Below are 57,671 nucleotides of genomic sequence, written 5' to 3' on the forward strand. Positions count from 1 at the left end.
TCCCTTGCCCATCAGATGAGCGAGAGCCCTGATCCCAGAGAATATGACGCATTGATTTCTACCGGCGAACAAGTCTCTATGACTTTAATGGCCATGGCTTTAATTAACCGAGGCATTGATGCCCGGTCTTTTACTGGCGCGCAGGCGCGAATTCAAACCTGTGGTCAGTTTAAAAAAGCCCGTATTCAGGCAATAGATATCCATCCCATTCAGGAAGAATTAAAACATGGGCGCGTTGTCGTCGTTGCAGGGTTTCAGGGGGTAGATCAACATGGCAATATCACGACTCTTGGCCGTGGCGGTTCGGATACGACAGCAGTTGCCATTGCGGCTGCCTTAAAAGCAGATGAGTGTCAAATTTATACTGATGTTGACGGTGTTTATACGACTGACCCGCGTGTGGTGCCCGACGCCAGGCGCCTTGATCAGGTAACGTTTGAAGAAATGCTTGAACTTTCAAGTTTGGGCGCCAAGGTATTGCAGATTCGTTCTGTGGAATTTGCGGGGAAATATAATATACCGCTGCGAGTGCTTTCTTCATCTCAGGAAGGCCCAGGGACGTTGATTACTTATCAGCAAAAGCGGCATATGGAATCTTTTTCTGTGACGGGTATTGCCTTTAGCCGAAATGAAGCAAAAATTTCCCTCACTGGGGTTCCGGACGGTCCAGGCGTTGCTTCCGTTATCCTATCCGAGCTAAGTACCATAGGCGTCAATGTAGATATGATTTTACAGCATATCTCCAGAGACAAAAAAGCAGATTTCAGCTTTACTGTACATCGAGATGAATATCAGCCTGCTTTGCAACTATTGCAAAAAATAGCAAAAAAAATGGGGGCTGAGGAAGTTTCGGGTATAGATAAACTGGCTAAACTATCCCTCGTTGGCGCTGGTTTGAAAAGCCATCCTGAAGTAGCGGCTGATATGTTTAGTGTTCTTGGAAAGTTAGGCATTAATATTCAGTTAATTGCTACCTCTGAAATCAAAATTTCAGTGATTATTGACGAGGCCATGCTGGAACAAGGTGTGCGTGCCTTGCATGACGCTTTTCGTCTGAATGAAAATGTGCTGGATGAGTCAAGAAGTGCAATTAAAAAAGTCATGATTCAATAACCATAAGGATAGACATGAACGCATTATTAAATCTGCTGTTGGTCATTATTGTCGCAGGTGTTCTATTATGGCTTGTGAATGTTTTAATACCTATGGCGCCGGTAGTTAAGAGATTATTGAATGTGCTGGTGTTAATCATTTTAATTTTATACATACTCCAGTTTTTTGGATTAATTTCACCCATTGTTCCCATGTTTCAACTGCTGGGTCCTGGGGTTAATGTCCCTTAGCCAAAAGCAAAAAATGGCACAGAATCTGTGCCATTTTTTATTTCAAATTTTATTTCAAAGAATCCTCTTCAATAAAAAAATCTTTCCTGAAAGCAGCTATAATTAAAATAATATGCGAAGGCAAAAGGATTGATTATGAGAATGATACCTCTCATTGCGGCTTCATTATTATGTTTCCCGATGATAAACCATGCGGCAGAGATTCCAACCGTGGAAGAGGGCGCTGAAGTTTATGATGAAAAGATGTGTGTAGACCGCTATGCTAATGAATGTATTAATACTGTATGCCTGACTTCCGAAGCAAGAGACTGCCAGGACAAGTGCTATCAAGAGGCTAAAGACAAATGCCTTGAACAGATGGGCACTTATTAATGCCTTAAGTTTTACCAATCTATTTTAAAAGTGCGCTTTAGGTCTTTTATTCATTAATATTATTGACTCCTGCCATTTGGCATGAATTTTGCTTGATAATTAAAAACAAGAAGCCATGCGAAATGGGAGGGATTATGTCAAAATCTGATGAGCCAGTAAAAAAAACGAAAGCAATTCAAAATCTTTTACAAAAAAAACCAATTAAAGTTATCGCAATTACTTCTGGTAAAGGCGGAGTTGGGAAAAGCGCCGTTTCAATCAATCTCGCATATGAACTCGCAAAAAGAAAGAAAAGCGTTTTATTGCTCGATGCAGATTTGGAATTGCCGGGACTTGATATCATGCTCGGCGTCTATAGTAAGTATAATTTGCAACATTTAATCAAAGGTGAATGTGATATCAATGAGATGTTGATTAAGGCACCAGGCGGTTTTCACCTGATTGCCGGCTCTCCTGATGTTGAATATATGTCAAGTCTTAATTCATTCGCTTATACCGGTATTATTAATGCTTTTAATGAATTAAATGGGGAATGGGATTATTTAATCATCGACACAGCACCAGGCGTCTCGGAAAATGTATTGAGTTTTATTCGTTCGGTACAGGAAATTATTTTAGTTGTCTCTGATGAACCAACATCATTAACTTCAACCTACGCATTGATAAAAATCATGAAAAACCGCCATCACTGGATGAAATTCCATGTGCTTGTCAACATGGCGCGCGGCATTCAAGAAGGCCAGAATGTATTTAATAAGCTATATTATATTACAGAGCAATTTTTGGAAGTGCACCTGGATTATGTGGGTATGATTCCTTTTGAGGAAGAATTTCATCGAGCCATAAAAAAGCAAAAGACCTTAATCCAGGCATTTCCAGAATCGGAAGCGGCTATTGCCATTCGGCAGTTGGCAACCACAGTTGAAGAATGGCCGGTGGAGCTTTCGACAAGCGGAAATATCTGTTTCTTTGCGGAGCGTTATATTACGGGTTAATGCGATTGACGGGTTTGTGTCATGGCATTATAACATGAGTCAATAATAATAAAAAAAGGAGATTGTCGTGGATGACGCTTTGGCTTCAGAGGGCAAAGTTAATCAACAAACGCAGGAAGCCTTGATCAAAACGCATGCGCAATTGGTGAAACGAATAGCATATCATTTATTAGGCCGATTGCCTTCATCAATTCAGTTTGATGATTTAATACAGGCTGGCATGATAGGACTGCTGGAAGCGGCTCGACACTATGATGAAAGCAAGGGTGCTGCTTTTGAAACCTATGCAGGCATCCGCATCCGCGGTCATATGCTGGATGAGGTTCGCCGTAATGATTGGGTACCGCGCTCGGTTTATCGCAATGCGCGCATGATTGCTGCCGCAGTTCGTGAGGTCGAAAACCGGCTTGGCCGCGATGCGAAAGATCACGAGGTGGCCGAAGAATTGGGCATTAGTCTTGAAGAATATCACGAGATGCTCAATGATTCTGCAGGCGGGCATCTTTATGCATTTGAGGATCTAGGGGTAACAGAAGACGTCATAAAAGATGAAAAAATTTCTGATTCAACTGAACCTTATGCCAGCGCCTTGCATGCTGATATTATCGCCCATTTATCTCAGGTAATTGATACCTTGCCTAAAAATGAGCGCTTGGTGCTGTCTTTATATTATGAACAGGATTTAAACCTTAAGGAAATAGGAGAGGTGCTCGGGGTAAGTGAATCTCGTGTATCGCAGATTCATTCGCAGGCCACACACCGTTTGAAATCCAGGCTGCCCGAGCTTTAGCTATACTATTGTTTAAGTGCTTCCGTCCAGTTCCCCTTGGCGGGGTTTGGGATACAGTGGCTTAATCCCGGATTTTTCATACCTTGAGTTTGTGAATTAGGCTGCAAGTATGGTCAGTATTTGGCTTTCTGTGTAGAATAACGCAACAATTTTTATAGCAAAAGGATCACTGATGCTGGAAGTGAATCAAATTAGTCTTACGCTTGCGGATCTGGACAATCGTGTCCAGGGTCTTCGGAGGTATCTTTGACTTCGAAAAAAAGCTTGAGCGTTTGGAAGAAGTCAGCCGCGAATTGGAAGCACCGGATGTTTGGAATAATCCGGATAAAGCCCAGGCCCTGGGTCGTGAACGGGCACAGCTTGAGGCTGTGGTTCACAAGTTGCAGGCATTGTCTCAGGGTATTCATGATTTAGCCGAGCTTTTTGAAATCGCGCGGACAGAAGAGGATGAAAGCGCCATTTCCGATGTGGCCGATGAGTTGGCAGTTATTGAAAAGCAGGTTGAGAACATGGAGTTTCAGCGCATGTTTTCTGGGAAAATGGATTCGGCAAATGCCTTTCTGGATATCCAGGCAGGATCGGGCGGCACTGAAGCGCAGGATTGGGCTGAAATGCTGTTGCGCATGTATTTGCGCTGGGGGGAACAGCATGGGTTTGCCACTGAACTCATTGAATGTTCAGCCGGGGAAGTAGCGGGCATTAAAAGCGCAACCATTCATTTTACCGGCGAATATGCCTACGGCTGGTTAAAAACCGAAACTGGAGTGCATCGTTTGGTGCGTAAATCTCCTTTTGATTCCGGAAATCGCCGCCATACTTCCTTTGCCGCAGTATTCGTCTCTCCTGAAGTGGATGATGATATTGATATTGCCATTAATCCAGCCGATCTCCGCATTGATACCTATCGGGCATCAGGAGCAGGCGGACAGCACGTCAACCGTACGGATTCCGCGGTGCGCATTACCCATGAACCAAGCGGTATCGTTGTGCAATGTCAAACAGACAGAAGCCAACACAAAAATAAAGAGCACGCCATGAAACAATTGCGCGCCAAGCTGTATGAAATGGAAGTGCAAAAAAAGAATGCCGAACAGCAGGCATTAGAAGCCAGTAAATCAGATATAGGTTGGGGATCGCAGATTCGATCTTATGTATTGGATCAATCCCGTATTAAGGATTTACGAACAGGCGTTGAAACCAGTAATACACAAGCGGTTCTGGATGGTGATTTAGACCAGTTTATCGAGGCCAGCTTGAAAGCAGGAGTAGGGGCAGTATGACCGAAGAATATTTAGATGAAAGTGAAGTTTATCAAATCCGCAAACAAAAGTTAGCAGAACTCCGTGAGCAGGGCTTTAATTATCCAAATCGCTTTGAACGCCAGCATTTAGCCCATGAATTAATTAAGCAATATGCAAAGGAAAGCAAAGAAGAATTAGCCGCAAAACGCATTAAAGTGAAGGTTGCGGGACGTATTGTTTTGCGTAGAATCATGGGTAAGGCAAGTTTTTTCCATATCCAGGATATGACTGGCCGTATCCAGATTTATGTGCGGCAAAATGATCTCCCTGAGCTCTATGAGCAATTTAAACACTGGGATCTTGGCGATATTGTAGGGATTTCCGGGGAATTATTTAAAACCAACACCGGTGAGCTTACTGTTAACGCTGAACATCTTGAGCTTTTAACCAAATCATTACGCCCCTTGCCTGATAAATTTCATGGCTTGACTGATCAGGAAATGCGTTACCGCAAGCGTTATGTGGATTTGGTCGCCAATGAAGACAGCAGAAGAACGTTTTTGATTCGTTCCCACCTTATTACTGCCTGCCGCCAGTTTATGAATGAGCACCAATTTCTTGAGGTGGAAACGCCGATGATGCATCCTATTCCTGGCGGCGCCCTTGCCCGCCCTTTTGTCACGCATCACCATACATTGGATATGCAGATGTTTTTACGCATAGCCCCAGAGCTTTATTTAAAACGGCTGATTGTAGGCGGGTTTGAAAAAGTTTATGAAATAAACCGTAATTTCCGTAATGAAGGTATTTCTACCCGGCATAATCCTGAATTTACCATGATGGAATTTTATCAGGCCTATGCAACTTATCAGGATTTAATGGATTTTACTGAAGAACTGCTCCGTTTTCTGTGTGACAGCGTAGTAAAAAAACGCCAGATTGAGTATCAGGGTGAGACGATTGATTTTTCAAAACCTTTTGCCCGCTTAACCATTAAAGAGGCACTCAAGCAATATCATCCTCATTTAGCAGATCAAATTGAATCTATTGATGGTTGCCGTGCTGTGTTGGATGAAAAAGGCTTTGACTATAAGCAGTCGGATGGACTGGGTAAGCTTCAGATGATTTTATTTGAAGAAACCATTGAGCACCAGCTCATCCAACCGACCTTTGTTACTGAATATCCAACAGAAGTATCGCCGCTTGCCCGACGCAATGAATTAAATCCCGAAGTCACGGATCGTTTTGAACTATTCATCGCCGGCCGTGAGATTGCCAACGGGTTTTCTGAATTAAATGATCCGGAAGATCAGGCGGCCCGCTTTCAAAAACAAGTGGAAGAAAAAAATGCAGGCGATCTGGAAGCCATGCATTTTGACAGCGATTATATCGAAGCGCTTGAATATGGCATGCCGCCAACAGCTGGGGAAGGCATAGGCATTGACCGTCTGGTCATGTTGTTTACTGACTCACAATCAATAAGGGATGTGATTTTGTTTCCGCATTTGCGGCAGAATCTATAATTATCAGGCTCCGGATTACGCTTTGCTAATTCGGGGCATTTTGCGTTTTATGGCTTTATGCCTGCCATGCTGGAGGCTGGTGTTGGCTTTGCAAAAGAACCTGCTGCAAAAAAGCCAAGACCACCAGCCAGAACAGCAGCGCCAATCCCTACTGTAATCAATGCAGCGGTACCGCAAGAGGCAATCAAAAGAACAACCCCTGCAGCAACTGCTGCAGCTCCTAAAACCGCGCTAAATCCCCCAAGGATCTGCAAGCTGACGCCAATTATATGAGATATAGAATTTTTCTTGAGCTGAGCATTGACCTCATTCAGCTTTTCATTTAGCTTCTCTTCCAAGTCTGCCAGGTGGGATTTTGTATCAATATCAAAATTTTGATTATATTTTTTGAGTTCCCGAAGCAGCAGCAAATACCGAGGTCCGCGCTGAATGGGGGAAATAAGGCAGTCTTCCAGGCTCTTTTGGCGGTTTGTTCTTTTCTTAATAATGTCGTTGATCGCTTTAAACTGGGTTGAATTTTTTTGCTTGCACTCCAGGTATTCAGAGTAAAGCTTTGAATAGTTGCCATATAGTTCATAGAATTGATTAATGATGGCTATTCGCTCTTTTCTTAGTTGAGTCAAGAAAAGAGCATTATTTTCTTGGTGCGCATTTATTGTGTGCTGCAAATTGTTGGTTAGCCTAGCGGAGACTTCTGAAAATCCCACTGAAAATTTTTTTATGTTATTGAGAATATCAGGAACGCTTTCCGGCGCCTTTATTTCCCGAAGTGCGGTGACAAATATCTGTAAACTTTCTTGGTAAGCATTTTCAGTTTCAATAACCTCTCGAAATGGAGGTAAACTGCCAATATTGTTTTTACCGATCATTTTAAATACCCTGTAATGGTTTTTATGAAATAAAAAAATATAAAAAATGTATAATAATTTAACATTAAATATATATACCAAGCAACCTATAAATTTAATTCAGAGATATTTGTCTGAGATATTTGTCAAAAAAAATCATTAATGATATATATCCAGCTTCATATCTCGAAGCAGCGTAAACTTTCAATTAAAATTTGTGGTTATTTTATATAGGAAAATAAATGAAACAAAAAAATACATTTTGTTGGATTGATATTCCAGTAATTGATCTGGATAGAGCCATTGGGTTTTATTCCGAGTTATTGGGGGAACCGGTACAGAAGTTCACTGAACATGGTTGCGTATTCGGGCTTTTACCCCATACAGAAGAGAATGTATCCGGTTGTTTATGTGTTATGGATCGCAAGCCTTCGCAAAATGGCCCGTTGGTTTATCTCAATGTGGAAGGTAAATTGGATGAAGCCATTGAAGTGGCAAAGCAACGAAGCCAAGTGATTAGTCCAAAAGAACAAATTGGCCCTTATGGGCATCGAGCTATTATTCTGGATACAGAAGGCAATTCGATTGCTTTATATTCCAAAGAAGCTTAAAGGCATGATGCTCATTTGAAGTCCGGCGCGATAAAAATTACAGTATTCATCACGCCGGAAGCTTCTTAAGCCTTATGATTTGTCATCAATCACTCATCATCCCAGCTTAGGGTACCGCCTGCCTGGTATTCAATGACTCGGGTTTCAAAGAAATTCTTTTCTTTTTTCAAATCCATCATTTCACTCATCCAGGGGAATGGGTTTTCTGCCCCCGGATACTGCTCAGGAAGGCCAATCTGATTTAAGCGACGGTTGGCGATAAAGTGCAGATATTCTTCAAACATGCCGGCATTCATGCCTAAAATACCATGGGGCATTGTGTCTTTAGCGTATTGATATTCCAGCTCAACTCCTTCTTTAATGAGCTTAATCATTTCTTCCTTAAATTCAGGTGTCCATAAATGCGGGTTTTCAATTTTAATCTGATTGATAACGTCGATGCCAAAATTCATATGCATGGACTCATCACGCAGGATGTACTGGAACTGTTCTGAAGTGCCGACCATTTTATTGCGGCGTCCCATGGAAAGAATTTGGGTAAAGCCTACATAAAAGAAAATGCCTTCAAAAACCACATAAAAAGCAATCAGATCGCGTAACAGACGCTGATCATGTTCAGGCGTTCCAGTACGGAAAGCCGGATCTCCAAGACTTTGTGTGAAAGGCAAAGCCCAGGCGGCCTTGGTGGCAACAGAAGGGATTTCCCGATACATATTAAATACTTCTGCTTCATCAAGGCCCAAGCTTTCAATGATGTATTGATAAGCATGGGTGTGCAGCGCTTCCTCAAAAGCCTGGCGCAAAAGATATTGCCGGCATTCAGGATTGGTGATATGGCGGTATACGGCCAATACCAGATTGTTGGCAACCAGTGAATCCGCAGTGGAGAAAAAGCCAAGATTGCGCTTCACGATCAAGCGCTCATCTTCTGTTAATCCCTGCGGATCATTCCATAAGGCAAGATCAGCGCTCATGCTGATTTCATTCGGCATCCAATGGTTTGCACAGGCAGTCAGATATTTCTGCCAGGCCCAAGTATATTTAAAAGGAACCAATTGATTGAGGTCAGCACGGCAATTGATTATTTTTTTATCGTCCACGTGAATGCGTCCGGCTCCCATTTCCAGGGATTCAAGGCCGGTGGCCCCTGTAGAAGACGTTGGCTGCTGCTCTTGTACTAATATTGTAGGCATATTATTTTCTCCTTATTGGCATGCTTCACAATCAGGATCCAGAATGGAGCATGCTTTGGGCTCTTCAAGTTTTACGGCATTCAGCGCTCCGTCAGTTACCGTTGATTTTTCAGCATTGCTGGCACCTACGCTGCGCAGGTAATAAGTCGTTTTTAAACCGCGCACCCAGGCTTGGCGATAGAGCTCGTCAAGCTTTTTGCCCGAAGGTTTTGCCATGTAAATATTTAAAGATTGCGCCTGATCCAGCCATTTTTGCCGCCTGGAAGCTGCTTCAATCAGCCAGATTGGTTCAATTTCAAAAGAGGTCGCATAGCGTTTTTTCAATTCAGACGGAATACGGCTGATGGGCTGTACACTACCATTGAAGTATTTTAAGTCATTGACCATAACCTCATCCCACAAATTGAGCGCCTTTAAATCTGCAACCAAATAGGGATTAACCACGGTAAATTCGCCAGAGAGGTTCGATTTCACGTACAGGTTTTGATAGGTAGGCTCAATCGACTGCGATACGCCGCAAATGTTGGAAATGGTGGCAGTTGGTGCGATGGCCATGACATTTGAGTTGCGCATCCCCTGGGTTCGCACTTTCACGCGCAAGGATTCCCAATCCAGCGTTTGAGAGCGGTCCTGCTCCAGATATTGGCCGCGGGCCTGCTGCAAAAGATTAATCGAGTCAATGGGCAGGATACCTTTGCTCCAGAGCGAACCCTCATAGCTTGGATAGCGCCCGCGCTCCTTGGCAAGTTCAGAAGAAGACTCAATCGCATAATAACTGATTAATTCCATTGAGCTATCAGCAAATGCCACGGCTTCTTTGGAAGCATAATCCAGATTGAGTTTGTACAATGCATCCTGGAAGCCCATCAGGCCAAGGCCGATTGGGCGGTGTTTCAAGTTTGAGTTTCGCGCCTGGGGCACGGAATAATAGTTAATATCGATCACATTATCCAGCATGCGAATGGCAGTGCGAATGGTCTTTTGCAATTTGTCCTTGTCCAGTTTGCCATTGATAATATGCGCAGGTAAATTGACGCTGCCCAGGTTACATACGGCGATTTCATCCTGAGAAGTGTTTAGCGTAATTTCAGTGCACAGATTTGAGCTGTGAATAACGCCTGCATGCTGCTGCGGTGAACGCAAGTTGCACGCATCTTTAAAAGTCAGCCACGGATGCCCCGTTTCAAACAGCATGGAAAGCATTTTTCGCCATAGCTTAATTGCGGAGACTGTTTTTGTATTTTTCAATTTGCCCTGGCGTGCTTTTTCTTCATAGTCAAGGTATAAGGCTTCAAAGGATTTGCCATACTCATCATGCAGATCAGGTACTTCATCGGGGGAGAATAATGTCCACTCGCCTTGTTCATGAACCCGCTTCATAAATAAGTCGGGTATCCAAAGGGCCGTGTTCATGTCATGCGTTCTGCGGCGATCGTCTCCTGTGTTCTTGCGTAATTCGAGGAATTCCTCTACATCGCGATGCCAGCATTCAAGATAGGCGCAAACAGCACCTTTGCGCTTACCGCCCTGGTTGACTGCAATTGCTGTGGCATCCGCTACATTCATAAAGGGCACAACCCCCTGTGATTTGCCATTGGTGCCTTTGATATGGGCGCCCATGGCTCGTACAGGTGTCCAGTCATTGCCGAGGCCTCCAGCAAATTTAGACAGCAGGGCATTATCTTTGATCGCGCTGTAAATGCCGTCTAAATCATCCGGAATGGTAGTCAGGTAGCAGCTCGACAATTGCGGGCGAACCGTTCCCGAATTAAATAACGTTGGAGTAGAGGCCATATAATCAAATGAAGAAAGCAATTGATAAAATTCAATGGCTTTGTTTTCTTTGTCATGTTCCCTTATGGCAAGCCCCATGGCTACCCGCATGAAAAAAGCCTGCGGCAACTCATAGCGTTTGCCGTGCTCATGAATAAAATAGCGGTCGTACAAGGTCTGAAGGCTCAGATAAGTAAACTGCATGTCGCGCTCTGGCAATAATGCTTTGGCCAGTTTATCCAAATTAAATTCACCCAGTTTGGGATCCAGAATGCCCTGCTCAATTCCTGAAGCAACATAGGCCTTGAAATATTCGGGATAAAGTTTGGCCATTTCATCGAAAGTCGCCTCAGTCTGCAGCCCAAGCTTAATCAAGGCTTCAGAGCGCAAGCTGTCCAGCAGTAAACGGGCGCTGACATAGGTATAATTCGGCTCTGTTTCAACCAAGGCGCGGGCAGACATAATCAAAGCTTTATGAACATCTTGCAAGCTTGCGCGGTTATAAAGATTACGCAAGGCATCCTTAATCACAGGCTCGGCCTTAACATTCGCCAGATCCCGACAGGCTTCAAGAACGATGGTTTTTAAGCGCTCGAGATCCAGCGGCACCAGCTCACCGTCCGGCATGGCAATAAGCGGCGTTTTGCTGTCGGCAGCCTGTTTTTGTAACTGCGCCTCACGCGCTTTACGGTGTTCTTCCCGGTACAGCACATAGGCGCGCGCAACCTTATATAAACTGTTGCGCATTAGAGCCAGTTCAACCTGATCCTGAATATCCTCAATATGGATGGTGCCGCCGCTTGGCAACCTTCTTTTAAAAGTTTGGGTAATTTGCTGAGTTAACTCGTCAATTTGCTGATAGATGCGATTCGACGCAGCAGCAGCCCTGCCTTCAACTGCGATAAATGCTTTGGTAATGGCAACTTTGATTTTACTTTCGTCATAATGAACAACCTTACCGTTGCGTTTGATGGTTTTTAATAAGCCTGGTGTGTTAGCAGTCAATTCCAGTTGATTTTGCTGAGGTAAATCATTTACGGGCTCAAGGATCTCGGACATGTTTTCCTCCAAAGAAGGTGAGTATTGTCAACAAAAATCCGGACAATAGTTCACTAAATTAATTATAGCAAAACACAAGATATAGTTATTTATATTGCTGAAATAACAAGATAGTGTGTTTTTAGATTTTTTTCAAGTGATAAGTCTGTATAAATGCTGTGGATAAAATGTGTATATATGAAAGTCGGATAAAACCCGCTGCGACATCAGACAAGCTGTGCAGGGCGTATGCTGGTGAAAGAGCCCTAAGATGAGCCTGTCAGGGACTGGAATTTAACCCGCGAATGACAATTGCATCGCTGATGTGGGAAAAGTTATGTACGTTCACCTGGAAAGAATCAATATCCGCAGTTAATTGGCTGGAACTTCCGCCGTCGAGATTCAAGGCATCCCTGCATTCCAACGGAGGAGATTGCATTAATTCAGCTAAATTCGTAGTGGACATGGGTGAATTTTCAGTGACAAGCACAATCACACGATTATCTTTGGTAATCCCAAGCGCTGAGCGTTCGGCGATTCCGGCCTTTAAAGAGGGAATTCTACCATTGATGATTAGACGCGGCCCGCTTTGCAGGGCAAAATCTATTTTTTTATCATGCTTATATTGCCTAAGGCTAGTTAAATAAGGTTTCTGATTTTTTATATAAAAAATTCCCCACCAGCTGATGCGCTTTAGCGGATTTTCCAGATGCTGGTTAGAGATTCGTAAACCGAGGGGCCTGAATTTTTTATCAAAAAAACCGCCATTCAGGGCAATTAAGGCTTTGCTGTGCTGGGCGAATTCATGAATGGACGCATGCGGCCTGGATAAATCATCAGCAAATATTAAATCAAACTGGTTGTTTTTTAAATCTATGCGAAACACATGTATATGAGACCATGGATTGAAGATATTTGCTCCAATATCTTGATATTCAATGCCCGAAGCAATATTTCGCCAAGCACCGGCATAGGACGGAACGGTTTTGATTAACAGGATGAATAACAAAAAAATCCAAAGTAAAGAAACAAAAGAGGGACATGGGAAAGATTGCAGAAAAATTCTGGCTGGTTTTATTCTATCACTCGCCATGAAGACCCCATTTCATACCTTCGTTACCAGAAACTGGCGATGCATTGTGTAAAATATCATGGATAATTTGTTGCTTTCCCACTTTTATCTTGTATCCTTTTTAACAAATCTTTGATTAATGGAACTTACATGCAGATATCCACGCAAAATAGCAATATAGTAGCAATTAAGTCAACCGATGAATTAATGTCCTTGATGAAAGCTGTTTTAAAAAAAACAGTCGATTTTGGCGCAAGTGACGCGGCTGTTAACGTCAACTATGACAGCGGCTTTGCTGTGGATGTGCGAATGGGCAAGGTCGAAACGGTTACTTTCAGCGAGGATAAGGGAGTAAACGTAACAGTATATTTTGGGCAGAAAAAAGGCAGTGCCAGCACTACTGACACCTCGGATGCGGCAATAGAATCCATGGTTAAGGCAGCTTGTGAAATTGCCCAATGCAGCGCGGAAGATCCTTGTTTCGGGCTTGCGGATCCCAAGCTGATTAACAATCAATATCCTGACCTCGATTTACTCCATCCCTGGCCTATTACCCCCCAACAGGCCATAGAGTTGGCAATTGACTGTGAACAGCAGGCAATATCATTTGATAAAAGAATCAGTAATTCTGATGGCGTGAGCATATCAACTTATATTTTTTCCCATGGATATGCCAATACTTACGGTTGTGAAGGGGTAGTGAGTGGCAGCAGACATGGCGTAAGCTGTTCTTTGGTCGCAAAAGAGGGTGAAATCATGCAACGTGATTATGATTACACCACAGCAAGAAGCGCAAATGATTTGCTGCCGCTTGATGTTCTGGCCAGAAGGGCGGCTGAACGCGCCGTAAGCCGTTTGGGAGCCAAAAAAATCAAAACGCAAAAAGTGCCGGTCGTATTCTCATCTCGGGTATCAGCAGGGCTATTCGCGAGTTTTGTAAGCGCAATCAGCGGCAGTAATTTATATCGAAAAAATTCATTTTTGGTGGATGCCATTGGAAAGCGGATTTTTCCCCAGATAATTCAGGTTTATGAGCAACCCCATTTGTCACGGGGATTAGGAAGCGCCCCTTTTGATGGGGAAGGTGTGCCAACACGCAATAATATCTTTATTAAGGACGGCATACTGACTCAATATGTTTTAAACAGCTATTCAGCAAGAAAGCTTGGATTAAAAACCACGGCTAATTGCGGCGGGGTATTCAATCTAACCATTGATCCAACCGCCGGAGACTTGGAAGATATTTTGCAAAAAATGGGTCGCGGACTATTAGTGACTGAGCTGATGGGCCAAGGCGTTAATATACTCACAGGCGATTATTCCCGGGGCGCCAGCGGTTTTTGGGTAGAAGACGGACAAATTCAACATCCGGTTGAGGAAATTACTATCGCCAGCAATTTACAAGAAATGTTTAACTCCATACAAGCTGTCGGCAAGGATATTAATCCTAACGTGACGACGCGCTGCGGTTCGGTGTTGATTGCAGAAATGATGGTTGGCGGGAACTAGCTGGAAAGTGCGGGTTGGGCTTTTTGCTTGACCCAACTCACTTATCGCGGCATACATGACTAACTGCCAGGCAAAATCAAATAGCGCCAGGCAGGAATGTTCACAAAAAAATCAACCTTTATCTCGAAAGATAATGCGGCCTTTGGTTAAGTCATACGGCGTTAATTCTACCTTAACCTTATCGCCGGTTAGAATTCGAATGTAATTTTTACGCATGCGTCCTGAAATATGCGCAGTAATAATGTGACCGTTTTCCAATTCCACACGAAACATGGTATTCGGAAGGGTGTCTATCACAGTTCCTTGCATTTCAATATGATCTTCTTTTGCCATAAGTCTCTCAAATACTTTAAAAATAAAAATGGTTACATTGAACAGCTGTCAAATGCGACTGCTTGTCGCCTTTTGCCCCTCAATTCTGTCTCATAGCCGGTTTAGACGAAGTCGCAATCGGGGGAATTCTATGGCTGCACTATGCTTTGCTTGCCCGGGCTTTTGATTCATTCAAGTTAAAAATGCCCCTTCATCAGATGAAGGAAGAAACGCCCTTGAAATATTAGCGTAAATAGTGCCTTAAAATAAGAAAAATGGCAATCATATTGCGCATATCACTTCATAAGATAGCTCCAGGAACCTTGGAGTGTTGGGTATTGCAATGCATCTTTTAATAGTTGCAGAAATTTTTTTCTCGGCATGGTTTCAGCACCAAGGCTAATTAGATGAGCTGTAGGTAACTGGCAATCTATGAACTCGAATTGCAAGCTTATGCAGGTCTGACAGAGCATATAAAGGGCCAGTTTCGATGCGTCGCGCACCTCATGAAACATGGATTCGCCGAAAAAAGCACGCCCAAGGCTCAAGCCATATAGTCCACCGACCAGCTTATCTTTTTGCCAGACTTCGAAGGAATGGGCATAACCTTGTTCATGCAAGGTGATGTAAGCTTGAATCATTTCATCCGTTATCCAGGTTTTATGAAGGCGGCCGCCGCTTGTAGCGCATGCCTGAATGACTGAGGAAAATGCGGCATCGATGCTGTAATGAAAGGTTTTTTTTAAAGCCTGTCTTAAACTTCGTGAAAGCCTGAAGGAGAGCGGCTTCAAAATGAGACGGGGATCGGGCGACCACCAGAGAATAGGGTACCCCGGTTCATACCACGGAAAGATACCCTGGCGATATGCTTCTAAAAGCCTGGCCGGTAATAAATCACCGCCAATAGCAAGCAATCCCGCAGCATCAGCTGAATCCGGGGAAGGAAAGGTCAGGTCATCTTTTGCAAGCAATACCGGTTTAATGATTAACTTCCCATTCTATCCGACATCTGCATCTTCATCTTTTTTGTTAAAAATTGAGAAAAATTTGAATTGTACGCCTTCACCAGCTTGTAAACCGCGCATTCTGCCCATGTTTTCCTAATTTTTATCTAGACAGCGCTGTGGTATGGAATGCCGGCTGTATCCAAATATTTTTCGGCATCAAGTGCCGCCATGCAACCAAAGCCTGCCGATGTGATGGCTTGACGGTAGACATGATCGGCAACATCACCGCAGGCAAATACGCCCGGTATGTTTGTTGCTGTTGCCATGCCCTCCAAACCGGAGCGGATAATAATGTAGCCGTCCTTCATGTCAAGCTGTCCCTTGAACAAATCGGTGTTTGGCGTATGGCCGATAGCAATAAAAATACCATCGACCTTGATATCCTCGCATTGCCTGGTCTCTACATGGCGGACACGAGCGCCGGTCACCTTCATGCCGTCGCCCAGCACTTCTTCCAGGGTGTGATTCCACATCAGTTTGATATTGCCGTATTTGGCTTTTTCAAAAAGCTTGTCCTGCAGCATTTTCTCGGCACGAAGACTGTCCCGACGGTGGATTAAAGTCACAGAAGAGGCAAGATTGGACAGATAAAGCGCTTCCTCCACGGCCGTATTGCCGCCGCCGATCACACATACATCCTTATTTCGATAAAAGAACCCATCACAGGTAGCGCAGGCTGACACGCCTCGCCCCTGATAAGCTTTTTCTGATTCAAGGCCAAGATAGCGGGCTGATGCACCGGTGGCAATAATCAGCGCATCGCAGGTATAGGTTTCATTATCTCCCTTTAAAACAAACGGACGGGTTTGCAGATCAGCGCTGACAATATGGTCAAAAATAATTTTGGTATCAAACCGCTCGGCGTGCTGTTGCATCCGCTCCATCAGCGCAGGACCCTGCAATCCCTCCACATCTCCCGGCCAGTTATCAACATCTGTCGTCGTCGTTAATTGGCCGCCTGGCTGCATGCCTGTAATGAGAACGGGTTTTAGGTTTGCACGGGCTGCATAAACGGCTGCGGTATAGCCCGCAGGCCCAGAACCAAGAATAAGCAGTCGATGATGATTAGTATTACCCATGAATATGCCTTTTATTGTATGCTAAGATGACGATAGTATGATAAAACCCATAGTATTAAAATACCCATGACAAAACAACGTAAGAGAGATGCGGGTCATCCAGGTAACGCCTTGCCGCAATTTATGTTAAAGCGTGTCAGCGAGGGCGGTTTTATTTTAGTGCTTACTGCCGCATTATTTATTTTGCTGTCGCTTGTGACTTATCGAACTAATGATCCAGGATGGCTGCATGCTGCCGCCCGCCATCACGTAGTCGCAAACGCTGGAGGAACCGTGGGCGCCTATATAGCCGACGCGCTTTATTTCGTTTTCGGTTATATGGCCTATCTGCTGCCGTTATGCTTTGCTTTTATATCCTGGATAATTTTAAAGGATCATAGAGCCTTACGTTCGGTGAATAAAGCGGCATTACTTTTGCGAAGCGCGGGGCTTATGCTTCTTTTGATTGGAGGGTGCGGCTTGTTGGCTTTAGAAGCGAGTGCGCTGTACGCTCCATTTGCCTTTAGGCCTGGGGGAATCATTGGCCAATTTGTATCTTCTCCTTTAAACCAGGCTTTGAACCTTGAAGGCGCAACATTATTATTATTTGCACTCCTGCTGGTTGGCTTGACCTGGTTAACCGGGTTTTCCTGGATACGCGCGCTTGAGTTCGTTGGTTGCTATACGCTTATTCTCTGCCGCATACTGTATAAGGGCATCTTTTATTCTGCATTGTTTTTTAAAAATAGATTGAAAAATCTGTATGCAAGAGAGAGAGTAACTGATAAGCCCGGCCAGGAAAGAAAAATCCAGCCAATTGCGGTTAGTAAAAAAATAACTCCAGAGGAAATCAAACCGGCTCCAGCAGCTGCGGCTAAAGAACCCGCAAGGAAAAAAACTCGGGATAGCTCGCTCTGCAATACGGTGGTCAGCGGTACTTTGCCATCATTAAGCCTGCTCAATAAAGGTCAACCCGGCAAGCCATTCGGCGGTTATTCACCTCAGGAGCTGGAAAATCTTTCCAGGGAGGTTGAGCAGCATCTTCTCGATTTTGGTATTCAGGCCGACGTAGTTTCCGTGCATCCAGGCCCTGTTATTACCCGCTTTGAATTGCAGCTGGCGGCTGGGGTCAAGGCGAGTAAACTGACGGCTTTATCCAAAGACCTGGCTCGTTCTTTATCTGTCACAAGCGTGCGGGTTGTAGAAATTATTCCCGGGAAGACCGTGGTTGGAATTGAACTGCCCAATCAAAACCGCGCAACCGTCAATTTATCTGAAGTGTTGACTGCTGAGGTGTATCAGCAGGCCCATTCGCCTTTGACCCTTGCTCTTGGCGTGGATATTGCGGGTCATCCTATGGTGGTTGATTTAGCGAAAATGCCGCATTTGCTGGTTGCAGGCACAACAGGTTCCGGGAAATCTGTCGGTATTAATGCCATGATTTTAAGCTTATTGTTTAAGGCGACGCCTCAAAAAGTACGCTTGATCATGGTTGATCCCAAAATGCTTGAATTGTCGGTATATGATGGCATTCCACACTTGTTAACCCCAGTGGTTACTGATATGAAAGAAGCTGCCAGCGCGCTCAGGTGGTGTGTTGGAGAAATGGAGAGACGGTATCGGCTGATGGCATCTTTTGGCGTTCGTAATCTGGCTGGATTCAATGCCAAACTCATTGAAGCTCGCGAACGCAATGAACCGCTGACGGATCCATTCTGGAAACCCGAAGGCTCCACGGGCGAGGAGGCGCCTATTCTTGAGCCGCTGCCGTATATAGTGGTGGTTATTGATGAATTGGCAGATATGATGATGGTGGTGGGTAAGAAAGTGGAGCAATTGATTGCCCGCATTGCCCAAAAAGCAAGAGCTGCCGGTATTCATTTAATACTTGCTACCCAAAGACCTTCAGTAGATGTGTTGACAGGGCTCATTAAATCCAATATTCCCACCCGCATATCATTTCAAGTCTCTTCCAAAATTGACTCTCGTACGATACTTGACCAACAGGGAGCAGAACAGTTGCTTGGTTATGGTGATATGCTGTTTTTAGCGCCAGGTAGCGGCGCGCCTTTGCGTGTGCATGGCGCGTTTGTGGACGATAAGGAAGTACATCGGATAGCTGATGACTGGCGCGCCCGGGGAACTCCAGACTATATTGAAGAAATTACTCAAACCATGGGCGACGGCTTTGATAATCCCTTCGGTGATGAAAACCAGGAAACAGAAGATGCGGATCCCTTATATGATCAGGCCGTAGAATTTGTGATCGAAACCCGTAAGGCCAGTATCTCAGCTGTCCAAAGACGGTTTAAAATTGGCTATAATCGTGCTGCGCGCCTTGTTGAGGAAATGGAGCGTACAGGGATTGTCGGGCCTCTAGAGGGTGGTTTTCGAGATGTTTTGGTTTCTGCGGTTAATGAAGATGCATAGGATTAAATTATGAAAAAAATGGTTATATTGGCTTTGTTCATTTGGGGGGGGAGCGCATTTTGCGCTTCAGCTTCAGAAATTTTACAGGATAAATTAAACGCCATACAAACAATGAGCGCAACGTTCAAACAAGTTATTAAGGCAAAGAAAAAAGAAATATCCCGTTCTTCAGGAAGCATGGCTTTATCCCGCCCAGGCCGCTTTCGCTGGCATACCACGTCTCCCATGCCGCAACTTGTCATCGCTGACGGCAAGCGAATGTGGGTTTATGATGTTGATTTGGAACAAGTCACAGTCAAAAAACAGGAAAAAGGAATAGGGGGTACTGCGGCACTTTTTTTAAGCGGGTATGATAATACGGTGGCTCGCGATTTTGATGTAACCCAAGAAGTCAAGGGCAAAAAAGAGATTTATGATCTGCGGTCTAAATCTCCTAAAGCTAATTTTCAGCGGGTGAAACTTGTGTTTGAAGGGAAGATGTTAAAAGGCTTGGAATTATTTGATCAACTTGGACAGCATACCGATGTTATATTGTCTAATATTAAACTTAATCCCCAGTTGCCGGCCAAATTGTTTAAGTTTTCCACACCAAAAGGTGTGGACGTGGTGGAGCAATGACTAAACTTTCTGCAGAAATTCTACCGCCGCTTGCTGAAGCGTTAAGGCCAACAGCAATTGACGAGGTGATTGGACAAACTCATTTGCTGGGGCCCAATAAGCCTTTGCGGCTTGCATTTGAATCAGGGAAACCTCATTCTATGATTTTGTGGGGCCCTCCCGGAGTTGGCAAGACGACGCTTGCGAGATTAACCGCCCATGCTTTTGACTGTGAGTGGATTGCGTTATCGGCTGTTTTTTCCGGGGTTAAAGATATTCGTGCCGCAATTGAAACAGCAAAAGCATATCGGCAGAAAAATCGACATACCATTTTATTCATCGATGAAATACACAGGTTCAATAAGGCCCAGCAGGATGCGTTGTTGCCTTACACTGAGTCAGGACTAGTCACATTCATTGGTGCGACTACTGAAAATCCTTCTTTTGAAGTTAATGCTTCTCTTTTATCCCGCGCACAAGTATATGTATTACACGCCTTGTCAGACGAAGAACTGCAGATATTGTTAACAAGAGCGCAAGAGCGGGTTTTACGGCATTTGCAGTTTAAGGAGTCAGCTCAACAAACGTTAATTGCCTATGCTGATGGAGATGCAAGACGCCTTCTTAATCTTTTGGATCAGATTGATACAGCAGCCCAGGCCCTTGGTGTCAAAGAAATTGATACAGAATTTGTGCGTGACGTATTGCATCTGGGAGCGAGACGTTTCGACAAGCAGGGCGATCATTTTTACGATCAAATTTCCGCCTTGCATAAATCTGTGCGTGGGTCTAATCCTGATGCAGCGCTTTATTGGCTATGCCGCATGCTTGATGGCGGTGTTGATCCATTATATCTTGCCAGGCGAATTATCCGCATGGCTTGGGAGGATATTGGCCTTGCTGATCCTCGAGCCATGCAGCTGGTTAATGATGCAGCCAGTACATATGAACGCCTGGGATCTCCAGAAGGCGAGCTGGCCCTGGCGAGCGCGGTCATTTATCTCTCGGTCACAGCTAAAAGCAACGCTGCATATAAAGCCTATCAACAGGCCATGGCTTTTGTAAAAAAAGACAAATCGCGCGAAGTTCCCTTGCATTTACGAAATGCTCCTACAAAGTTAATGAAAAAAATGGGATATGGCAAAACATATCGTTATGCTCATGATGAACCGCATGGTTATGCGGCTGGTGAAAATTATTTCCCGGAAGGCATGAACAATCCTGGGTGGTACCAGCCGGTAAATCGGGGCATGGAACAAAAAATAGGTGAAAAAATGGATTTTTTACGGAAGCTTGATGAGCAATCAAAAGAGCCAGATTAGTCAATCTGATCATGAAGCAATTTTATCAACAGATAATACTTCTTCCAAACAAGAAAAGAAGCAGGTCTCTTTTGTCCGCCGATGGCTAAAAAAAACCGGACTTTTTCTGGCCGTTGCCTTCATTTTTGCAGCGATCGTTTTTAGTCTATTTCGTGCGCTCACACCCTTGGCTGCGCAATATAAAAGCGAAATTGAAGAACATCTTTCCAACTTAATTGGTCAGCCGGTTAGAATTAACCGTATTGAAACGAGCTGGTACTGGTTTGAGCCTGTGTTGAAACTGGAACAAGTCCAGGTATTGGATGCGCGAAATCATGCTATACAGTTGAGTACCTTACTGATTGGTATAAACCTCCTGAGTTCGATCTGGCATTGGCATATTCAGCCAGGCGTGCTTTATATTGACGATTTGCATTTGATTCTTCATCAAAAAAAAGATTCCTGGCAAATAGAGGGATTAGACCAAAACCGTGAGATGCGGTTTGCGGAAGCAGAGTATCGAGCTCTTCTTGGTTGGCTTATGTTGCAACATAAAATAATTGCCAAAAATATATCTGCAACAGTGTATTTGGAAGACGGGTCTTTATTACCCGTGAAGGATATACGCTTGTCTGTCTTGAATCGTTCGGGTCATTATCATGTCAAAGCAAGGGCAAATCTGTCACAAACTCCTGAAACTGACCTGACTTTTTTGGCCGATTTAAATAGTCATGATTTGAATCAAACCAATGGTCAAGCCTATCTTGCCTTAAAGGATATTAATCCTCAGCAATGGCAGGCACTTCTTCCCTATAAAAAGTACCTTTTTCAGGGAGGGAGGGGCAATATTTCTCTTTGGTTTGATTTTGTTGATTCAAGCCTGAAAAATTGCCAGGCAATACTGGATTTTAGGAATCTCTCATTAAAAAAACAAGATGGAAACCGAACTCATTTTGCCCAAATGCTTAAGGCTAACCTGGCCTTAACTCCCACGCTTGAAGGGTGGGAATTAGCCGGTGATCATATTGAGCTTGGCCTTGAAGGAAAAAAATGGCCGCAAAACCAGATATGGGTAGAATATCAAAGGGCAGCAGAAGCCTATCGAATTTATGTGAAATCGTTGTATCTGGAACCGCTTCTTTTTGCAAACATTGACTGGCCAGAAAAGATTAAACCGGTCATTGCTGCAAAACCCGAAGGCGTGCTCAATAACCTGCAGTTGCTTATCAAGCAGGGGGAGCTTCATTACTTCCTGAGCCAATTCAAGAATATCAGCTGGATGGCGACCAGGGATGTTCCTGGCATGAGTAATCTTTCGGGTGTACTGCATTGGCAGCCCAAGGAAGGACATCTTGAATTGGATTCGAGAAATGCCACACTGACGCCAAAGTCCTTGCCTCCCATAAAGTTCAAGAACATTCAAGGGGTTCTTGACTGGAAAGCCCTGAGTCATGGCATGCGCATAAGCCTTGATCATGTATTGCTGGTTAATCCTGACTTGACTATAAGCGCCCGGGGTGTTTGGGATAAAGCTTTTACTGACGATGGGGGTAATATCAGATTGGTTGCCAAGTATTCTGCAGACAATGCTGCCAAATGGTTGGCGTACCTTCCCAGAGATTACCTCAAGCCAAAACTTTATACCTGGTTGAAAAACAATATTCATCGAATTGAAAAAGCCAGCGGGCAATTGAAGGTGGATGGGCCTATTGCTGATTTTCCCTTTGATAAACAACCAGGAGAGTTTCATTTCAGTAATTATCTAAGCGGGCTTGACTTGACCTTTAAGGAAAAATGGCCATTGACTCAAAATGTCAATGTCAATCTATATTTCAATAAACGCAATTTGGAAGCCGATGTTCACTATGCTGAATTGGATGACATGATCGTAAAGCAAGTGAATTTACGTATTGATGATCTTGGTTTGGATCATGAAACCCTGCTGTTGCACGGAAAAACCAAAACCCAAGCAGACAAATTGTTGAGATATGTCAAGCACTCTCCGCTGAATGACCGACTGGCAAAATTGAATATGCTGAAAATGGACGGCGATGTCGATTTGGAATTGCGCCTTGAGATACCCCTCTATCCAGAAAATGATGCAATATTCGCAAGCGGGCGTGTCGATTTTAATGAGAACAAAGTGGTTGCTGATTATGCCATGCAGCAATTAGAACTGAATCAACTCAAGGGAAGTTTGTTATTCGACGAGCAAGGCATTACTCATAGCGATCTTGGCGCAAGCCTTCTTGGGGATCCCGTTGTCATGTCAATACATTCTGTGCGCAGCAATAAACCATATACGGAAGTGAATATTTCAGGGCACACGGCCACTGAATTATTACAGAAAAAATTTGATCTCCCCATGCTTTCTTTTATGCAGGGGAGCATTCAATTTATTGCTAGAATGACCCTGACGGATGATCCTCATGATCTGGATCATATACATATAAGCACACCGTTGACAGGTGTCGCGATTGATTTGCCTTCACCTTTCGGGAAAACATCCCAACAAATTTCGCCGTTAGATATTGAAATCGATTTTAATCCGCAAACTGCCGTGAGGCTATATGTTAATTTTGATGATACCATCAGCGCAAAGCTCTGGTTTAAAAGACAAGGCCAACAGTTTCTGTTGCATAAAGGTATGGTCAGAATTGGGAGCGGCTATGTTTCAGAGCCGAGACAAAGAGGAATAAGTTTAGTTGGAACTCTCCCTTCCCTAAACTGGCAAAATTGGCAGAGCGTTTTAGCAAAATTTCCAGATGGTTCATCTTCCTCCGGCTTGTTTGAAAAAATAAGGTATATTGATATAAAACTGGCTCAATTCATTTTTGGCAAACTTGTATACCAGAATTTCATTTTTAAAGCGAGAAAGCAAACAAAGGATCAATGGTCTTTGGATTTGGTTCATCGCGATATCTTGGCAAAATTACAATACAATCCGGTAAATAATCATTTAAGCGGCGAGGTAAGTCATTTATCTATCCCTAAAAAAGATTGGGGGGAGGAGTACGCTGCATCTTCTGCCTCTAATTACTTACCGGGGCAGATTCCAAATCTTGATATCAATATTAAGGAGCTCAAACTTGGCGATATTGATTTGGGGCGATTGAGCCTACAGGGCAAAAATAAAAAAACTATTTGGCAATTGACCAGGTTCCTCCTGGAGTCGCCTTTTTATCAGTTGAATCTGGAAGGAGAGTGGCGGCGAAATGACAAGGAAAACCGCACTGATATTCAGGGTCGGCTTTATATGAATGACTTGGCGCAAAGCCTGTCGCGCTGGCACGTATCGCCTGTAGTTGAAGCGCATTACGGCCAGGTCTTTATCCATAGCAGCTGGCCTGGGGCATTTTCTGATTTTTCGCTGGCGAAAATTAAAGGGCATATTACAATGACCTTTAAAGAAGGAAGAATCAGCAATCTAAGCCCTGAGACAGAAGAAAAACTGGGGTTAGGCAAATTGCTTAGTATTCTAAGCTTACAGACTATTCCCAGGCGGCTCAAATTGGATTTCAGCGACTTGGCTAATGATGGATACAGTTTTGATGTGTTCAAAGGGGGATTTATCCTGAAAGATGGGGTTATGAGCACCACAGATACATACATAGACGGGCCGGTTGCCTATGCTGGCATTAAGGGAGATTTGGATTTGGCAAGAAAGTTATATGATCTGGAGCTTAGGGTTTCTCCTCACATCACGGCCAGCCTGCCGGTAGTTGCAACTATTGCAGGAGGGCCGGTTGCCGGAATCGCAACCTGGATTGCCAGTAAATTGATTAGTCACAGTATGCAGAAAATCAGTGGTTATACTTATAAAATTACAGGTCCCTGGCTAAAGCCGGTTGTGCAGCAAGTCAGTATTATCAAATCATAGATAACTGCACAGAAAGGCGTTAAACGGGTGCGGTGCGACCAGTACTGTTTCTATTTAACGGTACTTATGAATGGGAAAGGGATAAGAACTGCATGTGGTGGGCGTTGATACAACAATATTGGCAGATATGTATATTTAAGCGATCTCCTGCGGATACGCCACATTCTCATTTTTTATTAATCGTCGTGCTTTGTTTATTTCTATTTATATTGGTGATGCAATGGGAAATGGTTGATTTTGAACAGCAATTTTCATTACTATCCACATTCGCCGCGGCGATTTCGCTTGTGATTTCATATGGCTTATATACTTTTATTTTGTTGTATTCTTTAAATTTGTCTAATCGATTCATCCAGACAGTAACGTGTTTGTATGCCAGTCATTTAATTGTGCATATATTGGCTTTTCCCTTGATTGTTGCGACCCCGTATTTAGGCTCGGAAATTGCTCCAAAATTTGCCCCAACCCTTTTTGCGCTTCTTTATTTGTTGCTGGCCTTGAGTTTAACGATATGGCAGTTTATGCTTGCTGCTTATATTTATAAGAAAGCAATATCTACTCATTACTTTTCTGCGGTGCTTGCAAGCTTTGGTCTGCTTGCAACAAACATGTTAATGGTTTCTTTTTGGCGTTAATTATGCATCTTCATATTTTAGGTTTAAGCGGAACCTTTATGAGCGCGCTGGCTATATTGGCAAGGCGGGCGGGTTTTTATATTACCGGAAATGACGCGAATTGCTATCCGCCAATCAGTGATTTGCTCGCTGCCAATGGTATTCATTGGATAGAAGGTTATGAGGAAAGCTCTGAAGCATTGAAAGCGGATTGCGTGATTATCGGCAATGCAATCAAGCGGGGAATGCCTGTAGTGGAAGCCGTCTTAAATAAGGGAAAGGGATATATTTCAGGCCCGCAATGGCTTGCAGAAAACATTTTATCCCGTTATCGGGTAATCGCTGTTGCTGGCACCCATGGTAAAACCACCACCACTTCCATGCTTGCATTCATATTACAAAAAGCAGACTTGGATCCTGGTTTTTTGATTGGTGGGGTTGCGGCAAATTTTAATAGCAGCGCGCACCTGGGAAAGGGAGAATGGTTTGTCATTGAAGCGGATGAGTATGACAGTGCCTTTTTTGATAAAAGGCCAAAATTCATGCATTATCGCCCCGAGCTTGCAATCATCAATAATCTCGAGTTTGACCACGCTGATATTTACCCTGATTTGGCTGCAATTCAGCAGCAGTTTCATTATTTTTTAAAGACAATTCCCGGGCGCGGTTTGGTTGTCAAACCTTCTTCTGATGAAGCTTTGAAAATGGTCCTCGAAAAAGGTTGTTATTGTCCGGTTCAGGAATTTGGTTTAAACGGCAATCCGGAATGGCGGGCAGAACTTTTGGATGATTCGGGGCAAAGCTTTCGAGTCTTTCAAAAAGGGCAATGTGTTGCTGAAGTGAGCTGGGATCTGATTGGTTCATTCAATGTGGAAAATGCACTCGCCGCAATTGCTGCAAGCAGCCATGCCGGCGTTTCCCCTGGAGTTGCCGCGCGGATTCTTTCGCGATATAAACCAGTCAAGCGCCGGCTGGAAGTAAAATCAGTTGTTTCCGGCGTTACCATCTATGATGATTTTGCCCATCATCCGACTGCAATTGAAAAGACGATCAATGCTTTGCGAAAAAGCGCAAGACATAAAAAAATATATGCCGTCATGGAGTTCGCTTCATATACCATGCGTACCGGCGCTCATGCGGGACGCTTGAAAGAAGCCTTGTCAAAGGCCGATGAGGTATTTATTTTAAATTCAGTTGATTTCAATTTGGAAGCAATAGCAAAGGATTGGCATTTTGCTTATCATTTATTGCCTTCGACAGAGGCTATTATTAATGCCTTAACCCATAAAGTCTCCGAAGGAGACGCAGTTTTGGTTATGAGTAATCGCGGGTTTAATCAAATTCATAAAAATCTTGAAAATAGCTTAAAAAATCGAATGAAGGACAAGTATGCGTCTTAATGTGCGGCCCATGCAAAAAGAAGATCTGAATTCGGTTTATTCCATTGAACTTTCTGCTCATCGCGCTCCATGGAGTCATGCCATTCTTAAGGATTGCCTTTTGGTGGGATATGACTGCAGAGTGCTTGAGATCGAAGAGGAAGGCAGGTCAATTATAGCAGGCTATATTATCTCCCGTTATCAGGCCAGCAAGTGCCACGTACTCAATTTATGCATTGCGCCGGTTCATCAAAAAAAAGGCTTGGGGCAATATTTGTTACAGACCCTAATTGACTCTTTCGCAGCTACATGGATAAATTCCGTGATGCTCGAAGTTCGTCCGAGCAATGAGGCGGCATTGGCTCTTTATAAAAAAATGGGATTTTTGCAAATTGATATTAAAAATTCATACTATCGTGACGCAAGCGGCACAGAAGATGCCATTGTACTTGCCAAAATAATTTAAGCCAAGCCAGGCCGCTTGATTGGGTTTCCCAATACATATTTAACCATGATTAAACCCTACGCATTACATCCGGTGTAAAAATGCCTGTAAATGCAATTTATCCTCTTCTTCTGCAAGGTAGCGGCGCAGGTTCGTTAATGCATTTTGATATTCAGATTGATTGAGGTTGCCGCGCATCAATTCAAAGCGAAGATACACGCAATAAGTATTTAAAACATCCGTTTCACAATAATTACGGATTCCATGGATGTCGCCTTCCAAGTATGCCTCCCATACTTTATCCCCATGCATTCCCATTTTACCCGGAAAACCAAGCATCGTCGCTATCTCATCGAGGGGCGCGCAGGCTTTCATCTGGTAGGCAGACAAAACATCCATTAAATCGAGGTGACGATAATGGTATCGATTAAGATAATTATTCCAGCGAAAAGCCTGTTCCCGCTCGCCAATTTCCCAGTAGCCGGGAGCTTCAATCCCATGAAACAATGCCCTGTAATGCAAGACAGGCAGGTCAAATCCTCCGCCATTCCAGCTGACCAGTGTCGGTTTGTGCTTCTCAATACCCTTAAAAAACCGCTGAACCAGTTCTTTTTCATCAGCGTCTTCACTGCCCAGCGACCATACTTTAAGGTGCCTGTCATTGCTGATAACCAAGGAGATGGCAACAATTTTCTGCAGATAATGAGGCAAGAATTCATGACCAACCTTGGCGCGTCTCATTGCAAAGAGGGCGTTTGCCGTGTCTCTGTCATCCAGGCCGTCAAGCTCATAGAGTTTTCGTCCATTTTCAATGTCCGGAACTGTCTCGATATCAAATACCAGTATAGTCATAAGGTTTCAGGAAAAAATAATTTGATGCACTAGCGTAGAAGATAAGAAGTTTAAAAAAACATCCCTGCAAAAACAACCATAATACTTGCTATTTTAATGCAGGCTCGTTAACCTTCGCACCATTATTTCACCCATAGGCACATACAATGCCAAGCATTGAAATTTATCAAGTTGATGCCTTTACAGATAAGGTGTTTCATGGAAACCCCGCTGCTGTATGTTTATTAAAAGAATGGCTTAATGATGAGCTGTTACAAGCCATTGCCATTGAAAACAATTTATCCGAAACCGCTTTTGTCATCGAAGATGATGACGGCTATCAGTTGCGTTGGTTTACTCCCAATGGCGAAATCAATTTATGCGGGCATGCTACCCTTGCTGCCGGCTTTGTTTTATTTGAAATGGGGGCTCATCATACGCAACCCATTTATTTCTCAACTTTAAGCGGAAGATTATCGGTTTGGAAAAAGGGTGAACGGTTATTGATGGATTTTCCGCGCCTCAGTTTTAATGAACTTGAATCGCCGGGCCAATTAAAAGAAATGATAGATCAGCCTTTAGTGCAAGCTTATGCCAGCGAACTTGATTACCTGGTTTTACTGGCCGAGGAAAAACAGGTCTATCAGGCTCAAGTCGATTTAAAAGCGCTGGCCAAACTGCCAAAACGCGGATTAATATTGACCGCAAAAAGCAGCGAGGTGGATTTTTACTCGCGGTGTTTTTATCCAAAACACCATATCCCTGAAGATCCCGTTACAGGTTCTGCCCATTGCGTTCTCGCCCCTTTTTGGGCTGCAAAACTTGGCAAATCCAGCCTGCGCGCTCATCAGGGAGTTTCCCGGAAAGGGGAAGTGTTCTGCGAAGTACTCCCGGAGCGGGTTTGCATTTCGGGCTCATGCCGTTGGTATCTTAAGGGACATTTAGTTATCTAGATATTTGCTTTTATCCATGCGAGCCAAGGTAAGATCATATCATTTTAATAAAAAAATGACGTGCTAAATCGTGCAAAGCTTGACTTATCCGCGCCTTAGAAAATCCATTTCTAATGATAGTTCTTGGCTTGCTGCTTGGATTTCCTGATGCTTGTAAATAACACAAATAAAACATGATGCGGTCAAAGTATGATTTTGCCCTGCCATACAAGCGACTTGATGTTGTTATTCTCTTTTGGCCGTGATAAAAATGCGAAACATGATTCAATGGAGTGATGTTTTTATGTGGGATTCAAAAGGTAAATTATTCCGTAAGCGGGTTGACGAAAACCCTCCTCTGCAGGTTGTAGGCGCAATCAATGCCTATTCTGCCATGCTGGCTGAAAAGGCAGGAGCCAGGGCAATTTATCTTTCCGGAGCCGGAGTTGCCAATGCTTCTCATGGCTTACCTGATTTGGGTATGACTGGATTGGCCGAAGTCCTTGAGGACGCACGCCGCATTATCGAGGCTTCTTCTTTGCCTCTTCTGGTGGATATTGATACAGGCTGGGGGCATGCGTTTAACATTGCCCGAACGGTCAAGCTCATGGAAAGTGCCGGTGTTGCAGCTGTCCATATTGAAGATCAAGTGGTTGCCAAGCGGTGTGGCCATCGGCCTAATAAAGCCATTGTCAGCATGCGGGAAATGGGTGATCGCATCAAGGCAGCCACTGATGCCCGCCAAGATGAAAATTTTGTCATTATGGCTCGGACAGATGCATTTGCACAGGAAGGTTTGGATGCGTCAATAGAACGCGCTCAATTTTATATTGAGCAGGGCGCCGACATGATATTCCCTGAAGCATTAACTTCATTAAGCGACTACCGTGCTTTTGCCAGTAAAGTTCAGGCACCGATTCTTGCCAATATCACTGAATTTGGAAAAACGCCTTTATTTACGCGCGCTGAACTAAAGGAAGCAAGGGTGAAGCTGATTTTATACCCTCTTAGTGCTTTTCGTGCCATGTCTTATGCTGCCGCAAAGGTGTACAGAGACATCATTGAATTTGGAACACAAAAGCATATGCTTGAAGATATGCAAACACGCGAGGAATTATACGAAGTTTTGAACTATCAGGACTTTGAACGAAAACTGGATGAATACACGGGAGGACAGGATGACAAATAAAGCAGGCGGCCTAGCTGGCGTTGTAGCCGGACAATCAGCAATAGCAACGGTTGGCCAAGGCGGCGTAGGGCTTAATTACAGGGGATATTCAATTGATGATTTGGCGGAAAAAGCATCTTTTGAGGAGGTGGCCTATTTACTTCTCTACGGCAAACTTCCAAATCAAAGTGAACTTGATAAATACAAAGAAAAATTGATGAGGTTACGTTCCATACCTGAAGATATTAAAACTTTATTAAAGTTAATTCCTAAAAAGGCGCATCCTATGGATGTTTTGCGTACAGCCTGTTCGATGCTTGGCACCATAGAGCCGGAGAATGATTTCAGCGAGCAATATGATATAGCAGATCGTTTATTGGCACTCTTTCCAGGCATAATGTGCTACTGGTATGCCTATCATTATCAGGGAAGAGAAATCACAGGCACAAGTCATGAAGAGACAACAGGCGGTCATTTCCTGGAATTGCTGCATGGAGAAAAACCGCCTAAACTTCATCGGGACATGATGAATGTTTCGCTTATCTTGTATGCAGAACATGAATTTAATGCATCAACTTTTGCTGCCCGCGTGACTGCGGCGACCCTTTCCGATTTTTATTCCGCTATTACCACAGCCATTGGAACATTACGTGGACCCTTGCACGGCGGCGCAAATGAAGCAGCGATGGAATTGATCAGCCGTTTTAGAGCCGCGGATGAGGCAGAACAGCAATTGAAAATAATGTTGGCTAATAAGGAAAAAATTATGGGTTTTGGTCATCGTGTCTATAAACACAATGACCCGCGTTCTCCCATCATCAAAACATGGTCAAAGAAATTAGCTGAATCCCAGGATGATTTACTGCTATATGAAATATCCGAGCGTATAGAAAAAGTTATGTGGGAAGAGAAAAAACTGTTCCCTAATCTCGATTTCTACAGCGCTTCAGCCTACCATTACTGCGGCATTCCAACATCCCTTTTCACCCCCATTTTTGTCATGTCCCGTATTACAGGATGGTCTGCGCATGTATTTGAGCAGCGGGCGGATAACCGGTTAATCAGGCCTACTTCTGAATATACAGGACCTGAGGCAAAATCATTTATCGCAATCGATGAGAGGGAATAACATGCGTTCAGCAGCAGAAGACAATGTTAAACCTGGTTATGATCAGGTCATGGTAGATATAGCCGATTATGTGCTTGATTATCAAATCGACAGTGTCGAGGCTTATGATACAGCCAGACTGTGTTTGATGGACACACTTGGATGCGGAATATTGGCGCTTAATTTTCGTGAATGCACAAAACTCTTAGGGCCCGTTGTACCTGGCGCGATATTGCCCGGCGGTGCGCGTGTGCCAGGCACCAGTTATGAGCTGGATCCTGTCACTGCTGCATTTAACATTTCCACGATGAATCGTTGGCTGGATTTCAATGATACCTGGCTTGCTGCTGAATGGGGGCATCCGTCGGACAATCTGGGCGCTATTTTAGCTGTAGCAGATTATTTGAGCAGGCAAAATATTAAACAAGGGAAAAAGTTGTTGCGTATGCATGATGTGCTGACTTCTATGATTAAGGCACATGAAATTCAGGGATGTATGGCTTTAGAAAACAGTTTCAATCGGGTTGGCTTGGATCATGTCATCCTGGTCAAGCTGGCAAGTGCGGCGGTCGTTGCCAAGTTGTTACGCAATGATAAGGACATGTTGTTACGGACGATTTCCCAGGTTTTTGTCGATGGCCAGAGCCTTCGGACTTATCGTCATGCTCCGAATGCCGGTTCCAGAAAATCCTGGGCGGCAGGAGACGCGGCAGCCCGTGCCGTTGAGCTTGCATTAATCACCGAAGCAGGGGAAATGGGTTACCCCAGTGCGCTTAGCGCCCCGACATGGGGGTTTTATGATGTATTATTTAAGGGAAATAAATTTAAATTTCAAAGGCCTTATGGCAGCTATGTGATGGAAAATGTGCTCTTTAAACTGTCTTACCCTGCTGAATTTCATGCACAGACTGCCGTGGAGTGCGCGGTCAAACTCCATAATGAGGTTAAGGATAAATTGGATGAAATTGACCGCATTGAAATAATCACCCATCAGTCAGCTATCCGTATTATCAGCAAGCAGGGGCCACTGCATAATCCGGCTGATAGAGACCATTGCCTGCAATATATGGTAGCGGTAGCATTAATTCATGGGGATCTTCGCGCCGAACATTATGAGGATGAAGCAGCGCAGGATCCCCGCATTGATAAACTGCGGGAAAAAATGCAAGTCAGTGAAAATGAACAATTTTCCAGGGATTATCATGATCCTGAGAAACGTTCTATTGCTAACAGCATTCAGGTTATTTTTAAAAACGGCAGCAAAAGCGAGCGCGTCACAATAGAATATCCAATTGGCCATAAACGGCGCCGTAGAGAGGGTTTCCCCGTACTGCTGGATAAATTCACGCGCAACCTAAAGACCCAATTTTCAGCTCATAAAACCGAGAAAATTCTTAAGGCAATGGAGGATACCAACATGCTTGCAGAAATGAGTGTTGAAGAGTTTATGACGATGTGGACGGCGGATAATCAATAAAATTCATCCTGGGCTCTGTTTCTGATTTTCCCGTATTAGCAAAGCGTAATACGGGTTAAAGAGTTTTTGATGATCCGGATTTTATTTCAAGAACGGAGGTGATTAAAGTCTTCGTTTAATACCTGCTGTAGCAATAATTTTAGTAGCAATTTCTTCAATAGAATAACGAGTGGAATTCAGAAAGGGGATATGTTCGCGCTGATACATGGCTTCGACTTCGTTGATTTCCCGCCGGCATTGTTCCATGGAGGAATATTGGCTGTCTGGCCGCCGTTCCGCCCGAATCTGCTGTAAACGGACGGGATCGATGGTTAATCCAAAGAGTTTATTTTTATAGGGTTTTAAAATTTCAGGCAGCTTAAATTCCGCCAATTCATTATCGGTAAAAGGATAATTGGCTGCCAAAATGCCAAATTGCAAGGCCATATACAGGCAGCTTGGCGTTTTCCCACACCTTGAAACCCCAATTAAAATGATATCAGCCTTATCATAATCACGTATTTTAATTCCATCATCATGATCCAGGGCGTAATTGACAGCTTCTATACGCAGATCATAAAATTTTGCATTGGATACGCCATGCTTTCGCCCCACCGTATATGAGGACTTGATATTCAATTCCTGCTCCAGGGGTGCTAAAAAGGTGTTAAATAAATCAAAAATGCATGCTTTTGCTTGCTTGATGAAGGCAGAGATTTCCGGATTTACAAGCGTGATAAACACCAAAGGCTTGACTCCGGTTTCTTCATAACATCGGTTTAGCTCTTCAGTCAGTTTCGCCGCTTTTTCCAGATTATCAATGTATGGAATGGTTTTTTTTTCAAACTCAATTTGTTCAAACTGGGTCAACAAGCTATTGCCCAGTGATTCGGCAGTTAATCCTGTGCCGTCGGAAATCATATAGACATGTCGTTTCATAAAATCACATTCATAATTAGAATTACGTTACTAAAAAGTTGCCATTTAAAAATTTGCTACAATTAACAATAAATCTTTTTTCATTCTTGGCAACGAGTTATCTATTTGCTATGTTCAGTTAACTCACCTGCATCAGTGAAGAATTTATTATGGAAAAGAACCGCTATCAACAGAATCATACCCTTTATATTGTGTGCATGATCAATCTTGTGATCAGCATAGCCCTGTTTTCATTTACACTTTATTTATTGCCTTTTCTATTGTTTGGTTGGATTTATGATGTACCCGAGTTTGTGCTCACCTGGCGTGAATGGATGGAGCTTCGGTACGAAATGACCAATCTGGCTGCATCCGGATTTATTTTTACTGTTTTTTTTATTTTTGGATTGATTACAGCATTCATAGCCTATATCACTTCCAACAAAATTGAAAATGAAATTTTTGGGATTAAAACAGAAAATCGGGACAGGGAGATAAGAATCAAGCGCGAAGCGCGGGAAACAGCAAGTGTTTTATCAAAAATTGTGATGATTATTATTTTGGTATTTATTGCAGTCGTGTTGCTTGAATGGTTTTTGTATGTGCCTCCTGTGCGCCAACTATAAGGGAACAATCATGCTATTTTTAACAAGATTCACTATAAAAAGAATAACGCGGAAACTTAAAGCAATGCAGCATTTCCGCAAACATAATCAACCCAGTGAGGAGGCGTTGCAAAAAGAACGCTCATTGTATCAAACGCTTGCGAAAATTTATGACTCATTACGAAAAAATAAAAAATACCCCTTTGCGCGTGAAATGTCCCTGGAATGCTATCGCGCTGCAGCAAATATTGAGGATCCAGAAGCGCAATATATTCTTGGTAAAAATTTATTAGAGGAAGCCAAGTTTCGTGAGGGTTTGCAAAAAGAGGATATTTTTGCAAGCAGCAGCAATGAGAGGCGAATGCGGCAGCTTTATGAAGAAGCGCTGGCTTATCTGACTGCCGCTGAAAATCTGCAACATATCCAGGCCAGGCGTCTGCATGGCTTGTGTTACATCAACGGCTGGGGGGTGGAGCCTGATAAGAAAAAGGGCTTTGATTTAATTGTAGCGAGCATCGAACAGGAAAATAGCTGGGATAAGGTTCCGCAGATTTTTGCGGCTATGGGTTTAAACAAACCTGAATTTTTTTCACAATTGGCTCAGCATAAAAATAGGGGAGCCTAGGGCACATCTTTATTTTAACAAATTGAATTTTATCGTTAATTTTCGCTATTATATCTTTGATATTATTCAGTTTTTTTGTTGAAAATCAGATAATTTTTTTTGGAAAAGAGGAACAAGATCATTATTAATTTTTTCAAGTTCCTTTGTCATCCCTAAAACTTTGTTAGAAGCGTCTCTTGCAGATATAAAATCATGTTTAGTAGTAAATCCTTGAACTTCTGTTTGTTTTTCCTCTAACGATTTGAAAAATTTATTTAATTTTTTCACACTTATTTAATATTTGTTTGGTTGTTATTTGTTTATTTTTTTCGTCATGATTTATCCTGATTGAGTTAAAAATTCCTTTGAAAAACCAGCTGAGGGTAACATAATCAAAGCGGTAAGTAAAAGATTATATGGTGAAAATTTTGAAACCCTGGGAAAGCATAATGAACATTAATATTCTCTTAAGTTTGCTAATCTATAATGTTTAGTCAAAAGTCAAATATCATCATGCTATGCGCTCTGAAATCAAGTTAAAACAATCGCTTTCAGTCATTCCTGTTACTTCCAGAAAAACTTCTCTCATCCTTTTAGGCCTCAGTGAGCGCCAGTTAGAAAAAATTTCTCACCTTGACAGAAGAAAACAATATATTCGCTATAAATACTTGCTGAGCCAGATGCAGTATTCTGCTTTTTGCCGCAAGCATAATATAGATGAATCAAGCGTCTTGGATGAGCTTGATAAGGCATATCAAATAGCCCTTGAATATCAAAGCAATATCAAAACCGAAGAATACAGTCCTTACAGCATTGGGTTACAAGACCTTGAATTGCGAACATCTTATAAAAAGAAAAAAAAGTTACACAATGCCTCAGAAGATCTCACCGCCTCCATCATGATGATCGGGAATAAAAATTCCGGGGTGGAACCGGGTTTTGAGGCAGGCTTGATTGAAGACCTCGTTTTTCATCTTGAAAAAGTTTATCCCGATCTCAAGGAGCGTTTGGACTATTTTAATCATTTTGATGGGGATTTTAAAAAAATATATGATACTCATCGTGAACTTCCGAAGTATCTGGTAAAGCAAGATTATACCCTCTCAGAAAGCGGTAAAATTACTCCTGATGTTGAAGATTTAAAGCGCGCAAATTCCGTTCAGCAAGCATACAAATTTCATAAAATTTATGGAGATATTTACGTTGCCGCCTATAAATTTTTTAAGACAGGAACTCCTGTAGAGAAAAACTGCGATGCTGTTTTGGAAGCATTAACCAATGATCTGGCGCGTGTTGCCGGAATGAAAGTTCAAGAGCAAACACTCTATGAATCAGCCTATGAGACTGGAGAGCTTAAATTATTGCTTAAGGGAAAATGGCTCAGTAATGCCAACATTCTCGGCCCCTTGGCCGGGGGATTGCCAAATAGCCATCAAAATTACCGAGTGATTCCTCTGGACTTGCATCCTGAAGGATTACAATATTTGAGCAACAATTCTATCAGTGATTTGGCAGTATATTATGCAACCGCCATCATTCATGGCGACTATGATATGATAGGCTCCAAAGGCCAGAACAAACTCGAAATTAACAATGAGTTTTATGGCATTGATTTTGGCCATGCGCTTCGGGGTATGAATCAATTGGTAAAAACCCTGTTGCCTAATTTGCATTTACCCGAAAAAACCTTAAAAAAATTCAAGAATTTTTCTATTTTTTACGACGCACCGCGCAGTGAATTAATGAAAGGCGCATTAATCTATGCCAAATTAGCTGGAGTTAGCCTTCCCGAAGCCTTGCTTTCGCAATATGGACCTGAATTTAAAAAGCGTATCGATCAAATCGAAGCAGGGGCTATGGAGAAAGTATTTGCTGATTATAAGAAAAAATTCGAAAAACTTAAGCGAAATAATCCTATCTATCGCTCAGACTGCGAAGCAATTCTTAAAAAGATTGAAGAAACAAGAGAAATTGCGTTTCACGCCAGACAGGCATTTCTGACAAAGCTCGGTAATGCCATTTTTTACCCGCCAAAAATATTAGATATTCTGGAAAATCTCGAAAAAATTTCCATGGGGCCGGAAAAAACAGCGTTGCGCTCGCCTGATAATACCGTACTGCTCAATTATGTCAGAGTCAACAAAGAATCCGACCTGATACCCTGGACATTTAATTCCATCCCCTCTGGATATGAATTTAAGGCTGTTTTTAAATCTGAACCGGATGCGATGAACGCACTTAAAGCCCTGAATAATTTTACCCAGTGTTCTAAAAAAATCGTGGGCATGGGCAGAGAGCTCATACTAACTTGCCCTAAAGAACAATTAGATCTGCTTTCTTCGCAAGTTGCTGATGAACAAATAAAAAAACGCTTTCACCCTAAAGATTATGTCCATTATAAACAGTTTTCACTGGAGAAAAAAATTCAGGAGTTTATAAAACAAAATCAAATAATTCTTAAGCCTATCCAATTATCCATAAAACTGATGCTTCCAGTGCAAAAAAAACCTGTTTATCAATTGGTTTTTTCTGCGTCTAAAACGTTTTCTGCTGAAGAATTATCGCTTATTCACTTCTTTTTTCCAGAGGGCAATGCCGGTCCATCTGAAATTCGAGTGAACTGCAATGCCAAAGATCTGGAAAATACATTGTCCACGCTAACTGAATTTAAAAAACACTATACAAATTACCGAGATCTTGAGGGTAAACTTGAAAAAATTAATAAAAAATATGACTTAAATATCAAAATTAATATTGATTGGAAAAATAAATATTATTATTTGGAAAATGCCTCAGAGTTTAATCAGGAAAATCTTCAGTCTGGAAAGCTTGATGCCCTCTTTACTACTCTGGAATCTTTTGATCTTTTTTTACAAAAACTGCAAGATGGGTGCGACCATGCCCGCAAAGAAATCGATCGTATCAATAAAGCATATGATTTGGATTTAGCCTTAGCAATCAATTGGCAGCAGCAAACATTCAGCATCAGTAGCGAAAGCTTATTTTTTGAAAGTACATCAGGCAAACTATGCGCTTTAGGCGAGTTTATTGAATATATTAAAAAGAAAGTACTCTATAGGGCTCAACTAAAAAATTGCATGGAAAAAGAATTGCGCGACTTGAGCGAGCAATATGGATTGGAATGGTCTTTGGTTATTGATTGGAATGAAAGTACATATAGTTTATGCTGCGCCAAGTTGCCTGCTTTGAATGCAAGCGGGAAACTTGAAGGTTTTTCAATTGCAGTATCGAAGCTAAAAAAACTTCAGCCCATGCTCGAGGAAAAATTGAATGAGATTTTACAGCAGTTGGCAAGAAATCAACATGAGCAAAACCAATCCTATTTTTCATTCTTCTTAGCAAAGTCTGTTCAGGATAAATATAACAAGTATGTCAACAAAACACCTACTGCAGTCTGGCTTAAAGAAACGGTTATAGAACCCTGGCTTAAACATAAGGATACAAGCGATCTGGAATCACTGAGGGATTTAAAACAGCACATTACAGATAGGCTCAAACACGTGCAAGAAAATTTATTGTCAAAAATCCAAAGTAAAATTGATTACAAAAAGGAGGAAAAATTGCTAACGGAGGCTCTCATATTGATTGATATGCAGATCAATCAGAATGAACATATGATAAATAAAGTGAAAAATTTTTAATCATAAATTATGCCCCCTTATCTATTTTCAAAATCCTGAGAGCCAGGGAATGGCTGCCTGTGATTGAAATGCCATCGCGTCGAAGGGCCGCCCTATGCATATTTCAGCCGATTAAGTTTGCTCGAGGGTCATACGGATTGAAACCACATTCATCATGTCTTTCAAGGTTAAAATGCCGTAAAGACGGCCATTTTTGGTCACAATCATGCGACTGATGTTTTGAGCATACATCATCTGCAATGCCTGAATCACTGTGGTATCTGCCTCAATCACAATATCTGAAGGGCAACGCTGCATGACTTCACCTACAGTAATAGTTCTCCAATTATCTTGATTGATCTCTTTGATCTCCTTCAAAGAAATATATCCCGTCAGTTTATCATCTTGCACAACCGGGTAGAGCTTATGATAATAACGATAAAAGTAATTGTTCATCAGTTCTGCAAGCGTTAATGGTTCCGTTACAGTGACAGGATTTGTTTTGGCATATTTTTCAATCGTTTCATTATTGAATATCTGCTTGATAAGCACTTGCTCATAGGATGAGCGTGAAAGCCGTTCAATGAAAAATCCCAAGAGAAAAAGCCAGACCCCCGAGATTAATGCACCTAAAAAAAAATGCATGATGCCAAAAATAATCAGGCTGTAGCCCAGGACTACGCCCCCTTTGCAGGCTATATTGGTAGCCCATATCAAATCACCTTTCCACCACCATAAAATGGAGCGGAACACTCGCCCGCCATCCAGAGGAAATCCCGGCAAGAGGTTAAACATACCAACGACCAGGTTGACTGCGGCAAGATAGGTTATTACAGCAAGCAATGGTTGATACCAATTTAATTCTTCGCCGATTTGGATAAGAGAAAAAAAGAATGCTGCAAGCCCCAGGCTGAACAGGGGGCCTACCACTGCCATTAAAAACTCTGATTTGGGGCTCGAAGGCATGTCCCTCATATGCGCGATGCCGCCAAAAATAAAAAGGGTGATGCCGTCCATTGGAATACCATAAGCGCGCCCAACCAGCGAATGGCATAGCTCATGAAGAATGATTGAAAAAAATAGGCCAAGCGTGCCCAGCAATCCCATGAGCCAATATGTGGATGCCTGCAGGTCGGGCAGTTGCGCTGGAAAGTAACCTACAGCAAGCGTCCAGGTCACAAGCAGGGCTAAAAATAGCCAGGACCAATCCATGCGGACTTCGAAACCAAGCATCTTAAACAAGTGAATCCCGGCTTCAGCTGATGGTTTTTTTTTATCCATGTTTACTACCTGGCGTGTATAAAGCATCCCTTATCTTAAGCATAAGTGCTTAATTTGTTTCTGCAAGCAATGAACCATGGTCCATGCCGCAAAAAATGTATTAATTTGATGCAGGTATTGATTTTTTTGTCTATAGTTATCTTATATTTATAGCTACTTTTTTAAGATATGGCAGTAATACAAGAAAATCGATTACAGGGCGTGGCACAACTTTTGGTGCAGGAAAATCTAATGAATAAGGAGGATGCCTTAACGTACCAAAAAGCTGCCGCAAACAGCAAAGTCAGCATTCAACAATATCTTGTCAGCAACAACATTATTCCAGCCCAAAAGATTGCTTGTTCTGTCGCAAAGAATTTTGGTTTGCCTTTGCTGGATCTGGATAGTATAAAAATTGAATCTTTACCTTTATCATTAATCAGCGATAAGCTAATACAACGTCACCGCCTCGTTCCTTTATACCACAGGGGTAAACAGCTTTATCTGGCGATAGATGATCCAAGTAAACATTTTTCATTGAAAGAAATCCAGTTTCATACCGGGCTTTATCCTACTCCCATTGTAGTAGAAACCGATAAACTCAATGGTTTAATCGATGAGCTGATTCACGCTAAAGAAAGTGAAGGACTTGCTAATTATTTCGAAGACAGCAAAGAATTGGAAGATTTTGAATTCAGCACGGAAGAAGATGAAGCACGGGAAGCGGATACCGCAGCTTTGTCCAGTGAGGATGCACCCATTGTAAAATTTGTTAACCGCATATTGGTTGAAGCAATTAAAAAAGGTGCGTCAGATATCCATTTTGAGCCATATGAACAGGGTTACCGCATACGTTACCGCCAGGATGGCATTTTGAATGAAGTCGCTTCCCCGCCCATAAGCCTCGCAGCCAGGATATCGGCACGCATCAAAATTATGTCAAACCTGGATATTTCAGAAAGAAGGATCCCACAGGATGGGCGGTTTAAAATGAAATTATCCCCCAGCCGCTCTGTCGACTTTCGGGTTAGCACCTGTCCCACGGTTGCCGGAGAAAAAGTAGTGATGAGGATACTGGATCCTGGGGCTACAAAACTGAATATTGAATCTTTGGGTTTTAACGCGGCTCAAAAAGAGAGCTTTATGCATGCCATTAAACGGCCTCAGGGCATGATACTGGTTACAGGTCCAACCGGAAGCGGTAAAACGGTGACCCTGTATTCTGCATTAAATATCCTAAATACCATTGAAAAAAACATTTCAACTGCTGAAGATCCAGTGGAAATCAAGGTTCCAGGCATCAACCAGGTTAACATTCATCCGAAGGCGGGGCTCACTTTCTCCATCGCCCTGCGCGCTTTTTTACGGCAGGATCCAGATATTATCATGGTCGGTGAGATACGGGATTTGGAAACTGCTGAAATTGCAGTTAAGGCAGCGCAAACAGGGCACTTGGTTTTGTCAACCCTGCATACGAACAGCGCCGCAGAAACCCTAACCCGCCTTGCCAATATGGGAATTCCGTCTTATAACATTGCAAGTTCTGTAAACCTAATTATTGCTCAGCGCCTGGTAAGAAAACTCTGTGAGTATTGCAAAACCGTGCAGGTGGATATTCCTGTCCAGAGTTTGGTTGAAATAGGGTTCAGTGAAGATGAGGCCAAGCATTTACAAATTTATAAAGCTTGTGGATGCAATCAATGCACGAATGGTTATCGCGGCCGTATCGGCCTGTTTGAAGTCATGCCGATGAGCAAGGAGCTTGGACGCCTGATTATGTCCGGGGGGAATTCTCTTGATCTTTTAAGCCAGGCTAAAAAGGAAGGCATGTTGACTGTATATGATTCTGGCCTTGAAAAAATTAAAGAAGGTATTACCACAATAGAAGAAGTAAACCGTGTAACGGTAGATTAATATTATGGCCAAAAATACAAATATTTTGACAAATTATCAATGGGAAGGAATAAATCAGTCAGGGGAAAAACTCCAGGGCGTAATTGAGGCAAAAAGTGTTGCAATTGCAAAAAATGAGCTCCGCAAACAAGGCATCATTACCCGCAAGATTATCAAAAAACGAAAAAAATTTTTTGACAGGAAAAACCGGAAAATCAAGCAAGCAGACATTACAGTCTTTAGCCGTCAATTGGCAACCATGATTGAAGCGGGAATTCCTTTGGTGCAGGCTTTTGATATTGTCGCTAAAGGGCAAAGCAACGAACGCATGAAGAAATTGGTTGAAGAAATAAAGAAAGATGTTGAGTCTGGATTAACTTTTGCAGAGGCTTTAACCAAACATCCTGCCTATTTTAATGAATTATTTTGTAATCTGGTGGATGCAGGTGAAAAATCCGGTTCATTGGATATCATGCTGGATAAGGTTGCAACCTATAAAGAAAAAATAGAAACAATTAAAAAGAAAATTAAGAAAGCTTTAACCTATCCTCTGGCAGTCATTGTGATTGCTTTTCTAGTCACAGCGGGTCTTCTCATTTTTGTGGTGCCGCAATTTGAATCATTATTTGAAGGATTTGGCGCGGATCTGCCGGCTCTGACCCGGGGCGTCATCAGTCTTTCAGAATTTTTTCAAGCCTACTGGTATATCATTTTTGGAGCAGCGGGGGCAGGTGTTTATGCTTTTATTTACTTTCGGAACCATTCGCCCGCTTTTGCGCATAACATCGACCGCTATCTTTTAAGGCTCCCTGTTGTCGGGAGCATTTTGCAAAAAGCAGCAATTGCGCGTTTTTCTCGAACTTTATCCATTACTTTTGCAGCAGGCCTTCCTTTGGTTGAAGCGCTGAAGTCGGTTTCTGGAGCCACAGGAAACTATCTATATGCAGAAGCCACCAACAAAATCAGAGATGAAGTATCCAGTGGACAGCAATTGCAGCTGGCCATGGAACGCACACAACTCTTTCCGAATATGGTAGTGCAGATGGTTGCCATTGGTGAAGAATCCGGTGCATTGGAGCAAATGCTGACAAAGGTTGCTGATTTTTTTGAAGAAGAGGTAGACAATGCTGTTGACTCGCTGAGCAGTTTATTAGAACCGATGATTATGGCAATATTGGGTGTGCTGGTGGGTGGCCTGGTCGTGGCTATGTATCTTCCTATTTTCAAGCTTGGTTCAGTGGTGTAAACATGCCTTTTGAATTATTTCTGTTCCACCCCATTGTTTGGTATATTTTTCTTGCGCTTTTTGCGCTTGCGGTGGGAAGCTTGCTGAATGTCATTATTTACCGGCTGCCAATCATGCTTAAAGCAGAATGGACAGCCCAATGCCGAAGCCTGCTCGAATTGCCAGAGGAAAAAGCTGTCAAAAAGATAAATCTGTTCTTTCCTCGCTCATTTTGCCCCCAGTGCCAAACTCCAATTCCGTTCTGGCACAATATACCGCTTTTGAGTTATTGCCTCTTGCGCGCCAGATGCAGGAAATGCCGACGCGGAATACCGCTTCGTTATCCGCTCGTTGAATGCTTGAGTTTAGGTTTTACCCTGTTCGCAGCGTTTCATTTTGGAATAAGCCTTTCCTTGCTTTTTGCGCTTATATTTATTTGGGTTAACCTCTGTATCTTTTTTATTGACCTCGAACATCAGCTCATACCGGACAGTTTAAGCCTCAGCCTTTTGTGGCTTGGGTTAATGGCAAATACTCAGAATTTATTCGCTTCTTTACCCGATGCGGTTTTGACAGCAGCGGCTGCTTATCTGTCTTTATGGCTATTTATCCAGTTATTTTATCTACTGACTGGAAAAATAGGTATGGGGCATGGAGATTTCAAACTGTTTGCAGCCTATGGCGCCTGGTTTGGATGGACACAGTTGCCGCTTATTTTATTGGTTTCTTCTATCATAGGGGCAATCACAGGCCTTATCTATTTAAAAAAAACCAAACAATCCCGCCAAACCCCGATTCCATTTGGTCCTTTCCTGGTTTTTGCGGCATTGATTGCTCTATTTTATGGTGAATCTATAATCAGTTGGTACATCGGGTTGTATCAATAAGCTAAACTCCTATTCTGCACCTTTGTTTTTTGTTCTGGGATGCAGGCTCAGCTCTTCTGAAAATAAGAGTCAGATTCTTTTTATTCTATCCAGTAGCGTGGGTTTGAAGCTAAGTGTATAGTATTAAAATGAACTTGCTCTAAATCAAGCAGATACTTTGTTGAGTAATCAATCCATCAAATTTCGCTTATTGGAACAATGGTTTCGCTCGCCACAGGGCATTCGGGTCGCACAAGCTTTTGCGGCTGAGCTTTTGCCTTTGCGCGAGTCAATAGGTGGACAGACTCTATTACAACTCGGCAATTGTGGCGATAATCTTTGGCTGGCATCTCTCAGATTTCAATATAAATGGATTGTAACTCCTTATAATACCACCCAGAAAAACACGGTCGTTGCTTCATTGAATGCCTTGCCTATTGACAGAGACAGCGTTGACTGCGTGGTGGCGCCTTTAACGCTTGAGGCATTTGCCGATGCAAGATATCCGCTGGATGAAATAGACCGTGTTTTAAAATCCATGGGATATGCGATTTTTTTTGGTGTCAATCCGGTAAGTTTCTGGGGGGCGGCTTTAAAACTCAGGATTGTAAGCTGTTATGGGTATGCTAAAGTGGCTTTAATGTCTTCATTCTCCCTGAAACGAGCCATGGCGCAACGTGGATTTCAGCAGTGTGTCCATAACAGCTTTTATTATATTCCGCCAGTGCGCAGCGAGGCCATGATCCAACGACTTTCATTTTTAAATGAAATGGGAAAAATGATATGGCCCTTTCCAGCGGGGTTTTATTGCCTTATTTTACAGAAATATCATGACAGTCCAATTTGGTTAAAAAAAGCAGTATCAGCAAAGCAATTTTTACTGGATGAGAAGGCCTCATTGCCAGTGACGGGATAGCGTCTTGATTATTTGAATAAAGATGCCAAGATTTTGTATACTATGCGGGATTTATTCTCTGGTAATTTTTATGGCAAATAAAAAGCTTTACCGTATTACTTTTTCACATCTCGAAGCAATATATGAAATATATGCCCGCAAAGTGCATGAAAGTGATTTATTTGGTTTTCTGGAAGTAGAAGAATTTGTTTTTGGTGAAACCACATCGCTCGTGGTTGATCCCTCAGAAGAGCGATTAAAGCTTGAATTTAACAGCGTTAAGCGAACATATATCCCGTTGCATTCCATATTTAGAATAGATGAGGTTGATAAACAGGGTGTTGCGAAGGTTCGCGATAAAACGAGTGAGGCTTCGAAAATCAGTATGTTTCCAGTTCCTCATAAACCCAAAAATTGAGCATAAGGCAATGACTATCCCAACAAAGATTAAACATGTTTATGAAAAATCTACTTGTCTTTATACAACGAAAGAAGTAGAAGCGGCGCTGGATCGCATGGCAATTAATATTCATGAAAAACTTCATGATAAAAACCCAATTCTTTTATGCGTGATGATAGGCGGCCTTGTACCCATGGGTAATTTATTGCCCCGCCTTGATTTTCCTTTGGAGGTAGACTATGTCCACGCAACAAGATATCGCGGAGAAATACAAGGCGGCAAATTACGCTGGATAGTCAAACCTCGGGTAGATTTGCGGGACCGTGCGGTGTTGGTTGTAGACGATATTCTGGATGGCGGCGTGACCCTGGCAGCTATTTTGAATGAAGTTAAAGCAATGGGTGCCGCCGAAGTTTACAGCGCAGTTCTAGTCGACAAGCATCACAAACGAGTAAAAAATGGTTTAGATAAAGCAGATTTCGTAGGACTTGAAGTAGACGATCATTATATATTTGGCTATGGCATGGATTATAATGAATATTTACGAAATGCTCCTGGAATATTTGTAGTTGCCCCTGAACATGAGTAGGACCGAAAATCCGTACCATTGCCTTGCCCAAATTAGGTAAAATCGCAACAAGGGATTCCCGGGTTACTTTTCCCTAAGTATGCTCCAGGTATCGGTTTTATTTAATTTCGACAGGTTGAGTTGCACATAGATCCCGAAGCTTGTCAGGTGATTTGTTTTTTAACCGGAAATGGTTTTAGCGCTTGTGCAATATTCTTATAGAGCTCTGGCAGCCAGCGTGGCTGAGCAAACATGGAAGTTGCAGGCTTATTTAGACGCAGGTCATTAGGTGCGATGATGACGCGGACATGATTTAATCCGACCCGCCGGACTAGCAAAAACAATTGGTTGATAGCGGTGTCGCCAACTGCGAGGCAACCGACAGATGTCGACTTTCCATGCAGAAAAATTTCACCTCCCAGGTTTCGCCTTCCATCCTTACTGGCCTGCAAACGATCAAAATGATTCGGATAATTAATCATCATCGATAAATGATGGGCGCTGAATGGATTAAATGTGGTGAGCCGATAAATGCCTTCAGGAATTTGCAGATCATGTTCCTTAAGCTTGGGTCCCAAACGGCCGCTGAATGCGGTTAAAGGATAAGTGTGAATATGCCGCCATGGTTTGTTAGTGTTTCTTGCCCATAACTGAATATGCCTTTCTTTTTTAAACGCCAGGAGTGCGATCTCTTGAGGAGGATAGGAAACGCCTCTTTGATTGAATTTTTTTTTGAGGGCGGGCTCTTCATGCAGTGCATAACGCTTAATTGCATTATCTATGGCTCTGTCAAGGTTAATCTTGGGCGCCATGGCTAATACGGCGTGAAACTGCAAAAGAAAAATGCTCAAAAGCAAATAGCGCATATTATCAATCAAATCAATTCATAAATTGAATGCCTAAATGTTATCAAAAATTAATCACCAGAACAATTTATAACCAAAATAAAACCAACTTCACTGTTTAATAGGGCCATTATCTTGGTTCAATTGCTTATCCAGTCTCTTGTGTTGGGCAGTCAGTTGTCTGGCGATAAACTCAGGAACGACATCAAGATGGCCTATGGAAGGAATAAGTCCATAATGATTTGGACAAAGATAATAAACTTTTCCTTCTGTACCCACTTTATAATAGATATACCGGCTAAGGCAATATGCTGGCGGAGTGAAGGTAACGACTTGCAAGATTGCTGTGTTCGGAAATCTGTTTTCAATAAATTGTGCGTTAACCCAGAGATTAACCATCAAAAGAATACTGCCGGTTACAAGGCAGGCAACCAAAAATCCGCCTGCTATTCGATAAAATGGATTGAGAGGTTTAAGGTATTTAATTCCAATGTAAAGTAAATCAACCAGTAAAATCAATAAAGCCAGGGAATAGAGGGCTGCATGGTTATAATCAAAATAAGTCCCCAGTATTTCGTTTCCGGCATATTTATATTCTAAAAGTAATGCGATTAACGCTAACCAGAGGGATATTTGAATATAAATTACTCGCTTTTTCCCCAAACCCAGTAGAAGCAAGGCCAAAGCCAGCAAAGGCAAGAGATATTGAATGACATTGGTTAAGGTATTCATTGTAATAATCCTTTATAACACCATGAATTGGCATATTTTATCCTAGTTCGCCTGTTTTGTCTTGACGCATCACGCCTCTACTTTGTTTCAATCTCAGGATCTTTAATCAGCAAAATAGAGGGTATTGCGTTAGGAGGCAAGGATCTAATGTGATTAGCCTTGATATCAAGCTGCTTGATTTTATAGCCTTTCAAAGCGTTAAGGATAAGTTTAAAAGGCAGGTTTTTATCTGTAACCTGCTTATCCTTGATATCCTTGCCCGCAAATTGCAGGCTGCCTAACCATATTGGTTGATCATATTTGCGTACATGATAATTTGAACGCCATAGCCGAAGTATGAGTCGCGGTTGATTTATACTTGATGTATAGGTTAATACAAGCTTTGGTTTCATATGATGATAAAACTGGGCCGTCAAGGGATATTCGTATCCGGTCTCTTTTGCGCCAGTGCGCAGCAGCAGGGAGTATAAGAATGAATCATCATATATTTTCCAACCTGCGGCAACCAAACTCTCCTTTAATGTGTCCAATGACCCAGCATACTGAATGTTAAATAATCCCCTGCGCTGTCCTGTCCGGCTTTTGGGGTAGAGGGGCAAAATTGATTTTTCCTGTGACCACCAGGCATTTTCTGTGAACACATATTGCTTCAGAATGGGTTGATGTATCAACACTTGGTGAGTAAAGTAAATCCAGCAGGAAATTGCTGTACCGACTAAAAGCATGAAGCAGGAAAAAACAATGGGTATGTGGGAACGGGTTTGCTGCTGGCCGACTCTTCTAAAAAATATCCAATGTCCCAAACAGATGCTCAATCCGATGAAGTAAGCCGAAATAACGCTCGTTAACCAATTATCCCCTAAATACAGAATAGAAATTCCTGCAAGAAACAGTGCGATAAAAAAGAAAATACGAACCGCCAAAGTGAGAGTGGTGCGATACCGTGTGCTGATATAAAAAATTAAAAAACCAAGTATGGTTGTCGCCAGGGTCAAATGGAGGTCAGGATAATATGCAGTTCCCGGAACAGTTGTATTGTCAGAAGGAGCAGGTACCTTTATTAGCCATGCCAATATACCGATGGCCAGGGCGGATGAACAGGTGAGACTTAACCAGAAATACAATGTGCGCCAGTCTCGATGATACATAAAATAAATGATAATGGAAAAAACAAGGGTTGCCAGAGACAACGGGTGTATGACTAAGCTTATAAATATAAAAAAAAGATCAAATGTTGGCGTACGGATACTTTGTAAAAAAAGATGCACGGGGGTATTAACAGATTCAATCCAGGCATTTTGAATAACGAGACAGGATAAAAAAACCGTCAACAAAACTGAACTCAGAAACAAGATAAGCAGCGCAACTGTAGGATAGTACTGCTTTTCAAATGCCGGGGTTATAGCTTTAAACCAGTTGGAAAATGCATTTTGGCCAAGACCCCAAAGCCAAAAACGATGCAGATAGGTGCGAAAAAAAAAGTTTAGGTGCTTAAACATCCATTTAATGCCAATAGAGATTAACCAGATGGCAACAAGCAGAAGAATAACAAAGAGAAAAAGCCGGCTTGCTCTTTCTGTCGATAATTCGTTGCCTACTGCGCCTATTAATATACCAGGCATTACATATAAAATTGCCCAACCGATTGCTGAAACCACATTGGCAAGAAGAAACTGCCAGTGATTCATATGCATCATGCCTGCAATGACCGGAATAATTGAACGTAAGGGTCCTATAAACCGTCCAATCAATACACTTTTACCGCCATGTCTTGCAAAATATTCTTTTCCATACTTCAGCCAGTGAGGATAGCGGCTGAAAGGCCAGATATAAATGAGGCGATGATGAAATTTGTATCCCAGCGCATAACTTGCCGTATCGCCGACAATTGCGCCGAGAGTTGCTGCCAGCAAAGTCAAATCAATACGCATTACACCTGAACCTGCAAGAATACCGATGGCTGTCATGGTGACGGAGCCGGGTATGATACTGCCAATAATGGCTAATGATTCACTAAAGGAGATAAGAAAGGTAATCAACAAGGCCCAATGCGGATTATCATGCAGCCAAATGCTTAACGGTTGTAAATAATCAGTAAAAAAATCCATGGCTTAGGGTTCAAAAACGGTTAAAAATTTATCTGTGAATGCGCTGCTTGCCATATCGATATCAATGTCTGGAAAAAAATCTTTTATTTGCGTCATTTGCAATTTCTGATAACCGCATGGGTTGATGCCCGCAAATGGCTTAAGATCCATATCTACATTTAAAGCAATACCATGATAGGCGCATCCATTTTTTACCCTTAAGCCGATGGATGCAATTTTTTTTTCCTGAACATAGACTCCGGGAGCTCCACAGCGGGTTTCAGAGAAAATGCCAAATTCGTTAAGGACTGCCATCAGTATCTGTTCCAAATGGCATACCAGAGTGCGGATACCCATTTTTTTTCGTCTGATATCCATTAGGACATAAGCGACGAGCTGTCCTGGACCATGATAAGTGACTTGCCCGCCCCGGTCAGACTGCACAACAGGAATTGATTCAGGATTCAGTATATGTTCTTTTTTCCCTGCCTGGCCTTGCGTATACACAGGGTAATGCTCGAGAAGCCATAATTCATCTGGTGTAAAGTTATCCCTCTCCAGTGTAAAGCGCTTCATTTCATTCCAGATTAACTCATACGGTTGTATGCCAAGCTTTTTAATATTAATCATTATAATACCATCTTTGTATCCGGGTGACTGGTTAGCTCTTCATAGAGTGCGTCCAGTGAATCCTGATCCAGTGCCAAAACAGTAATACTGATTGCAAGATAATTGCCTCGCTGGCTTTGTTTTGTAGAAATTTTATCATCTTCAATGCCTGGGAAGTGCTTACGGGCAATTGAAACGATTTCCTCTATAAATAAATGCTTATTATCACCAATAATTTTAATTTGAAAATTACAGGGAAATTCCATTAATGTTTTTTTATCAGTCATGTTCTAACTCACGGACAATCAGATCGAGCCTTCCGGCTTGCAGCAAGGTTAGTTGTTTTTTGCGATATTAACAAGAAAAAAAATTATCTGGTTTACTGAAGCAATTCAAGATATTTATCATTGATCAGTCGCCAGAGTGAACCTCTATTTCCTTGATTCAGTGGAATTTTGTTGATGTGAGAAACTGGAAAAATTTCTTTCGTCGTGCTGGTAATCCATACTTCTTTCGCCTGCAAAAGCGCGTCTTTTTTTATTTTTTCTTCGCTGAAGGGCAGGCGAAGAGAAGCAAGCAACTCCAAAATGACCTCACGAGTGATGCCTGGGAGGCAAAGGTGGTCTAAGGGAGGCGTAATAATTTTGTCTTGTTGTGTGACTATAAAAACATTGCTTGAACTACCTTCAGTAATAAAACCGTTACGGACTAAAATCGCTGTATCAGCGCCGGATGCAACGGCGTCATGGTTGAGTAATATATTGGCAAATAGCGCGGTAGTTTTTATATCACAGAGAAGTCCGCGGGTATCTTTAACCAATTTTATCCTTAGTCCTCGCTCCTTATCCTTAAGCGTTGGGTAGGGGGAATGCTGCGTAAAAGCAATAACGGAAGGCGTCAGGCCTTGTGGAATATTATGTTTCCGCAGGCCTTCATTGCCGCGGGTTACCTGCAAATAAAGCTGCAAATTTCCTCCGCCGTTTAAATGAATCAATTCCTGAAAAACAGACTTGAAATCGATTTGCGGCACTGGAATCAGCGCTTTTTTCAGATTGCCCAACAGGCGTTTGAGGTGCCGCTCCATAAAACAGATACGGCCATCATATACTGGTATAACTTCGTAAATGCTGTCAGCAAATAGAAAACCTCTGTCAAAAACAGAAATTTTGGCATCAGCTGCATCAAAAAATTCCTGGTTTATAAATACTATACCTGTCATATTCAGAATAATTAAGAACCAAACCATCCTTTAAATGTCAAACGAATGCTGTCTTTCATGCGTTTGAATAAGCCGCCTTTTTCTACATCTTGTAAAGCGTATAAAGGTTTGTTTGCAATAATATTGTCATCAAATTTAATGACAAGTTCTCCTATTTGATCACCTTTTTTGACAGGTGCCTGGATATGTTTCGGGATCTTGGTGTTAACGGACAGCCGTTTATACTGGCCTTGAGGAATGGTGACAAATTGAGGCTCGTTCAAGCCGACAGCCACAGTATTATCTTTACCCTTGTATATTGGAAGCTCGGTTATGGTTTGGCCTGACTTATAAAGCTCATGGGTTTCGAAAAAGCGAAAACCGTAATTTAGCAGGCGTTCACTGTCATCCGCCCTGGCTGTTTCACTCGGCGAACCGAGCACCACAGCAAGCAAGCGCATGTTATCGCGTTTTGCTGAAGATACAAGGCAGTATCCTGCATCATTAGTATGGCCGGTTTTAACCCCGTCAACCTGGTTGTCGCGCCATAACAGACGGTTGCGGTTAGGCTGGCGAATGCCGTTAAAAGTAAACCATTTTTGTTTATACCAGTGGTAATATTGAGGAAAATTATTAATTAAAGCGCGGCCGAGAATAGCTAAATCTTTGGCGGTAGTATATAGCTTTTCATCTGGCAATCCCGTGCTGTCTGTGAAATGGCTGTTTTCCATGCCAAGGTTTTTAGCTTGCTGATTCATAATTTCAGTAAACGCCTGTTCAGTGCCGCCCAGATGCTCAGCCATTGCTACGCAGGCATCGTTTCCTGAATCTACGATGATGCCTTTTAAAAGATCTTCAATGCTTACCATTTGTCCTTCTTTGACAAACATGCGCGAACCGCCGGTTTTCCAGGCTTTCTCGCTGATACGCACTGTGTCTGCAAGCTGTACTTGACCATTATTGAGCGCATTTGAAATGACGTACAAGGTCATCATTTTGGTTAAACTTGCCGGCGGTAATTTTTTTTCGCTGTCTTTTTCCGCGAGAATCTTGCCGCTGTTTACATCGATGAGTATATAGGCCTCTGCGTTGAGACTTGGCGGCGCCGGGATAATGAGAGGGTTATTGCTTGCAATGCTGCTAGGAATGGTATTGGGGCTCTGGGGAGGATTGGCATAAAAAATACTTGGGTTAAATAATAAAGAGATGAACAATAAAAGTGGCATCAGAAAATTGAAACGTTTGTTCATGGTGCTATCCAAAGTTAAAATACATTTATCTTATCACGGCTTTAAAAACCAACCAACAATAGCGTAATTTAGCTCTTTTTTCTATTCAAGCCGGATTTGTTTTCGCTCAAGGTCAAACCATCTTTTTGGCTGTATCATGCAATGTTAAGGTAACCGCGCGCAAATAGAATCTATCTTTTTCGTATATGTATGATTCAGAGGTTTTGGCGTCATGGCATTCTTTAATCAAAGTGATATGATCTTGCCCTCAACCAGATCTGGTTTTAAGATGAAAAAAATCACCGTTTTTAGTGTATTCATATTCAGGACAGGAGATAATATTATTTTATCTTGCAGAGGACGTGCGGCTGATGATGTCGCTCATGTCTTTAAGAATAATAATTATAAATCAAGAGAAAAATCATGCGGTTGCAATTTATTCTTATCGTTTTATTGCTATGCAGTTGTCAAACTAAATCCCCGCTCACTCATCATAGTACCGTAGAGGTAAAATCGCCACAACATAAAAAAACAAACACTCATATTTCACCGCCCCGAAAAAACTTGGGCCAAACTGAAGAACGGGATGGCGCCCCCAAAGAGCCGGTTGCGTATACAGCCAAACAAGTGAAACCCGTCAATGAACCTTTAAGCCGCTATGGGAACCCTGCCGTATATAAAGTGAATGGGACGCAGTATGAGGTCAAACCCACATCTAAAGGTTACTATGAACGGGGGTTGGCTTCCTGGTATGGAACCAAATTTCATCAAAAACGCACATCAAGCGGCGAGGATTATGATTTATATGCCATGACTGCGGCGCATAAAACACTCCCATTGCCTACTTATGTGAAAGTTAAAAACCTGTTGAATAACAGGGAGATTATTGTGAAGGTCAATGATCGGGGTCCTTTCCATAAAGATAGGATCATTGATTTGTCTTATGCCGCGGCAAGTAAGCTTGGCTTGCTTCCCAAGGGGACAGCGCCGGTAGAAATCCGGGCTTTGACCACGCATGATCCTGAGAAAAGTGCCCAATATTACCTTCAGGCAGGCGCTTTTTCGAATCCTGATTTGGCGCAATCTTTATACGGTAAATTGAAAAAATTATTATCTGCGCCAGTTCACATTGAAAAATATCAAACATTCCACGTAGTGAAACTCGGCCCTTTCATGAGCAGGGAAGCCGCGGAGAGGGCTAAGGTACTATTAGCAGAGAAAGGGATTAAAAATGTATTTTCATTATTGCAATAATGATTTGCACAATCTATTGAAAAAATCATCCACTTAGCTTTAGCCTTTCGCTGGTTTTGCAGAGAAGTACGAAGGGCTCAAATTTTGGTGATAGGGAAAAATCGCTCATCCCTTCCGAGGAAAAGTATGCTCGTTTTTCCCATTGTTCGAATTATTATTACCGGTATTGTTATTTTTTGCATGCTCTAAAAAGTGGCGTGAACTCATGTTTATATTTTTCATTAATTCAGAAGCTTTATCCAGCAACTTCTCTATTTTCTGATCATTTTTAGTATGACAAGCCAACTTGGGAGGAGTCGATGGAGTTTGAGCATGTTGAGGACGTTGAAAAAAGAGACGCATGGCAAATCCTTGGTTGAACAAAAAATAAACATAATGTTACTATTAATTTTATAATACTTCAAGATCAATCATCAAGAAGTGTATTTAATTACTGTTTAAGACAACAAATTGCAATCAATTTTTTTTTGCAAAAAATTTCTACTCTGACTTATTGAATCGCTTCTTAATATTGTCTTAATTTTGCGTATTTATAATGACCCATATATATGGATATTTTTATCTGGCTTGAGCTACCTATAGCTTAAAGTTTTATCCCATATAATGAGGTTTCCAATGAAAAAAACCATGCAAAGTACCACCTTGACCTTAAAGACTTTATTCAAACCGAAGGATTGGAAACAAAAGATGGAATTCCTTGAGGGACAAGCCAAGCTGGGCGTTATGATTACCGGTGATTTAAAAAAAGAATTTGAAACTTACCAAAGAATGAACTATAAGCCCGCAACCCATAAAAAAACAGTAGAATTTTTTGAAAAACAACAGGAAATAGGAGTTCAAATTTCTGCTGATATGAAAGAAGCTATGCATGAGTTTTATAAAAAGCAAGCTCCCAAATCCACTGATGTTGAATTTAAGCACTTGGAAGATTTAGCTAAAATGGCCAGCGGAACCCTTTTCACAACAGCCATGGGAATTGCCGCTGTTTACCCGCAATATGCCGGCTACGCAAGTTTAGCATCTTTTGCCAACATCCTATTTAGGCCCTATTTTGAAAAATTTTTAATTCATTCTCTTGGAACCTTATTAAAAGATCACATCAAAGAAGATAAAAACGGCAAAAAAACAATTGATGCTGCCATTTTTATGACTGCATTGATTGCTATTGCTTTCTGTGTATTTCAGTCAATCAAGCACATAGATTTAAAAAAGCAATTTGATTCACTGATAAGCGCTTATGATAATACGGTGCATAATTGTTATGATATGTGTGAAGAATATATTAAATTCGTTAAGATAGGCATAAAGCATTTAAGGCGCTTGAATGACCTGGAAAATGAGTTTAATCAAAAGGTTGAGAACAAGTCCCTAACTCAGCAAGATATCAATAACTATAACGATACAAAAAAAGAAATTATTTTAAAATTAGAAAATATTTTTAACGAGTTAAAAATTCATCAAGAAGATTATGAAAATGCAAAGAATAAATTCATTGAATCTCGTGAAAAAGTCAAGGAATTTGCCGCGGCAAATAAATTTGAAAATAATGAAAAATACCAAACAAGATATTCTGAAACCAAGCCCGGCAAGCAATTGGAGAAGCTGGATAACTCTGTAAACTCATTAATTATTCAACACAGTAAATTTGAGGGCTTGAGGACTCAAAATGAAACCTTGGGGGATAAAAATAATAAAGCAATTCTTGATTTTAACAGCCGTATTCAGGAAACAGAAAACAACAGTGCTTCAAAATCAAGCTGGAGACTTTGGTAGAGGTCAAAGAGCCTTGGTCCTAACCCCCAGATGAAGCGTTGCAAGATACAAGAGTGCCAATGGTAGCAAAAGGGCATAAAAGGCATGGATGCCTCCAACCAGGGAAAATAAATTACCTGTGATTAAGCTGCCTAATGTCCCTCCCACTGCGGAAAAAATGACAATGATTCCCGTCATCGCGGCATGCTGCGATCGCGGCAGAGATGAGAGTATAACCGAGTTGAGCGCGGGATAAATCGGCGCCATAAAAAAACCGATTGCAGGCAGAAGCAAAACGCCGACAGGCATGGTCTGCCAGGTTAATCTTGACTCGACTGTTGTGATTCGCGTGGATGAAAGCATCACAAACAGCATGACGCAGGCTGCCGCAATACAAAAAGACAGGAGCTTGCGCCAGTGTATTTTTTGTAACAATACGCTTGCGGCCAATCTGCCAAGCGCCAAAGATCCTGCAAAAAAACTTGCAGCCTGCACGCTCATTTTAGGGGTGAGCTGCAATATTTCATAATTAAATGTCGGAAGCCAGGTGCCAAGGCTCTGCTCGATGAGCACATAGGTAAATGCAGAAATAATAAAAACCATCACAATCGTTTGTGAAAAGAGGCGCGTCATGGGTTTTAATTCTGCCCAAATGGTTTGATAACGGGGCAAAGCCATGGTTGGCAACTGAATAATTTTTAATAAAAAAATATCAATAAGACATAAAGCTGCCAATATCCAGTAAACTTGTAACCATTCATAATTACCGCCGTCATTTTGCATAAAATAGCTAAACAGCCAGTTTCCTGCCAAAACGCCGGTCATAAAAATACCTTCAATCATATTCAGCAAGGATGCATGTTGTTGCGGGTTTTGGGTGACTGCTCCAACCAAACTGTAGACCGAAATTTTTACAACAGCAAAGCATGCTCCCAGGGTTAAAAAGAGGATTTTTACAGTCAAAAATCCAGGAAGAAGGGGCATCGCAATACAGGAAATCAATACAAGAAATATCCCTGCCTGCAAGGATTTTTTATACCCTAATCTCGGAAGAAAGGAGGCAAGAAAAAGCGACACCAAAGCAATTGGCAAATCCTTGAAACCTTCTAAAACGCTCGCGCTTTGTTTACTGACATTAAAAGAATGGATTGACTGCAAGATCACAACACCCACGCTGTTTAAGAGAATAGCAAAAATTAAATACGCTAAAGCGACGGGCAGTAAAAATGACCAATTGATTTTCATTAACCTCTCCCTGGGCGGATCCTGTACTGCCTATGCGTCATCCGCCTGCAGTATTTAAGTATGCTGAAATGAATCAGTTTAATCATTTTTTGAAATATTTTGCAAACTATGGAAAAGCAAGTAATATGAAATCAGTTGCAGCTTAAGTTAGTATGAATATGATCCATACTGAAAAGAAATTAGATCTTGGTTCCCATCCATGGCGTATTACTGCACAGAACCTTTCTCCTGAATACCAGCTATTGTTAGAGTCCTTATTTGCGCAGGCAAATGGTTATATCGGAAGCCGAGGCAGTTTTGAAGAGCCTCTTGGCGGGGATATTCCAAGTTGTGAGGGAGTCTATTTAAATGGGCTGTATCAAAAAGAACCCATCGTTTATGGCGAATCGGCTTATGGCTTTCCTCTCTTTAATCAAAAAATGCTGCAAGTTCCTAATGGGAAATCCCTTTGTATTTCGCTGGATGGGGAGGTGCTATCTGCAGCTCATTTGAACACTCAGGGAGTCCGCAGTCTTGATTTGCAAACAGGCATCTTAAACCGAAGCCAGCAATGGCAGACAATTTCCGGCAAGAAGCTCTCGCTTAAAAGCAGACGTTTTGTATCATTAGCCAATCCACATCTCATGTGTATAGAATTTTGCCTCAAGGCTGAAAATTTCAGCGGACCAATAGAGATAATATCTGCCCTGGATGCAGGCTATCAGAGTACCCATAATCCATCTGATCCCAGAGTTGGGAAATTATCCATTATGGATGGCTTAAATGTACTTTATTTTGAACAAAAAACCAGGCTAAATGCCTATCTGCATGCTGTTCGCGATACGGATTGGGTGGTTGCGTCAGTAACTTTTGATGCTGTTTCGGATGATGTGATGTTACACAACATCAGCAATTTGGGTGAAACATGTCTGAAGCAATGTTATCAGCTGTACTTGCATCAAGGCCAGAGCGTTATGTTCAGCAAATGGATTGGCTACCGCCATGCGCTGAGTCATGAAGAACCTCTGTTGTTATCATCG

General features: G+C 42.3%; 52 protein-coding genes (2 of these 52 only partly in view). 32 read left to right on the top strand and 20 right to left on the bottom strand.

The features are described 5' to 3' along the window. From Llon_RS04455 to lysS, 7 genes are all read left to right on the top strand, one after another. Positions 1–1,113: the 3' portion of an aspartate kinase gene (locus Llon_RS04455; RefSeq protein WP_058528860.1), read on the top strand. Its footprint begins 153 nt before the window's first position; the window shows 1,113 of its 1,266 coding nt (coding positions 154–1,266); its start codon lies off the left edge, out of view; its stop codon occupies positions 1,111–1,113. A 14-nt stretch (positions 1,114–1,127) separates the two neighbouring features. Next, entirely contained in the window at positions 1,128–1,343 is a 216-nt protein-coding gene (locus Llon_RS04460) for a Thivi_2564 family membrane protein (RefSeq protein ID WP_058528861.1), read from the top strand. A gap of 135 nt (positions 1,344–1,478) precedes the next feature. Continuing rightward, positions 1,479–1,715: a hypothetical protein gene (locus Llon_RS04465; RefSeq protein ID WP_058528862.1), complete on the top strand. Its 237-nt coding sequence runs from the start codon at positions 1,479–1,481 to the stop codon at positions 1,713–1,715. 134 nt (positions 1,716–1,849) lie between these two features. Beyond that, positions 1,850–2,710 carry a MinD/ParA family protein gene (locus tag Llon_RS04470; RefSeq protein ID WP_058528863.1) on the top strand — a complete coding sequence of 287 codons (861 nt, stop codon included), beginning with the start codon at positions 1,850–1,852 and terminating at the stop codon, positions 2,708–2,710. 67 nt (positions 2,711–2,777) lie between these two features. Further along, a complete protein-coding gene (locus Llon_RS04475; protein ID WP_058528864.1) occupies positions 2,778–3,500 on the top strand; it encodes an RNA polymerase sigma factor FliA in 723 nt (240 codons plus the stop codon). Positions 3,501–3,672: 172 nt separating this feature from the next. Next, positions 3,673–4,780, top strand: a protein-coding gene (gene prfB / locus Llon_RS04480; RefSeq protein WP_115336871.1) for a peptide chain release factor 2 whose coding sequence is annotated in 2 segments (ribosomal slippage) — positions 3,673–3,747 and positions 3,749–4,780 — 1,107 coding nt in all. Because the reading frame shifts where the segments join, the coding sequence is not laid out codon by codon here. Then, entirely contained in the window at positions 4,777–6,264 is a 1,488-nt protein-coding gene (lysS, locus tag Llon_RS04485; protein WP_058528865.1) for a lysine--tRNA ligase, read from the top strand. The genes prfB and lysS overlap by 4 nt, the downstream gene beginning before the upstream one ends. A 47-nt stretch (positions 6,265–6,311) precedes the next feature. Here the strand turns inward: lysS and Llon_RS04490 are convergent, their stop codons facing one another. After that, a complete protein-coding gene (locus tag Llon_RS04490; protein WP_058528866.1) occupies positions 6,312–7,133 on the bottom strand; it encodes a RhoGEF domain-containing protein in 822 nt (273 codons plus the stop codon). Between the two features lie 221 nt (positions 7,134–7,354). Between Llon_RS04490 and Llon_RS04495 the strand changes: the two genes are divergently transcribed. Further along, entirely contained in the window at positions 7,355–7,723 is a 369-nt protein-coding gene (locus Llon_RS04495) for a VOC family protein (RefSeq protein WP_058528867.1), read from the top strand. 89 nt (positions 7,724–7,812) lie between these two features. Here the strand turns inward: Llon_RS04495 and Llon_RS04500 are convergent, their stop codons facing one another. From Llon_RS04500 to Llon_RS04510, 3 genes are all read right to left on the bottom strand, one after another. Next, positions 7,813–8,916: a ribonucleotide-diphosphate reductase subunit beta gene (locus tag Llon_RS04500; protein ID WP_058528868.1), complete on the bottom strand. Its 1,104-nt coding sequence runs from the start codon at positions 8,914–8,916 to the stop codon at positions 7,813–7,815. A gap of 12 nt (positions 8,917–8,928) precedes the next feature. Continuing rightward, on the bottom strand, positions 8,929–11,748 hold the full coding sequence (locus Llon_RS04505; RefSeq protein ID WP_058528869.1) for a ribonucleoside-diphosphate reductase subunit alpha: 2,820 nt from the start codon (positions 11,746–11,748) through the stop codon (positions 8,929–8,931). Between the two features lie 259 nt (positions 11,749–12,007). Next, positions 12,008–12,820 (bottom strand): phosphodiester glycosidase family protein, encoded by an 813-nt coding sequence (locus Llon_RS04510; RefSeq protein ID WP_083503263.1) that lies wholly within the window; start codon positions 12,818–12,820, stop codon positions 12,008–12,010. A 129-nt stretch (positions 12,821–12,949) separates the two neighbouring features. Between Llon_RS04510 and pmbA the strand changes: the two genes are divergently transcribed. Next, positions 12,950–14,308, top strand: coding sequence for a metalloprotease PmbA (gene pmbA / locus Llon_RS04515; protein WP_058528870.1), 1,359 nt, complete (start codon positions 12,950–12,952; stop codon positions 14,306–14,308). A gap of 111 nt (positions 14,309–14,419) precedes the next feature. Here pmbA and infA read toward each other — a convergent pair whose 3' ends face one another. The 3 genes from infA to trxB form a co-directional block, all read right to left on the bottom strand. Beyond that, a complete protein-coding gene (infA, locus tag Llon_RS04520; RefSeq protein WP_058528871.1) occupies positions 14,420–14,641 on the bottom strand; it encodes a translation initiation factor IF-1 in 222 nt (73 codons plus the stop codon). 275 nt (positions 14,642–14,916) lie between these two features. Then, positions 14,917–15,591, bottom strand: a complete 675-nt coding sequence (aat, locus tag Llon_RS04525) for a leucyl/phenylalanyl-tRNA--protein transferase (RefSeq protein ID WP_058528872.1) — start codon at positions 15,589–15,591, stop codon at positions 14,917–14,919. A gap of 140 nt (positions 15,592–15,731) precedes the next feature. Continuing rightward, a complete protein-coding gene (gene trxB / locus Llon_RS04530) occupies positions 15,732–16,706 on the bottom strand; it encodes a thioredoxin-disulfide reductase (protein WP_058528873.1) in 975 nt (324 codons plus the stop codon). 66 nt (positions 16,707–16,772) lie between these two features. On the opposite strand from trxB, the gene Llon_RS04535 reads away from it, so the two are divergent. The 7 genes from Llon_RS04535 (at position 16,773) to rimI (ending at position 27,352) form a co-directional block, all read left to right on the top strand. Continuing rightward, complete coding sequence (locus Llon_RS04535; RefSeq protein ID WP_058528874.1) at positions 16,773–19,115, top strand: DNA translocase FtsK; 2,343 nt, start codon at positions 16,773–16,775, stop codon at positions 19,113–19,115. An 18-nt stretch (positions 19,116–19,133) separates the two neighbouring features. Continuing rightward, on the top strand, positions 19,134–19,733 hold the full coding sequence (gene lolA / locus Llon_RS04540; RefSeq protein ID WP_412754107.1) for an outer membrane lipoprotein periplasmic chaperone LolA: 600 nt from the start codon (positions 19,134–19,136) through the stop codon (positions 19,731–19,733). Further along, positions 19,730–21,034, top strand: coding sequence for a replication-associated recombination protein A (locus tag Llon_RS04545; RefSeq protein WP_058528876.1), 1,305 nt, complete (start codon positions 19,730–19,732; stop codon positions 21,032–21,034). The genes lolA and Llon_RS04545 overlap by 4 nt, the downstream gene beginning before the upstream one ends. Further along, a complete protein-coding gene (locus tag Llon_RS04550) occupies positions 21,009–24,893 on the top strand; it encodes a YhdP family protein (protein ID WP_083503264.1) in 3,885 nt (1,294 codons plus the stop codon). The genes Llon_RS04545 and Llon_RS04550 overlap by 26 nt, the downstream gene beginning before the upstream one ends. A 92-nt stretch (positions 24,894–24,985) precedes the next feature. Beyond that, a complete protein-coding gene (locus Llon_RS04555) occupies positions 24,986–25,528 on the top strand; it encodes a hypothetical protein (RefSeq protein WP_058528877.1) in 543 nt (180 codons plus the stop codon). Between the two features lie 2 nt (positions 25,529–25,530). Then, complete coding sequence (gene mpl / locus Llon_RS04560; RefSeq protein ID WP_058528878.1) at positions 25,531–26,907, top strand: UDP-N-acetylmuramate:L-alanyl-gamma-D-glutamyl-meso-diaminopimelate ligase; 1,377 nt, start codon at positions 25,531–25,533, stop codon at positions 26,905–26,907. A gap of 10 nt (positions 26,908–26,917) precedes the next feature. Continuing rightward, entirely contained in the window at positions 26,918–27,352 is a 435-nt protein-coding gene (rimI, locus tag Llon_RS04565; RefSeq protein WP_237758258.1) for a ribosomal protein S18-alanine N-acetyltransferase, read from the top strand. 63 nt (positions 27,353–27,415) lie between these two features. On the opposite strand, the gene Llon_RS04570 is transcribed toward rimI, so the two are convergent. Next, on the bottom strand, positions 27,416–28,183 hold the full coding sequence (locus Llon_RS04570; protein WP_058528880.1) for a 3'-5' exonuclease: 768 nt from the start codon (positions 28,181–28,183) through the stop codon (positions 27,416–27,418). A 146-nt stretch (positions 28,184–28,329) separates the two neighbouring features. Between Llon_RS04570 and Llon_RS04575 the strand changes: the two genes are divergently transcribed. The 4 genes from Llon_RS04575 (at position 28,330) to Llon_RS04590 (ending at position 32,847) form a co-directional block, all read left to right on the top strand. Continuing rightward, positions 28,330–29,115, top strand: a complete 786-nt coding sequence (locus Llon_RS04575) for a PhzF family phenazine biosynthesis protein (protein ID WP_058528881.1) — start codon at positions 28,330–28,332, stop codon at positions 29,113–29,115. A gap of 283 nt (positions 29,116–29,398) precedes the next feature. Beyond that, positions 29,399–30,283: a methylisocitrate lyase gene (prpB, locus tag Llon_RS04580; RefSeq protein ID WP_058528882.1), complete on the top strand. Its 885-nt coding sequence runs from the start codon at positions 29,399–29,401 to the stop codon at positions 30,281–30,283. Continuing rightward, positions 30,273–31,391 carry a bifunctional 2-methylcitrate synthase/citrate synthase gene (gene prpC / locus Llon_RS04585; RefSeq protein ID WP_058528883.1) on the top strand — a complete coding sequence of 373 codons (1,119 nt, stop codon included), beginning with the start codon at positions 30,273–30,275 and terminating at the stop codon, positions 31,389–31,391. Before prpB ends, prpC begins: the two co-directional genes overlap by 11 nt. Before the next feature lies 1 nt (position 31,392). Beyond that, positions 31,393–32,847: a bifunctional 2-methylcitrate dehydratase/aconitate hydratase gene (locus Llon_RS04590; RefSeq protein WP_058528884.1), complete on the top strand. Its 1,455-nt coding sequence runs from the start codon at positions 31,393–31,395 to the stop codon at positions 32,845–32,847. Positions 32,848–32,949: 102 nt separating this feature from the next. On the opposite strand, the gene ppsR is transcribed toward Llon_RS04590, so the two are convergent. Further along, complete coding sequence (ppsR, locus tag Llon_RS04595) at positions 32,950–33,765, bottom strand: posphoenolpyruvate synthetase regulatory kinase/phosphorylase PpsR (RefSeq protein ID WP_058528885.1); 816 nt, start codon at positions 33,763–33,765, stop codon at positions 32,950–32,952. A gap of 149 nt (positions 33,766–33,914) precedes the next feature. Between ppsR and Llon_RS04600 the strand changes: the two genes are divergently transcribed. Further along, positions 33,915–34,370, top strand: coding sequence for a hypothetical protein (locus Llon_RS04600; RefSeq protein ID WP_058528886.1), 456 nt, complete (start codon positions 33,915–33,917; stop codon positions 34,368–34,370). 10 nt (positions 34,371–34,380) lie between these two features. Further along, entirely contained in the window at positions 34,381–34,974 is a 594-nt protein-coding gene (locus Llon_RS04605; protein WP_058528887.1) for an SEL1-like repeat protein, read from the top strand. Positions 34,975–35,040: 66 nt separating this feature from the next. Here the strand turns inward: Llon_RS04605 and Llon_RS04610 are convergent, their stop codons facing one another. Beyond that, entirely contained in the window at positions 35,041–35,241 is a 201-nt protein-coding gene (locus Llon_RS04610; protein ID WP_058528888.1) for a hypothetical protein, read from the bottom strand. A gap of 230 nt (positions 35,242–35,471) precedes the next feature. Between Llon_RS04610 and Llon_RS04615 the strand changes: the two genes are divergently transcribed. Continuing rightward, the gene (locus Llon_RS04615) at positions 35,472–38,615 is read left to right on the top strand and encodes a hypothetical protein (protein ID WP_058528889.1); all 3,144 of its coding nucleotides are present in this window, start codon (positions 35,472–35,474) and stop codon (positions 38,613–38,615) included. Between the two features lie 111 nt (positions 38,616–38,726). Here the strand turns inward: Llon_RS04615 and Llon_RS04620 are convergent, their stop codons facing one another. Continuing rightward, the gene (locus Llon_RS04620) at positions 38,727–39,875 is read right to left on the bottom strand and encodes a site-2 protease family protein (RefSeq protein ID WP_058528890.1); all 1,149 of its coding nucleotides are present in this window, start codon (positions 39,873–39,875) and stop codon (positions 38,727–38,729) included. Positions 39,876–40,043: 168 nt separating this feature from the next. On the opposite strand from Llon_RS04620, the gene pilB reads away from it, so the two are divergent. The 6 genes from pilB (at position 40,044) to Llon_RS04650 (ending at position 45,722) form a co-directional block, all read left to right on the top strand. Further along, positions 40,044–41,768 (top strand): type IV-A pilus assembly ATPase PilB, encoded by a 1,725-nt coding sequence (gene pilB, locus Llon_RS04625; protein ID WP_058528891.1) that lies wholly within the window; start codon positions 40,044–40,046, stop codon positions 41,766–41,768. A gap of 4 nt (positions 41,769–41,772) precedes the next feature. Continuing rightward, positions 41,773–42,993, top strand: a complete 1,221-nt coding sequence (locus Llon_RS04630) for a type II secretion system F family protein (RefSeq protein ID WP_058528892.1) — start codon at positions 41,773–41,775, stop codon at positions 42,991–42,993. Positions 42,994–42,995: 2 nt separating this feature from the next. Then, positions 42,996–43,859, top strand: coding sequence for a prepilin peptidase (locus Llon_RS04635; protein WP_058528893.1), 864 nt, complete (start codon positions 42,996–42,998; stop codon positions 43,857–43,859). A 157-nt stretch (positions 43,860–44,016) separates the two neighbouring features. Continuing rightward, entirely contained in the window at positions 44,017–44,754 is a 738-nt protein-coding gene (locus Llon_RS04640) for a class I SAM-dependent methyltransferase (protein ID WP_058528894.1), read from the top strand. A gap of 70 nt (positions 44,755–44,824) precedes the next feature. After that, positions 44,825–45,151 (top strand): DUF1820 family protein, encoded by a 327-nt coding sequence (locus Llon_RS04645; protein ID WP_058528895.1) that lies wholly within the window; start codon positions 44,825–44,827, stop codon positions 45,149–45,151. Positions 45,152–45,161: 10 nt separating this feature from the next. Continuing rightward, positions 45,162–45,722: a hypoxanthine-guanine phosphoribosyltransferase gene (locus tag Llon_RS04650; protein WP_058528896.1), complete on the top strand. Its 561-nt coding sequence runs from the start codon at positions 45,162–45,164 to the stop codon at positions 45,720–45,722. A 143-nt stretch (positions 45,723–45,865) separates the two neighbouring features. On the opposite strand, the gene Llon_RS04655 is transcribed toward Llon_RS04650, so the two are convergent. The 7 genes from Llon_RS04655 to Llon_RS04685 form a co-directional block, all read right to left on the bottom strand. Continuing rightward, on the bottom strand, positions 45,866–46,567 hold the full coding sequence (locus Llon_RS04655; RefSeq protein WP_115336870.1) for a L,D-transpeptidase family protein: 702 nt from the start codon (positions 46,565–46,567) through the stop codon (positions 45,866–45,868). 90 nt (positions 46,568–46,657) lie between these two features. Next, complete coding sequence (locus Llon_RS04660; RefSeq protein ID WP_058528897.1) at positions 46,658–47,278, bottom strand: hypothetical protein; 621 nt, start codon at positions 47,276–47,278, stop codon at positions 46,658–46,660. A gap of 77 nt (positions 47,279–47,355) precedes the next feature. Then, complete coding sequence (locus tag Llon_RS04665; protein WP_058528898.1) at positions 47,356–49,386, bottom strand: VTT domain-containing protein; 2,031 nt, start codon at positions 49,384–49,386, stop codon at positions 47,356–47,358. Positions 49,387–49,389: 3 nt separating this feature from the next. Beyond that, complete coding sequence (gene lipB / locus Llon_RS04670) at positions 49,390–49,992, bottom strand: lipoyl(octanoyl) transferase LipB (RefSeq protein WP_058529099.1); 603 nt, start codon at positions 49,990–49,992, stop codon at positions 49,390–49,392. A 2-nt stretch (positions 49,993–49,994) separates the two neighbouring features. Beyond that, positions 49,995–50,261, bottom strand: coding sequence for an HP0495 family protein (locus tag Llon_RS04675; RefSeq protein WP_058528899.1), 267 nt, complete (start codon positions 50,259–50,261; stop codon positions 49,995–49,997). A 92-nt stretch (positions 50,262–50,353) separates the two neighbouring features. After that, positions 50,354–51,193, bottom strand: coding sequence for an aminotransferase class IV (locus Llon_RS04680; RefSeq protein WP_058528900.1), 840 nt, complete (start codon positions 51,191–51,193; stop codon positions 50,354–50,356). Between the two features lie 11 nt (positions 51,194–51,204). Next, entirely contained in the window at positions 51,205–52,422 is a 1,218-nt protein-coding gene (locus Llon_RS04685; RefSeq protein WP_058528901.1) for a D-alanyl-D-alanine carboxypeptidase family protein, read from the bottom strand. A gap of 402 nt (positions 52,423–52,824) precedes the next feature. Here Llon_RS04685 and Llon_RS04690 point away from each other — a divergent pair, with 402 nt between their 5' ends. After that, positions 52,825–53,655, top strand: coding sequence for a septal ring lytic transglycosylase RlpA family protein (locus Llon_RS04690; RefSeq protein ID WP_058528902.1), 831 nt, complete (start codon positions 52,825–52,827; stop codon positions 53,653–53,655). A gap of 105 nt (positions 53,656–53,760) precedes the next feature. Here Llon_RS04690 and Llon_RS04695 read toward each other — a convergent pair whose 3' ends face one another. After that, the gene (locus Llon_RS04695) at positions 53,761–53,997 is read right to left on the bottom strand and encodes a hypothetical protein (protein WP_058528903.1); all 237 of its coding nucleotides are present in this window, start codon (positions 53,995–53,997) and stop codon (positions 53,761–53,763) included. Between the two features lie 273 nt (positions 53,998–54,270). Between Llon_RS04695 and Llon_RS04700 the strand changes: the two genes are divergently transcribed. Next, positions 54,271–55,428, top strand: coding sequence for a hypothetical protein (locus Llon_RS04700; protein WP_058528904.1), 1,158 nt, complete (start codon positions 54,271–54,273; stop codon positions 55,426–55,428). 3 nt (positions 55,429–55,431) lie between these two features. On the opposite strand, the gene Llon_RS04705 is transcribed toward Llon_RS04700, so the two are convergent. Then, positions 55,432–56,652, bottom strand: a complete 1,221-nt coding sequence (locus tag Llon_RS04705; RefSeq protein WP_058528905.1) for an MFS transporter — start codon at positions 56,650–56,652, stop codon at positions 55,432–55,434. Between the two features lie 152 nt (positions 56,653–56,804). Here Llon_RS04705 and Llon_RS04710 point away from each other — a divergent pair, with 152 nt between their 5' ends. After that, positions 56,805–57,671, top strand: partial view of a glycoside hydrolase family 65 protein gene (locus tag Llon_RS04710; RefSeq protein WP_058528906.1) — the start only. It continues 1,515 nt past the right edge of the window; the window shows 867 of its 2,382 coding nt (coding positions 1–867); its start codon is at positions 56,805–56,807; its stop codon lies off the right edge, out of view.

This window comes from Legionella londiniensis, from assembly GCF_001467825.1.
GTDB classification, from domain to species: Bacteria; Pseudomonadota; Gammaproteobacteria; order Legionellales; family Legionellaceae; genus Legionella_A; species Legionella_A londiniensis.

Bases quoted from the DNA above. Each gene is read 5' to 3' on its own strand.
- Llon_RS04550 (WP_083503264.1), top strand. From the start codon at position 21,009: ATGAGCAATCAAAAGAGCCAGATTAGTCAATCTGATCATGAAGCAATT.
- Llon_RS04460 (WP_058528861.1), top strand. From the start codon at position 1,128: ATGAACGCATTATTAAATCTGCTGTTGGTCATTATTGTCGCAGGTGTT.
- Llon_RS04510 (WP_083503263.1), bottom strand. From the start codon at position 12,820: ATGGCGAGTGATAGAATAAAACCAGCCAGAATTTTTCTGCAATCTTTC.
- mpl (WP_058528878.1), top strand. From the start codon at position 25,531: ATGCATCTTCATATTTTAGGTTTAAGCGGAACCTTTATGAGCGCGCTG.
- ppsR (WP_058528885.1), bottom strand. From the start codon at position 33,765: ATGAAACGACATGTCTATATGATTTCCGACGGCACAGGATTAACTGCC.
- Llon_RS04505 (WP_058528869.1), bottom strand. From the start codon at position 11,748: ATGTCCGAGATCCTTGAGCCCGTAAATGATTTACCTCAGCAAAATCAA.
- pilB (WP_058528891.1), top strand. From the start codon at position 40,044: ATGGCAGTAATACAAGAAAATCGATTACAGGGCGTGGCACAACTTTTG.
- Llon_RS04555 (WP_058528877.1), top strand. From the start codon at position 24,986: ATGTGGTGGGCGTTGATACAACAATATTGGCAGATATGTATATTTAAG.
- Llon_RS04545 (WP_058528876.1), top strand. From the start codon at position 19,730: ATGACTAAACTTTCTGCAGAAATTCTACCGCCGCTTGCTGAAGCGTTA.
- Llon_RS04690 (WP_058528902.1), top strand. From the start codon at position 52,825: ATGCGGTTGCAATTTATTCTTATCGTTTTATTGCTATGCAGTTGTCAA.
- Llon_RS04655 (WP_115336870.1), bottom strand. From the start codon at position 46,567: ATGCGCTATTTGCTTTTGAGCATTTTTCTTTTGCAGTTTCACGCCGTA.
- Llon_RS04590 (WP_058528884.1), top strand. From the start codon at position 31,393: ATGCGTTCAGCAGCAGAAGACAATGTTAAACCTGGTTATGATCAGGTC.
- Llon_RS04500 (WP_058528868.1), bottom strand. From the start codon at position 8,916: ATGCCTACAATATTAGTACAAGAGCAGCAGCCAACGTCTTCTACAGGG.
- Llon_RS04465 (WP_058528862.1), top strand. From the start codon at position 1,479: ATGAGAATGATACCTCTCATTGCGGCTTCATTATTATGTTTCCCGATG.
- Llon_RS04630 (WP_058528892.1), top strand. From the start codon at position 41,773: ATGGCCAAAAATACAAATATTTTGACAAATTATCAATGGGAAGGAATA.
- Llon_RS04665 (WP_058528898.1), bottom strand. From the start codon at position 49,386: ATGGATTTTTTTACTGATTATTTACAACCGTTAAGCATTTGGCTGCAT.
- Llon_RS04570 (WP_058528880.1), bottom strand. From the start codon at position 28,183: ATGACTATACTGGTATTTGATATCGAGACAGTTCCGGACATTGAAAAT.
- Llon_RS04700 (WP_058528904.1), top strand. From the start codon at position 54,271: ATGAAAAAAACCATGCAAAGTACCACCTTGACCTTAAAGACTTTATTC.
- Llon_RS04600 (WP_058528886.1), top strand. From the start codon at position 33,915: ATGGAAAAGAACCGCTATCAACAGAATCATACCCTTTATATTGTGTGC.
- Llon_RS04705 (WP_058528905.1), bottom strand. From the start codon at position 56,652: ATGAAAATCAATTGGTCATTTTTACTGCCCGTCGCTTTAGCGTATTTA.
- prpC (WP_058528883.1), top strand. From the start codon at position 30,273: ATGACAAATAAAGCAGGCGGCCTAGCTGGCGTTGTAGCCGGACAATCA.
- Llon_RS04680 (WP_058528900.1), bottom strand. From the start codon at position 51,193: ATGACAGGTATAGTATTTATAAACCAGGAATTTTTTGATGCAGCTGAT.
- Llon_RS04695 (WP_058528903.1), bottom strand. From the start codon at position 53,997: ATGCGTCTCTTTTTTCAACGTCCTCAACATGCTCAAACTCCATCGACT.
- Llon_RS04685 (WP_058528901.1), bottom strand. From the start codon at position 52,422: ATGAACAAACGTTTCAATTTTCTGATGCCACTTTTATTGTTCATCTCT.
- trxB (WP_058528873.1), bottom strand. From the start codon at position 16,706: ATGGGTAATACTAATCATCATCGACTGCTTATTCTTGGTTCTGGGCCT.
- Llon_RS04605 (WP_058528887.1), top strand. From the start codon at position 34,381: ATGCTATTTTTAACAAGATTCACTATAAAAAGAATAACGCGGAAACTT.
- Llon_RS04535 (WP_058528874.1), top strand. From the start codon at position 16,773: ATGACAAAACAACGTAAGAGAGATGCGGGTCATCCAGGTAACGCCTTG.
- Llon_RS04660 (WP_058528897.1), bottom strand. From the start codon at position 47,278: ATGAATACCTTAACCAATGTCATTCAATATCTCTTGCCTTTGCTGGCT.
- Llon_RS04645 (WP_058528895.1), top strand. From the start codon at position 44,825: ATGGCAAATAAAAAGCTTTACCGTATTACTTTTTCACATCTCGAAGCA.
- Llon_RS04635 (WP_058528893.1), top strand. From the start codon at position 42,996: ATGCCTTTTGAATTATTTCTGTTCCACCCCATTGTTTGGTATATTTTT.
- Llon_RS04470 (WP_058528863.1), top strand. From the start codon at position 1,850: ATGTCAAAATCTGATGAGCCAGTAAAAAAAACGAAAGCAATTCAAAAT.
- infA (WP_058528871.1), bottom strand. From the start codon at position 14,641: ATGGCAAAAGAAGATCATATTGAAATGCAAGGAACTGTGATAGACACC.
- pmbA (WP_058528870.1), top strand. From the start codon at position 12,950: ATGCAGATATCCACGCAAAATAGCAATATAGTAGCAATTAAGTCAACC.
- Llon_RS04575 (WP_058528881.1), top strand. From the start codon at position 28,330: ATGCCAAGCATTGAAATTTATCAAGTTGATGCCTTTACAGATAAGGTG.
- Llon_RS04675 (WP_058528899.1), bottom strand. From the start codon at position 50,261: ATGACTGATAAAAAAACATTAATGGAATTTCCCTGTAATTTTCAAATT.
- Llon_RS04620 (WP_058528890.1), bottom strand. From the start codon at position 39,875: ATGGATAAAAAAAAACCATCAGCTGAAGCCGGGATTCACTTGTTTAAG.
- prpB (WP_058528882.1), top strand. From the start codon at position 29,399: ATGTGGGATTCAAAAGGTAAATTATTCCGTAAGCGGGTTGACGAAAAC.
- Llon_RS04490 (WP_058528866.1), bottom strand. From the start codon at position 7,133: ATGATCGGTAAAAACAATATTGGCAGTTTACCTCCATTTCGAGAGGTT.
- Llon_RS04650 (WP_058528896.1), top strand. From the start codon at position 45,162: ATGACTATCCCAACAAAGATTAAACATGTTTATGAAAAATCTACTTGT.
- Llon_RS04615 (WP_058528889.1), top strand. From the start codon at position 35,472: ATGCGCTCTGAAATCAAGTTAAAACAATCGCTTTCAGTCATTCCTGTT.
- lysS (WP_058528865.1), top strand. From the start codon at position 4,777: ATGACCGAAGAATATTTAGATGAAAGTGAAGTTTATCAAATCCGCAAA.
- rimI (WP_237758258.1), top strand. From the start codon at position 26,918: ATGCAAAAAGAAGATCTGAATTCGGTTTATTCCATTGAACTTTCTGCT.
- lolA (WP_412754107.1), top strand. From the start codon at position 19,134: ATGGTTATATTGGCTTTGTTCATTTGGGGGGGGAGCGCATTTTGCGCT.
- Llon_RS04495 (WP_058528867.1), top strand. From the start codon at position 7,355: ATGAAACAAAAAAATACATTTTGTTGGATTGATATTCCAGTAATTGAT.